The 47,591-nt window shown below is 29.4% G+C and carries 48 protein-coding genes; 36 read left to right on the top strand and 12 right to left on the bottom strand.

Going from position 1 to position 47,591, the window contains the following annotated elements:
- Positions 1–104 precede the first annotated feature (104 nt).
- Positions 105–251 (bottom strand): hypothetical protein, encoded by a 147-nt coding sequence (locus tag QOR43_RS05875; RefSeq protein ID WP_283571449.1) that lies wholly within the window; start codon positions 249–251, stop codon positions 105–107.
- Positions 248–487 (bottom strand): transposase, encoded by a 240-nt coding sequence (locus tag QOR43_RS05870; RefSeq protein WP_265134077.1) that lies wholly within the window; start codon positions 485–487, stop codon positions 248–250. The genes QOR43_RS05875 and QOR43_RS05870 overlap by 4 nt, the downstream gene beginning before the upstream one ends.
- Positions 488–621: 134 nt before the next feature.
- Between QOR43_RS05870 and QOR43_RS05865 the strand changes: the two genes are divergently transcribed.
- The 21 genes from QOR43_RS05865 to QOR43_RS05765 all read left to right on the top strand — a co-directional run bounded on the left by QOR43_RS05865 (position 622) and on the right by QOR43_RS05765 (position 24,362).
- Positions 622–1,038 (top strand): hypothetical protein, encoded by a 417-nt coding sequence (locus QOR43_RS05865; protein WP_265134076.1) that lies wholly within the window; start codon positions 622–624, stop codon positions 1,036–1,038.
- A gap of 2 nt (positions 1,039–1,040) precedes the next feature.
- Positions 1,041–1,949 (top strand): NADH-quinone oxidoreductase subunit B family protein, encoded by a 909-nt coding sequence (locus QOR43_RS05860; protein WP_265134075.1) that lies wholly within the window; start codon positions 1,041–1,043, stop codon positions 1,947–1,949.
- Positions 1,946–3,313 carry a nickel-dependent hydrogenase large subunit gene (locus tag QOR43_RS05855; protein ID WP_265134074.1) on the top strand — a complete coding sequence of 456 codons (1,368 nt, stop codon included), beginning with the start codon at positions 1,946–1,948 and terminating at the stop codon, positions 3,311–3,313. Before QOR43_RS05860 ends, QOR43_RS05855 begins: the two co-directional genes overlap by 4 nt.
- 70 nt (positions 3,314–3,383) lie before the next feature.
- Positions 3,384–3,632 (top strand): HypC/HybG/HupF family hydrogenase formation chaperone, encoded by a 249-nt coding sequence (locus tag QOR43_RS05850; RefSeq protein ID WP_265134073.1) that lies wholly within the window; start codon positions 3,384–3,386, stop codon positions 3,630–3,632.
- Positions 3,625–4,740: a hydrogenase formation protein HypD gene (hypD, locus tag QOR43_RS05845; protein ID WP_265134072.1), complete on the top strand. Its 1,116-nt coding sequence runs from the start codon at positions 3,625–3,627 to the stop codon at positions 4,738–4,740. The genes QOR43_RS05850 and hypD overlap by 8 nt, the downstream gene beginning before the upstream one ends.
- Before the next feature lie 2 nt (positions 4,741–4,742).
- On the top strand, positions 4,743–5,741 hold the full coding sequence (hypE, locus tag QOR43_RS05840; RefSeq protein ID WP_265134071.1) for a hydrogenase expression/formation protein HypE: 999 nt from the start codon (positions 4,743–4,745) through the stop codon (positions 5,739–5,741).
- Entirely contained in the window at positions 5,742–6,086 is a 345-nt protein-coding gene (hypA, locus tag QOR43_RS05835) for a hydrogenase/urease nickel incorporation protein HypA (RefSeq protein ID WP_265134070.1), read from the top strand.
- Positions 6,087–6,168: 82 nt separating this feature from the next.
- Entirely contained in the window at positions 6,169–7,416 is a 1,248-nt protein-coding gene (locus QOR43_RS05830) for a hydrogenase small subunit (protein ID WP_265134069.1), read from the top strand.
- A 3-nt stretch (positions 7,417–7,419) separates the two neighbouring features.
- The gene (locus tag QOR43_RS05825; RefSeq protein ID WP_283571448.1) at positions 7,420–9,156 is read left to right on the top strand and encodes a nickel-dependent hydrogenase large subunit; all 1,737 of its coding nucleotides are present in this window, start codon (positions 7,420–7,422) and stop codon (positions 9,154–9,156) included.
- Positions 9,149–9,838, top strand: a complete 690-nt coding sequence (locus tag QOR43_RS05820; RefSeq protein WP_265134067.1) for a cytochrome b/b6 domain-containing protein — start codon at positions 9,149–9,151, stop codon at positions 9,836–9,838. The genes QOR43_RS05825 and QOR43_RS05820 overlap by 8 nt, the downstream gene beginning before the upstream one ends.
- Before the next feature lie 83 nt (positions 9,839–9,921).
- Entirely contained in the window at positions 9,922–10,467 is a 546-nt protein-coding gene (locus tag QOR43_RS05815; protein ID WP_265134066.1) for a HyaD/HybD family hydrogenase maturation endopeptidase, read from the top strand.
- Positions 10,448–12,517: a Kae1-like domain-containing protein gene (locus tag QOR43_RS05810; protein WP_265134065.1), complete on the top strand. Its 2,070-nt coding sequence runs from the start codon at positions 10,448–10,450 to the stop codon at positions 12,515–12,517. The genes QOR43_RS05815 and QOR43_RS05810 overlap by 20 nt, the downstream gene beginning before the upstream one ends.
- Positions 12,510–14,741 (top strand): carbamoyltransferase HypF, encoded by a 2,232-nt coding sequence (gene hypF / locus QOR43_RS05805; RefSeq protein WP_265134064.1) that lies wholly within the window; start codon positions 12,510–12,512, stop codon positions 14,739–14,741. The genes QOR43_RS05810 and hypF overlap by 8 nt, the downstream gene beginning before the upstream one ends.
- Before the next feature lie 226 nt (positions 14,742–14,967).
- A complete protein-coding gene (locus tag QOR43_RS05800; RefSeq protein ID WP_265134759.1) occupies positions 14,968–16,515 on the top strand; it encodes a cytochrome ubiquinol oxidase subunit I in 1,548 nt (515 codons plus the stop codon).
- A 2-nt stretch (positions 16,516–16,517) separates the two neighbouring features.
- On the top strand, positions 16,518–17,552 hold the full coding sequence (gene cydB / locus QOR43_RS05795; RefSeq protein ID WP_265134760.1) for a cytochrome d ubiquinol oxidase subunit II: 1,035 nt from the start codon (positions 16,518–16,520) through the stop codon (positions 17,550–17,552).
- A gap of 2 nt (positions 17,553–17,554) precedes the next feature.
- On the top strand, positions 17,555–17,914 hold the full coding sequence (locus tag QOR43_RS05790) for a NifB/NifX family molybdenum-iron cluster-binding protein (RefSeq protein WP_265134761.1): 360 nt from the start codon (positions 17,555–17,557) through the stop codon (positions 17,912–17,914).
- Between the two features lie 43 nt (positions 17,915–17,957).
- A complete protein-coding gene (locus tag QOR43_RS05785; protein WP_265134762.1) occupies positions 17,958–18,230 on the top strand; it encodes a hypothetical protein in 273 nt (90 codons plus the stop codon).
- A 255-nt stretch (positions 18,231–18,485) separates the two neighbouring features.
- Positions 18,486–19,712: a TolC family protein gene (locus tag QOR43_RS05780; RefSeq protein WP_265134763.1), complete on the top strand. Its 1,227-nt coding sequence runs from the start codon at positions 18,486–18,488 to the stop codon at positions 19,710–19,712.
- A complete protein-coding gene (locus QOR43_RS05775; protein ID WP_265134764.1) occupies positions 19,702–20,751 on the top strand; it encodes an efflux RND transporter periplasmic adaptor subunit in 1,050 nt (349 codons plus the stop codon). The genes QOR43_RS05780 and QOR43_RS05775 overlap by 11 nt, the downstream gene beginning before the upstream one ends.
- Positions 20,748–23,780, top strand: a complete 3,033-nt coding sequence (locus QOR43_RS05770; protein ID WP_265134765.1) for an efflux RND transporter permease subunit — start codon at positions 20,748–20,750, stop codon at positions 23,778–23,780. Before QOR43_RS05775 ends, QOR43_RS05770 begins: the two co-directional genes overlap by 4 nt.
- A 57-nt stretch (positions 23,781–23,837) precedes the next feature.
- Positions 23,838–24,362: a PAS domain-containing protein gene (locus tag QOR43_RS05765; protein ID WP_265134766.1), complete on the top strand. Its 525-nt coding sequence runs from the start codon at positions 23,838–23,840 to the stop codon at positions 24,360–24,362.
- 123 nt (positions 24,363–24,485) lie between these two features.
- Here the strand turns inward: QOR43_RS05765 and tsaB are convergent, their stop codons facing one another.
- Positions 24,486–25,097, bottom strand: a complete 612-nt coding sequence (tsaB, locus tag QOR43_RS05760; protein ID WP_265134767.1) for a tRNA (adenosine(37)-N6)-threonylcarbamoyltransferase complex dimerization subunit type 1 TsaB — start codon at positions 25,095–25,097, stop codon at positions 24,486–24,488.
- A 76-nt stretch (positions 25,098–25,173) separates the two neighbouring features.
- On the opposite strand from tsaB, the gene QOR43_RS05755 reads away from it, so the two are divergent.
- The 4 genes from QOR43_RS05755 (at position 25,174) to QOR43_RS05740 (ending at position 27,226) form a co-directional block, all read left to right on the top strand.
- Entirely contained in the window at positions 25,174–25,377 is a 204-nt protein-coding gene (locus QOR43_RS05755; protein ID WP_265134768.1) for a flagellar biosynthesis anti-sigma factor FlgM, read from the top strand.
- A 67-nt stretch (positions 25,378–25,444) separates the two neighbouring features.
- On the top strand, positions 25,445–25,924 hold the full coding sequence (locus QOR43_RS05750; protein ID WP_265134770.1) for a BCAM0308 family protein: 480 nt from the start codon (positions 25,445–25,447) through the stop codon (positions 25,922–25,924).
- A gap of 7 nt (positions 25,925–25,931) precedes the next feature.
- Positions 25,932–26,621 (top strand): RadC family protein, encoded by a 690-nt coding sequence (gene radC / locus QOR43_RS05745; RefSeq protein ID WP_265134771.1) that lies wholly within the window; start codon positions 25,932–25,934, stop codon positions 26,619–26,621.
- Entirely contained in the window at positions 26,621–27,226 is a 606-nt protein-coding gene (locus tag QOR43_RS05740; RefSeq protein WP_265134772.1) for a hypothetical protein, read from the top strand. The genes radC and QOR43_RS05740 overlap by 1 nt, the downstream gene beginning before the upstream one ends.
- Positions 27,227–27,260: 34 nt before the next feature.
- Here QOR43_RS05740 and htpX read toward each other — a convergent pair whose 3' ends face one another.
- Positions 27,261–28,160 (bottom strand): zinc metalloprotease HtpX, encoded by a 900-nt coding sequence (htpX, locus tag QOR43_RS05735; protein ID WP_265134773.1) that lies wholly within the window; start codon positions 28,158–28,160, stop codon positions 27,261–27,263.
- A gap of 94 nt (positions 28,161–28,254) precedes the next feature.
- A complete protein-coding gene (dnaK, locus tag QOR43_RS05730; RefSeq protein WP_265134774.1) occupies positions 28,255–30,123 on the bottom strand; it encodes a molecular chaperone DnaK in 1,869 nt (622 codons plus the stop codon).
- 170 nt (positions 30,124–30,293) lie between these two features.
- On the opposite strand from dnaK, the gene guaB reads away from it, so the two are divergent.
- From guaB to QOR43_RS05675, 11 genes are all read left to right on the top strand, one after another.
- On the top strand, positions 30,294–31,760 hold the full coding sequence (gene guaB / locus QOR43_RS05725) for an IMP dehydrogenase (RefSeq protein ID WP_265134775.1): 1,467 nt from the start codon (positions 30,294–30,296) through the stop codon (positions 31,758–31,760).
- A gap of 90 nt (positions 31,761–31,850) precedes the next feature.
- Entirely contained in the window at positions 31,851–34,646 is a 2,796-nt protein-coding gene (gene secA, locus QOR43_RS05720) for a preprotein translocase subunit SecA (protein WP_265134776.1), read from the top strand.
- Positions 34,643–36,370 carry an NAD+ synthase gene (locus tag QOR43_RS05715; RefSeq protein ID WP_265134777.1) on the top strand — a complete coding sequence of 576 codons (1,728 nt, stop codon included), beginning with the start codon at positions 34,643–34,645 and terminating at the stop codon, positions 36,368–36,370. Before secA ends, QOR43_RS05715 begins: the two co-directional genes overlap by 4 nt.
- Positions 36,371–36,379: 9 nt before the next feature.
- Positions 36,380–37,024 (top strand): methylthioribulose 1-phosphate dehydratase, encoded by a 645-nt coding sequence (locus QOR43_RS05710; protein WP_425609136.1) that lies wholly within the window; start codon positions 36,380–36,382, stop codon positions 37,022–37,024.
- 5 nt (positions 37,025–37,029) lie between these two features.
- Positions 37,030–37,566: a cupin domain-containing protein gene (locus QOR43_RS05705; protein WP_265134779.1), complete on the top strand. Its 537-nt coding sequence runs from the start codon at positions 37,030–37,032 to the stop codon at positions 37,564–37,566.
- Between the two features lie 5 nt (positions 37,567–37,571).
- Positions 37,572–38,039, top strand: a complete 468-nt coding sequence (locus QOR43_RS05700) for a DUF2628 domain-containing protein (RefSeq protein WP_265134780.1) — start codon at positions 37,572–37,574, stop codon at positions 38,037–38,039.
- Complete coding sequence (locus tag QOR43_RS05695) at positions 38,036–38,806, top strand: enoyl-ACP reductase FabI (protein WP_265134781.1); 771 nt, start codon at positions 38,036–38,038, stop codon at positions 38,804–38,806. Before QOR43_RS05700 ends, QOR43_RS05695 begins: the two co-directional genes overlap by 4 nt.
- Before the next feature lie 13 nt (positions 38,807–38,819).
- Positions 38,820–39,020 carry a sulfur carrier protein ThiS gene (gene thiS / locus QOR43_RS05690; RefSeq protein ID WP_265134782.1) on the top strand — a complete coding sequence of 67 codons (201 nt, stop codon included), beginning with the start codon at positions 38,820–38,822 and terminating at the stop codon, positions 39,018–39,020.
- Positions 39,020–40,237: a histidine--tRNA ligase gene (gene hisS / locus QOR43_RS05685; protein ID WP_265134783.1), complete on the top strand. Its 1,218-nt coding sequence runs from the start codon at positions 39,020–39,022 to the stop codon at positions 40,235–40,237. The genes thiS and hisS overlap by 1 nt, the downstream gene beginning before the upstream one ends.
- Positions 40,230–41,363 (top strand): tRNA guanosine(34) transglycosylase Tgt, encoded by a 1,134-nt coding sequence (gene tgt / locus QOR43_RS05680; protein ID WP_265134784.1) that lies wholly within the window; start codon positions 40,230–40,232, stop codon positions 41,361–41,363. The genes hisS and tgt overlap by 8 nt, the downstream gene beginning before the upstream one ends.
- Before the next feature lie 108 nt (positions 41,364–41,471).
- Positions 41,472–42,494 carry a GGDEF domain-containing protein gene (locus QOR43_RS05675; RefSeq protein ID WP_265134785.1) on the top strand — a complete coding sequence of 341 codons (1,023 nt, stop codon included), beginning with the start codon at positions 41,472–41,474 and terminating at the stop codon, positions 42,492–42,494.
- 15 nt (positions 42,495–42,509) lie between these two features.
- Here QOR43_RS05675 and QOR43_RS05670 read toward each other — a convergent pair whose 3' ends face one another.
- The 7 genes from QOR43_RS05670 to QOR43_RS05640 all read right to left on the bottom strand — a co-directional run bounded on the left by QOR43_RS05670 (position 42,510) and on the right by QOR43_RS05640 (position 47,432).
- Positions 42,510–43,475 (bottom strand): flagellar brake protein, encoded by a 966-nt coding sequence (locus tag QOR43_RS05670; RefSeq protein ID WP_283571447.1) that lies wholly within the window; start codon positions 43,473–43,475, stop codon positions 42,510–42,512.
- 207 nt (positions 43,476–43,682) lie between these two features.
- Positions 43,683–44,441: a patatin-like phospholipase family protein gene (locus QOR43_RS05665; protein ID WP_265134787.1), complete on the bottom strand. Its 759-nt coding sequence runs from the start codon at positions 44,439–44,441 to the stop codon at positions 43,683–43,685.
- The gene (locus tag QOR43_RS05660) at positions 44,438–45,490 is read right to left on the bottom strand and encodes a L,D-transpeptidase family protein (protein ID WP_265134788.1); all 1,053 of its coding nucleotides are present in this window, start codon (positions 45,488–45,490) and stop codon (positions 44,438–44,440) included. The genes QOR43_RS05665 and QOR43_RS05660 overlap by 4 nt, the downstream gene beginning before the upstream one ends.
- A gap of 68 nt (positions 45,491–45,558) precedes the next feature.
- The gene (locus QOR43_RS05655; RefSeq protein ID WP_265134789.1) at positions 45,559–45,933 is read right to left on the bottom strand and encodes a 2-oxo acid dehydrogenase subunit E2; all 375 of its coding nucleotides are present in this window, start codon (positions 45,931–45,933) and stop codon (positions 45,559–45,561) included.
- A complete protein-coding gene (locus QOR43_RS05650; RefSeq protein ID WP_265134790.1) occupies positions 45,923–46,162 on the bottom strand; it encodes a thiamine pyrophosphate-dependent enzyme in 240 nt (79 codons plus the stop codon). The genes QOR43_RS05655 and QOR43_RS05650 overlap by 11 nt, the downstream gene beginning before the upstream one ends.
- 11 nt (positions 46,163–46,173) lie before the next feature.
- The gene (locus QOR43_RS05645; RefSeq protein WP_265134791.1) at positions 46,174–46,749 is read right to left on the bottom strand and encodes an NAD(P)H-dependent oxidoreductase; all 576 of its coding nucleotides are present in this window, start codon (positions 46,747–46,749) and stop codon (positions 46,174–46,176) included.
- Positions 46,737–47,432, bottom strand: a complete 696-nt coding sequence (locus tag QOR43_RS05640; RefSeq protein WP_265134792.1) for a CDGSH iron-sulfur domain-containing protein — start codon at positions 47,430–47,432, stop codon at positions 46,737–46,739. The genes QOR43_RS05645 and QOR43_RS05640 overlap by 13 nt, the downstream gene beginning before the upstream one ends.
- Between the last annotated feature and the right edge of the window lie 159 nt (positions 47,433–47,591).

Here is a 47,591-nt window from a genome sequence, read left to right as displayed (position 1 = left end):
TTTCCGGTATTTACTCCTATAACTACCTTTATCCCTTTTACTATTCCTATTAATATCTCTGTTTTTACATGCGATTTTACTTTTCTTAATTCTTTCCCTCTTTTCTATGAAAGCTTGTATGTGTCTGCATATCCAAATCCGGTTCCATCTGCTATTATGCAATAAAACTCTTTGTTTTTTACCTCTTTCTTTATATCTTCTGCTATTTTTTGTATTAGTTTATTTAAATTTTCAATCTGAATTTTCTTCATATAGTAGAAAAATCTGGGATTTGATTGAAATATTTTAATTCTCTTAATTCTTCTTCAAGTTCTCTAAAAGATAGCTCTTTCAGGACTCTTAGGATTAGTGCGAATATAATGATTTTATCGTCATATTTTTTAGGTCTTCCTCTCTTTTTTTCTTTTTCAGTTATTATATTATGTAGTTCATTTAAATATTTAGATGCTATTTTTAAAATTTTATGCTTAGAAACTTTTCTTTTCATCTTCATAACCTCTAACTTTTACCAGTTTTTTAACATTGGTAAACAATGATTAGATAATATGTTAACCAACTGATTGTCTGTCAAGTGTTAGCGAATTTTTAAACACTCTCAAAGAAGAACTTGCTAAATATATTATGCAATATTCTTCTAAATTACTTGGCAAAAAAATAAGAGAAATTTCAAAATTGGATATTCCTACGAAAGAAAAAATTTATCTTCTTGTAGAAAGATTTTTGCAACTTGCTACAGAAAAACCTGAATTGATTGATTATTTTCTGAGAGTATTTTTATCTAATAGGGAAGTCTTTAAGGAAGGATGTGAGGGATTTTTATGCGTAGGTGATGTGGTTACAGAATTGGCAATATTTTTAGAGGAAGGAGCAAAAAAAGGAGATTTAAGACAACAGGATTTTTTCACAGCTTTTGTTACAATAATGGGGCCACTTGGCGGTATTGTATTTTTACATGGTGAAAATGTTCTTCCGTACGATTTATTATCATACTCAAACGAGATAGCAGAAAATATATGGAGAGCTTTAAAAAGTGATTAATTATGAGTAATTTATTATGGATACAGGGACTTAGTTGTAATGGTAATACCCAATCTTTTTTTTGTGCTGAAAATATAGATATATTTCTTAAATCTATAAATATTCTTTATCATCCAGCTATGAGCTATTCCGACGATTTATTTCAAATTATTGATAAAATTGAAAATGGAGATATAAATCTGAATTTTTTAGTAATTGAAGGAGCTATTACAAAGAATAAAGATATCTGCAGATTAGGAAATTTTTCTATTGTAGAGATATTAGAAAAGATAATTCCAAAAACAGATTACATTATAGCTGTTGGTAATTGTGCATCATTTGGGAATATTCCTGCTTTATATAGAGATGATATAAAAGGTCTACAATTTAAATTTAAAGAGAAAAATAGATATTTGGCCGAAGATTTTAAAACCAGAAAAAATTATCCTGTTATAAATATATCAGGTTGCCCAGCACATCCTGAATGGATAATTAGAACAATATTGCAATTGCATTATGGATATGAAATAAAATTAGATAAATATAACAGACCAAAAGAGTTATATATGTATTTGACTCATGACGGCTGTATAAGGAATGAATATTTTGAATGGAAGGTTGAGACAACAGAGTTTGGTAAAAAAGAAGGTTGTTTATTTATAGATCTTGGATGTAGGGGACCTATGACCCATTCGTCATGTAATAAAATTCTATGGAATAATACTTCTTCAAAAACAAGAGCAGGTATGCCATGTATAGGTTGTACTGAGTTTGATTTTCCACGTAAAAATATGTTTGAAACAAAAAAGAATATTGGTATTCCTGAGGATATTCCTCTTGGCATTTCTAAAAGAGCATATATAATGATTTCCGGTGTAGCAAAAACTTTTAAAAATGAGAGATTAGAAAATAAATTGGAAGAAACAGAATGAAAATAAAAAAAGAGATTTTGAATAGAGTTGAGGGAGAGATTGAATTAAAATTAATGTGGGAAGATAATACGATTAAAGATGCATTAATTATAGCTCCTAATTTTAGAGGATTTGAATTTATATTAAGAAATAAACCTGTTTTGGATGCTTTAGTTATTTCTCCAAGGGTTTGCGGTATATGTGGACATGCCCATCTTATAGCTACGGTTAATGCTATTGAAGATATATATAATAAAAATGGATATGAGATAAAAATTACAGAAAAAGCAAAATTAATTAGAAATATTACATTAGCAGCAGAAATTATTCAAAATCATATTAGATGGTTTTATCTTTTTTTGATACCGGATTTTTTATATTTTAATGAAAATATGAAAATATATTATGAGCCTATAAAAGGTTTGCAATGGCAAAAAGGCTTAAAGGCAAGTAGTGAAATTGTTAAGGTTATATCCATTTTTGGAGGTCAATGGCCTCATACATCTTATGCTGTTCCAGGTGGTGTTGTATCTGATCCGATAACTACTGATATAATTTCTGCAATATCTATTGTAGATTATTTAATAAAATTTTTTGAAGATGAAATACTGGGAATAGATGCTGAAAAATATTTAGCTACTTCGTCTTTTGAAGAGCTTATTAATATATTAAAAGATGGAGATTTAAAAAGATTTATAGAAATGACTTTCAGTTTAAATATGGAGAATATAGGAACTGCTTATAAAAGATTTATAACCTTAGGTGATATTTTACCTTGCATAAAAAAAGGAGTTATAAAAAAGAAAAAGGTAAAATTTGATCTTAATAAAATAAAAGAAATAGATAGTTATTCTTATTTGACTAAAAATTTTGATATAAAATTAGATGAAAAAAGATATACATGGGCTAAAGGTGTCCATTATGATAAACTTCCTATGGAAACAGGTCCTCTTGCAAGAAGAATTTTAAATGAAGATAATCTTTTTCTGGATATGCTAAATAAATTTTCTGATAGTTTTCTTGTTAGGGTTTTAGCAAGATTAGATGAAATTATAAAACTGCTTTTTTCTATGAAAAACTGGTTACTGAGTATAAACCTAAAAGAAAGTTCTTATATAAAACCTCAGATGGATATTAAGAAACTTTCCGGTCAAGGCACAGGTATTACTGAAGCTGCAAGAGGTTCTCTTATTCATCAAGTTGTTATAAAAAATGGAAACATAGAAGAATATAATATTATTACACCTACCGTATGGAATCTTACATCAAGAGATGAAAAATATCCTTCACCGGCGGAAAAAGCAATTATCGGTTTAGACTCTAACATAAAAGCCCATATGGTTTTAAGAAGTTTTGATATATGTTCTGTTTGTACTACTCATTGAAAAAAACTCTTGACAAAATAATTAATCTATTCTATATTAATGAATAATCGTTCATCAGAGAGGTGAAAATATGTGTTTATCAATACCATCTAAAATAGTAGAAATATTAGAAGACAATTTTGCAATTGTGGATACAATGGGGGTAAAAAGAAAAGTTTCTCTTGATTTAATGCCAGAAGAAGTATCTATTGGAGATTATGTCCTTATTCATGTAGGATATGCTATAACAAAATTGAATGAAGAAGATGCCCTTGAAAGTATTAAAGTATATGAAGAGATTATAAGCAAGTTAGAAGAAGAGGAATTTAAAAATGAATAAAGTAGATTTTATCAAAGATTTCAGGGACAGTAAAAGAATATTAGCATTATCTAAATTAATAAAAGAGGAGGCAAAATCTGTAGAAAATATAAATATTATGGAAGTTTGCGGTGGCCATACCCATACTATAATGAAATACGGCATTAAACAGCTATTACATGAAAATATAAATTTTATACATGGTCCAGGATGTCCTGTCTGCATAATGCCAAAAGAGAGAATAGACCATGCAATAGAATTAGCCCAAGATGAAAGAAATATTGTTGCAACTTTAGGGGATATGATAAGAGTACCCGGTTCAAAAAGTTCATTACAAAAAGAGAGAGCAAAAGGTAAAAATATAAAAGTTTTATACTCTCCATTTGATATATTAGATATAGCATTAAAAAATCCGGATAAAAATATAATATATTTTGCTATAGGATTTGAGACCACGACACCTATGACAGCAGCTTTAATAGAAAGAGTTATTAATTTAAATATTAAAAATATCTATTTCCATATTAACCATGTTTTGGTTCCACCACCTATTAAAGCAATAATGGATAGTAAAGATAGCAATATAGATGCATTTATAGGGCCATCCCATGTGTCTGTAATCACCGGTGCAAAAATTTATAAAGAAATAGTAAATTTATATAATACACCTGTTGTTGTAGCCGGATTTGAACCAGTTGATATTATGGAAAGTATATTGATGATAATAAAACAGTTTAAAAAAGGAAAAAGCACGGTAGAGATTCAGTATTCAAGAGCTGTTAATTGGGAAGGAAATAAAAAAGCACAAGAAATGATTAATAAATATTTAGAATTGAGAGAAAGTTTTAGATGGAGAGGCATTGGAGATATACCTTTTTCAGCATTAAAATTGAAAAAAGAGTATAGTTATTTAGATGCAGAAAATATTTTCAAAGATATTCTTCCAGATACACCAATAGATGACCATAAATTATGTATTTGTGGCGATATATTAAAAGGTAAAGCAAAACCTTATGATTGTAAAATATTTGGCACAGCATGTAAGCCGGAAAATCCGGTTGGTGCATGTATGGTATCTTCTGAGGGAGCCTGTGCTGCTTATTATAAATACAGTATAAAAGAGGTTTAAAATTGAAGAAGATTTTATTATCTCACGGCGGTGGTGGAGAAGAAACTCAAAAATTAATCAAAGATTTATTTTTTAAATATTTTTCAAATGAGATATTAGAAAAAATGGAAGATTCTGCTATTTTGGATATAAACTCAAAAATAGCTTTTACGACAGATTCATTTACTGTTTCACCGATATTTTTTAAAGGAGGCAATATAGGAAAATTATCTATAGCCGGAACAGTAAATGATTTATCAGTGATGGGAGCAAGACCATTATATTTAAGTGTATCTTTCATTATTGAAGAAGGTTTTGATTACGATGATTTAGAAAAGATAGTTAAATCAATGGCAGAAGAAAGTAAAAAATCAGGGGTCTTAATTGTTACAGGAGACACTAAGGTTGTACCAAAAGGTAGTATAGATAAAATCTTTATAAATACAGCCGGTATTGGAAAAGTTATTTATGAAGGTTTATCTGCTTCCAATTTATCTGAAGGTGATATTATTATTGTATCCGGAACAATAGGAGATCATGGTGCTTGCATAATGGCAGAAAGAGAAGGTATGGAAATGGAGCTTGATTTAGAATCTGATTGTGCATCTTTATGGGATTTAGTAGAATATGTGATAAATAATGATATTAAAATAAAAGCAATGAGAGATCCAACAAGAGGTGGATTATCTGCTGTTTTAAATGAATGGGCTTTCAGCTCCAATGTTAATATAGAAATAGAAGAAGGAAAAATTCCAATAAAAAATGAAGTACAGGGGTTATGCGAATTAGTTGGTTTAGAAAGTTATAACCTTGCTAATGAAGGCAAAATAGTGTTTGCAGTTGATAAAAATGATGCAGAAAGTTTATTGGAAATTCTAAAAAAGCATCCTCTCGGTAAAGAAGCAGAGATTATTGGAAAAGTAATCGACGGAACAGATAAGAAAGTTATTTTAAAAACAACCCATGGAACAAAAAGAATAATGGAACCTCCTTCAGGAGAATTACTACCAAGGATATGTTAAATGCATGAATTCTCTGTTGTCCAAAGTTTATTAGATTTGATAGAAAAAAATGCAAAGGAACATAATGCTAAATCTGTAGATAAAGTTGTTGTTAAAATAGGAAGATTATCAGGAATAGAGCCACATTTATTGGAACTTGCTTTTGATACATTTAAAGAAAAAACCATTTGTGAAAATGCTAAACTTGAAATGATTATACAAGAAATCATAGCAATATGTGAAGATTGTAAGAAAGAGTTTGTTATAAAAGAAAATGAATTTATCTGTCCTTATTGTAAAAGCTTTAATATAAATATTTTAGATGGTGAAGATATGTATCTTTTATCCTTGGAGATGCAAATATAAGAATAATTGAATATAGTTGACTTTTTGATTTTTTTAATTTATATTTTGAATGAATATTTATTAAATTTGGGAGGTAATAGTCATGCAGTTCTTCAGTAGAGATTCGCTCCGACAGCTTTTCACAAAACCAACAAATTTAATCAACACAAATAAAGGGGATGAATACTACAAATCTCTTTACAGGCAAATTGAAAATCATCTCCAACACTTAGCTAATAGCAGGCCGATAAGAGAAGAAGATTTAAAGTTACATGAATACCTAAAAACATGGGAAATTTCAAGAAGGGATTTTTTAAAGTGGGTATCTGCCACAACCGCAATGTTAATGCTTCCTCCATCTTTTGAACCATTGGTAGCTCAAGCAGCAGAGCTAATGAATAGAATACCTGTTATTTGGATAAATATTCAAGACTGTGATGGAAATACAGAGGCTTTGATAAGGTCATCAGCACCAACAGTAGACGAATTAATTTTAGATTATATATCTTTGGAATATCAGGAAACATTAATGGCTGCTGCTGGAGATCAAGCAGAAAAATGTCTTGAAGATGCAGTAAAAGAATTTAAAGGTAAATATCTTTTATTTGTTGAAGGTTCTATTCCTGTAAAAATGGAATATGCATTTACAACAGGAAGACATCCGGAAACAGGTGTTGAAAGAGTTAAAAGATTAGCTAAAGATGCCGCAGCAGTTATTGCTGTTGGAGCATGTGCTTCTTTTGGAGGTATTCCTGCAGCCCATCCAAATCCAACCGGTGCAGTTGGAGTTATGGATGTGGTAAAAGGAAAACCAATAGTAAATATTCCTGCCTGTCCTGCAAATCCTGCAAATATAGTTGGTGTTTTACTTCATTATGTAATGACAGGTAGTTTACCGGAGCTTGATTCTTTACTTAGACCGAAATTTGCTTTTGGATATAGAATACATGATAACTGCGAAAGAAGAGCACATTTTGATGCAGGCGAATTTGTAGAAGAATGGGGTGATGAAGGAGCAAAAAATAATTTCTGTTTATATAAAATGGGATGTAAAGGACCTTTTACATTCAATAACTGTTCAATAATAAGATATAATGACGGCACAAACTGGCCAATAGGTGTGGGTAGAGGTTGTATAGGATGTTCTGAACCTGATTTTTGGGATAAATATGCAACAGAAAGACCAGTTGCAGCTTCACCTATTTCACCACCAGCAGAAAGAGGGGTAGAATCTACAGTTGATGAATTCGGTTTAACAATATTGACAGCAACGGCGATAGGTATTGGTATTCATGCAATATCAAGTGCTTTAGCCGGAAAAAAAGAAAATTCAGCAAATAAGGAGGTATAAACAATGGCTACAAAACATATAGTAGTAGATCCAATAACAAGAATAGAAGGACATTTAAGAATAGAAGTTGTAATTGATGAAAATAACAGGATAATTGATGCTTATAGCTCTTCTACAATGTTTAGAGGAATAGAACTGATTTTGAAAGGTAGAGATGCAAGGGATTGCGGATTAATGGCAATGAGAATATGTGGTGTTTGTACTGGAGTTCATTACTGGACAAGTATAAAAGCTGTTGAACATGCACTAGGAATAACAATACCTAAAAATGCAAGGCTTGTTAGAAATTTAATAGAAGGTTCGTTATATCTTCATGACCATGTTGTTCATTTTTATCATCTTCATGCTTTGGATTGGGTAGATATAGTTTCTGCATTGAAAGCAGACCCTTACAAAGCAGCTAAAATAGCAGAAAATTATTCTGACAATCCATGGTCAAACTCTCCTACTGATTATAAAGCAGTACAAGAAAGATTAACTAAATTTGTTAAAGCAGGAAGATTGGGACCTTTTGCAAATGCATACTGGGGAAACAAATCATACAAATTCAGTCCTGAACAAAATCTAATAGCAACCAAACATTATCTTGATGCTCTTGAAGTACAAAGAGATGCAGCTAAAATGATGGCAATATGGGGAGGTAAAAATCCACATCCTCAATCAATAGTTGTTGGTGGTGTTACATGTGTTCAAGATTTAGAAAATCCATCTAGACATGCATTATTCAAAGAATTACTGGAAAAAACAAGAGATTTTATACTGAGAGCTTATATTCCGGATATTTTAATGGCAGCAGAAGCTTATAAAGATGAAGCTTTAAATGGTGTTGGAGCAGGTCTTGGAAATTATCTTGCTTATGGAGATTTACCTCTTGATGATACACCTCTTTATAAAGGAAAAACTTTATTCCCATCCGGAGTTGTTTTAAACAAAGATTTGTCTAAGGTGATACCATTTAACCAGGAAAAAGTTACAGAAGATGTAACCCATAGTTGGTATAAATATGAGAATGCAGATAAACCTCTTCATCCTTTTGATGGACAAACAATTCCAAATTATACAGGATTTGATAAAGATGGATTATTAAAAACAAATGAAAAATATTCATGGATAAAATCTCCTATTTATGATGATACAAGAGTAGAAGTTGGACCTCTTGCAAGAATGATAGTAGGATATGCTTCAGGGGATGAAAGAATAAAAAATTATGTAGATAAAGCTTTAAAACTTGCAGGATTGCCAGCTTCTGCTCTATTCTCAACAGTAGGAAGAACAGCTGCAAGAGCAATTGAAACATGGATGATGGCAGATATGATGTTACAATGGGCAGATGAGCTTGCTACAAATTGTGCCCGTGGAGATTTATCAACATGGACGAAGTTTGATTATGATGCTTTAACAAAAGGAAAAGAACTAAAAGGATATGGATTATCAGAAGCACCAAGAGGTGCATTAGGACATTGGGTAAGAATTGTTGATGGTAAAGTTGCAAATTATCAAGCTGTAGTACCATCTACCTGGAATGCGGGACCAAGAGATTACAAAGGAAGAATGGGTGCTTATGAAGCTGCCTTAGTAAGTAATACAAAAGTAGCAAATCCAGACCAACCTCTTGAAATTCTCAGAACGGTTCATTCTTTTGACCCATGTATTGCCTGTGCTGTTCATATAATAGATACAAAAGGAAAAGAACTTGGAGTTTATAAAGTAGAACCGGTAGGAGGTATGTGCAATGTATGAAAAAATTAAAAGAATGTCAGCAACTATGCGTATTATACATTGGATTAATGCATTTTCTATAGTTATTGCAGTTATAACCGGATTATATATAGCAAATCCTTATTATCAGGCATTAATAGCAGAACCTGCTGCTTATAAATATATTATGGCATATAATAGATTTTTCCATTTTATAGCAGCAATATTTTTAGATGTAACAGCTATTATAATTGCTTATCTATATTTCTTTAGTAGATTTGAAAAACCTTATAAAAAACTTATACCAAATGCACAAAATATTAGAGAGTTTTGGGAAGTTTTTCTCAATTTAATTACTTTAAATAGAAGAAAAAATTTCGATTCATCCCATTTGGATAGTTTTAATGTAGTTTGGTTTACTATTTTACATTTAATGTTATTACTTATGTTATTTACAGGTTTTCAAATGTATGTGGTAGGATTAGAAAGTGGTTTATCAGCTATAGGTAGTTGGTGGCCTTGGCTTTTACATATTGCAACTGATTGGACATTGTATGTATTTGGTGGATTGGCAGGGGTTAGAATTGTTCATCATCTGACTATGTGGTTGATTTTAAGTTGGGTTATTTTTCATATTTATTATCAAGTATGGAGAACAATTTTCTGGAAAGAAGGTGATATTGGTATAGTTTTTGGTGGATATAAATATAAAAAAATTCAGTAATAAAATAATGAAACAGGGAGTAATCCCTCCTTCCACTTTCTGCAATAACATTACTCCCTGTTTCCCTTTAAAAAGAGGTGAATATGAAAAAAATTGGGATATTGGGTATTGGAAATATTCTTTTTAAAGATGAAGGAGTTGGTGTTTTTGCTGTAAAGTATTTAGAGGGGAATTATAAATTTAATCCAAATATTGACTTAATAGATGCCGGAACTGCCGGTTTTGGATTAATGGAATATTTTGAAGATTATGATAATATTATTTTGATAGATACAATATCCATTAACGATGAACCTGGTTCAATTTATAGATTAACTCCACAACAACTTGTAGGAATAGGTTCTTACCATCAAACAGCCCACGAAGTAGAAGTTTTGCAAATGTTAGAATTATCAGCTTTAAAAGGAAAAATGGCAGATGTTGTTATTATAGGTGTAGTGCCGGAAGATATTTCAAAATCAGAGATAGGTTTAACCCAGTCCTTAGAGAAAAATTTTAATTTCCTTATAGAAACAATTTTGAATGAAATAAAAAAATTAAATATCAAATATAAAAAGGTTAATAAATTTTCTTTAGAAGAGATAGTATTAAATTTTGTGGGAGCTTATAATGGAAAATTTAGGTATTAAGATAGATATAACATATAATTTTGGAGATGAAAGAATCTTATATCTTATAAAAAAAATTGCAGAAGAAAATTCAATAAAAGGTTTTGTAGAATATAAAAATAATATTATTACAATAGTTGCCAATTCAGATAAAGAAAGTTTAGAAAAATTCATTCATACCTTAGGTATTTCGCTGCCATATTCAATATTTATGAAAGATTCCAATGTTTCTGTATTTGATGAAGAAATTAAAGAAGATGGTTTTAAAATAAAAAATAGAAATATTAATATATTACCGGTTAATAAATCAATATGTCCTGAATGCTCTAAAGAATTATTTGATAAAAATAGTAGAAGATATTTGTATCCCTTTATTTCTTGTAATTATTGTGGTTTTCAGTATGCCTATACTTATACATATCCTTTTAAAAGAGAAAATACATATCTTAAATATTTTCAATTATGCAAAAACTGTCAGGAAGAGTTTGAAAATAAAAATTCTAATAAATATAACTATCCTCTTATTAACTGTCCAGAATGTTTTATTCCTTTATTTTTTAAAATAAAAGATACAGAAAGATTAGTATTTACACCAAATGATAGAGAAAATTTATTTAAAGCATTGGCTAATTTAATTTTAAAAGGAGAAATAATTAAAATAAAAACATTAAATGGTTATTTTAAGATAGGAAAATCTTTAAAGGATAAAGATTTTATTGTGTTAATCACAAATCCGGAAAAAATAAATGAAATGGTATATATAAATGAAAAAGAATTTAAAGTATTAGCATCTCAAGAAAAACCTATCGTAAATCTTCAAATAAGGGAAAGTTCAGATATATTTAATTATACAGGTGAATATCAACTAAAATTTAAATTACCGGATGACCCTATTTTTATTATATTAGCCCAATATTTAAAAGAAATTGGTATAGATTTTGCTTTTGTTAAAGAAATAGATGAAGAAGAATTTAACAAAATAGAAAAGGGGATAGATTTTGATTTACCGATTATTAATAAACAAAGAGATTTAGAAATGTTTGTAGCCCAGGGTAAAATTTTAATAAAAGATGGTGAAAAATCTATATTACCTGTAATATTAAGAACAAATAAAAATTTTAATACCTTATCAATAGCTAAAGATTATGCTGCAATTTATATAGGAGAAAATGAATATCTGATAGATAAAAAAAGTAGAATATTGGAAAATCTTGAAAATTTAAATCCAAACTTGGAAAATGTAAATCTATTAAACAGTGAATATGAATATATACCTATTTCTTATAAAAATCAAAAATCATTTAAAGATTATGAAGCTGCTTTTTATTCAGTTCTTGCAGAACATAATATGATTGATGAACCATTTATAGGAATTTATTTATCAATGGATAATAATTCTATTCTTGCAGCAAAAACTAAATCAAAAAAGATAAAGCCTATAATCAAACTATTACCTTTAAAAATTTATAAAGATAGAAAAAATAGTTTAAGATATGTATTAGAAGAGATAGCAAATTTAGATGAAGAAGGAAAAAGATTAATTTCCAATTATATAAAAAAATTTCCTTTTAAATTTGAAGATGGAGAAACTAATTATCAAGAATCCCAGAATATATCAGATGTATTAGATTTGATTTCTTTTATTATCGGAATAAATAATGATTTAAATATTTCAAAAGAGATGAGTATAAAAAATTTTGAATCTAAAGCATTAAATTTTATAGAAAAAAGAGGATTAATAATAGATTTTGTAATATTAGAGAAGGATAATGAATTTTTACTTGATTGGAGGAAAATGATAAGAAGCATAATCTCTTATAAATTAGCAGATACACCTAATGAAATATTAGCATTTTCATTTTTTGAAAGTTTAGAAAATTTCTTACAAGATAAAGTAAATTTAATAAGAAGAGATTTAAAAATAGAGAATGTAATATTAGCAGGGAATTTCTTTGGATTACCTGTATTTACCGGAAAAATGTTAAAACATTTACATCATTATAATGTCTTTATGAATGAAAGATTGCCTATAGATAATATAAATATATCTTTTGGAGGAATTTTTGTATAGAAGGCTGAAAATTCAATTAACAGGAGCCGTTCAAGGAGTTGGTTTTAGACCTTTTGTTTTTAATATAGCAAATAGATATAATCTAAAAGGTTATGTCTTAAACGATACAGAAGGGGTTTTAATAGAAGTAGAAGGGGAAAAAGAAAATATAGATAAATTTTTAGTATCCTTATTTTCTGAAAAACCACCACTTGCCCATATATTTTCTTCCTATATAGAAGAATTAGATTTTTTTGGATACAAAAATTTTCAAATAAAAAGCTCAAAATCAAATAAAGAAAAGCAGGTATTTATACTTCCAGATATATCTATATGTGATGAATGCTTAAAAGAAATAAATGACAAAAATAATAGAAGATATAGATATCCCTTTACAAATTGTACGAATTGCGGACCAAGGTTTAGTATTATTCAAAAGCTTCCTTATGATAGAGAAAATACAACAATGAAAAATTTTAAAATGTGTGAAATTTGTAAGGAAGAATATCATAATCCGTTAGATAGAAGATTTCATGCCCAGCCTAACGCTTGTCCTGGATGTGGTCCAGAGATTTCTTTATATACATCTAAAAAAGAATTTATAGCAAGAGGCGATGAAGCTTTAAGAGTCGTAATAAATTTATTAAAAAAAGGAAAAATTATAGCAATCAAAGGAATAGGTGGTTTTCATCTTGTAGCTGATGCAACAAATGATTATCCACTAAAAGAGTTAAGGAAAAGAAAAAATAGAGGAGAAAAGCCTTTTGCTGTAATGTTTAAAAATATAAATGAAATTGAAAAATATACAATAATAAATGATTTTGAAAAAGCTGTGATTTTATCTCCGGAAAGACCGATTGTTATCGTAAAAATAAGAGAAAATAAAAAAATAAGTCAATATGTAGCTCCAAATTTGAGGAAATTAGGTGTTTTCCTTCCTTATTCTCCACTTCATTATCTATTACTAAATGATTATGAAAATCCATTAGTAATGACATCAGCAAATTTATCAGATGAACCAATTGTAAAAGATAACGAAGAAGCTTTTAACAAGCTTTCTGTATTTACAGATTATATATTAATTCACAATAGGGATATAGAAAATAGAGTAGATGATAGTGTAGTGAGAGTTATTAGTAACAATATCTCTTTTATTAGAAGATCAAGAGGATATGCCCCACTACCTATAAAATTGCCGTTTAATTTAAATAAGAAAGTGCTTGCTGTTGGAGGACATCAAAAAAATACCATAGCAATTGCTTTTGAAAATAAAGCTATATTATCTCAGCATATAGGAGATTTAGAAACCTTAGATGCCTGTAAATCCTTTGAAGATACTATTTATAAATTTTTAGATTTATATGATTTTAAACCGGAAGTTATTTTATCTGATTTACATCCAAGATATTATTCTACAAAATTTGCTGAAGATTTCTCTAAAAATTATTCTATAAAACATGTAAAAGTTCAACATCATTTTGCTCATGCATTATCAGTAATGGTAGATAATGAAATAAAAGAAGAAGAAAAGATTTTGGCTGTTTGCTGGGATGGAACAGGATACGGGTTAGATGGTAATTTATGGGGTGGAGAATTTTTAATTTCCAGTTATCAATCTTTTAATAGAATATTGTATTTTGATTATTTTAAACTAATAGGTGGAGAAAAAGCAGTAAAAGAACCAAGAAGAGTTGCTATTTCTATTTTATTTGAAATATTTGGCAAAGATATCCCATTTTTTAAAGCTTTCTCAGAAAAAGAGATTGAAAATCTATATCTTATTTGGCAAAAAAATATAAATTGTTATTTAACTTCTTCAGTAGGAAGATTATTTGATGCAGTTTCATCTCTACTGGATATAAAGCAGATATTATCTTATGAAGGACAATCCGGAATGATTATGGAAGATTTATATGATAACTCAATTAAAGATTTTTACCCATACTCTATAAATGAAAATAAAATAATTTGGAAAGAAATTATCTTATCTTTATTAGATGATAAATCCAATACAGAAGTTAAAATCTCAAGATTTATAAATACCTTGGCAAAAATTGTGATTGATATAGGGAAAAATTTTGACATACCAATAGGATTATCAGGTGGTGTTTTCCAAAATAAACCTTTAGTTGAAAAAATAATAGATTTAGCTCATAAAAATAATATTAAGATATTGATACATAAAAAAGTTCCACCAAATGATGGCGGATTGTCCTTAGGACAGGTAGCTCATCTTTTGATTTGAATTTTATATAACAATGATATCCCTCATGTTTTATGTATTTTCTGTTTATTAAACTTTTAGTATCAAATACATATTTTTTTAAAGTTAAAGTTATTTTAATGTTATAATAAAATTGCAAAGTTAATAGTTATAGTTATAAAATTATATATTGACAATAAAGAAGTGTTATATTATATTTTAGTTAGTGAATATTAACGAAATTAAATTTATTAGGAGGTGTGATGTCATGGACGTACTTACATTGTCCCGGTGGCAGTTTGCATTTACTGCTTTTTTCCATTTTGTTTATGTTCCTCTTACAATAGGTCTTAGCCTATTGATTGCTCTTATGAAGACGTGGTATTTGAGAACCGGAAACAAGCATTATGACGATTTGTCTATGTTCTTTATGAAAATTTTTGCGATTAACTTTGCTGTTGGTGTAGCAACAGGTCTTACTATGGAGTTTGAGTTTGGAACTAACTGGTCTGAATATTCAAAATTCGTAGGGGATATTTTTGGTGCTCCTTTAGCTTTAGAAGGTTTAACAGCATTTTTCCTTGAATCCACATTTATGGGGCTTTTCCTTTTTGGTAGAGGAAGGGTTTCTGAGAAGGTTCATACTCTCTCTGCATGGATGGTTGCTATCGGTAGCACACTTTCTGCTTTATGGATATTAATAGCTAACTCATGGCAACAAACACCTGCAGGATACAGAATAGTGGAAACAGCACAGGGTTATAAAGCAGAACTTACAGATTTCTTAGCAGCAGTTATAAACCATTCTACTATTTATAGATTTCTACACACAGTTAACGGGGCATATATTACTGCAGGATTTTTTGTACTTGGTGTTCTTGCTTACTATATAATAAGAAAAAGAAATGTAGAAATGGCAAAAACAGGTTTTAAATTTGCAGCAGTATTTACTCTTATAGCAACTATAGCTCAAGTTATAATCGGTGATTTACATGGATATGAGGTTGCACATACTCAACCTTTAAAACTTGCTATGTATGAAGGAAAATTTCAAACAGAAAAAGGTGCTTCATTAGATACATTTGCTATAATAGACCAAGAGAACAAACAAGCCACACCAATAATACCAATTCCTTATTTATTAAGTTTTCTTTCTTATCATGACTTTAATGCAGAAGTTAAAGGTATTATTCCTTTAATTGAAGAGTATCAACAAAAGGCAAAAGAGTATGAACAAATGATACCGGTATTAGAACAAAAATTACAAACAGCGACATCCGAAGCAGAAAAACAATCAATAAAAGACCAACTTACAGAAGCAACAGTAAAAGCTCATGCTTATAATATTAAATATGAAGATTTACCATCAATTTTCCTCGTATTTACAACATTCCGTATAATGGTTTATTTAGGATTTGCTTTTGTATTATTGGCATTTATAGCTTATTGGAAAGCCAAAAAAGGAACATTGGAAAATAGCAAAGGACTTTTATGGATATTGGTATTATCTATACCGCTTCCTTATTTAGCAGGTTTACTCGGATGGATATCTGCAGAAGTTGGAAGACAACCATGGATTGTAACCGGTATGCTTCTCACAAAGAATGCTGTTTCATATCTTCCGGCAGAACAAGTAGCCTTATCTATGGCTGTTTTCACCACTATCTACTTGATTTTATTTGGAGTTTTCTTATATCTAATGTTTAAAACAGTTATAAAAGGACCAGCTTCTTCATTGGCTTCAGAACCAATACCAACTACTACACCAAATCCTTCATTAACAACAACTTTCTCAAAAACTAAGGAGGTGAAATAATCATGCCAATGGAGTTATTTACTACTTTAAATGGAATATGGTTTTTACTCGCAGGAATATTTTTGGTAGGTTATTCTCTTACTGATGGATTTGACCTTGGTTCAGGAATTTTACATATCTTTACAAAAGATGAAGATATCAGAAGAATATATATGAATGCTATTGGTCCTGTTTGGGATGGAAATGAGGTTTGGTTAATTGCAGGAGGAGGTATGCTTTTTGCAGCCTTCCCTGTTGTTTATGCTGTTTCATTTAGTGCATTTTATTTGGCAATTTTGATAGTTCTTTGGGCATTGATTTTAAGAGCTGTTTCTTTTGAATATAGAAATAAAAAAGAATCTAAAACTTGGAGAACTGCCTGGGATATTGCTTATTGGATAGGAAATGTCCTTCCTGCATTTTTATTTGGTTGTGCCGTTGGAAATGCCGTTATGGGTATGCCTATTGATGAAAAAGGGATATACCACGGTACTTTCTTTGGTTTATTAAATCTTCCTTCTTTAGCAATGGGATTTGTTTCTTTATTTATGTATTTAATGCATGGTTCTGCTTATCTTATGATTAAAACAGAAGGTAAAGCTTTTGAATTTGCTAAAAAAGGTGCAATTGTAGGTTTCTTAGGATTTATAGCAAGTTTAGTAGTTGCAGATTTCTTCATAATTGCTATTAAACCTAAATTATTTGCAAATTTCTTTGATTATCCATTACTTTGGATAGCTCCAATTTTGAAAATACTCGGACTTGTTTTATATTTTAAATACTTAGTATTAGATAAAAAATATAATAAAGTTATTTATGGTTCCACAATCACAATCCTTGGAACAGTTTTAACAATTGCTCTTGCAAGTTATCCTGTGTTTATCCATTCTTCTATTGATGAAAAATATAATTTAACAATCTTTAACTCTGCGTCTTCTAATCTAACATTAACTGTTATGCTTATTTCTACTGTGATATTCTTACCTATCGTAATATGGTATACTGCTTATGTCTATAAAGTATTTAAAGGTAAAGTTTCTACGGAAGGAGGATATTAACATTGAAAATTGGTATTCCTGTCAAACCGGATAGTAAAGATAGAACTAAATATGTTGTTTCTGATGCTTTTGGAAGAGCAAGATTGTTTGCAATTATTGATGAAAATTCAAATATAGAGATTATAAAGGCAGAAGAAACCGGTGGCAGGAATATAGCTAATATTTTAAGCAAAAACGGTGTTAAAGTAGTCCTCACTACCCATCTGGGTGGTGGGGCTTTTGAAGTCATAAAAAGCTTAGGTATGAAAGCTTATAAAATTCCTGCAGGAATATCTATAGAACAAGCTATTTCTGATTACAAAAATGGCTTGCTACCGGAAATTAAAGAGGTTTCATCATGTGGGCACCATCATCATCATTAATATTTGATATAATAAAACTATAAAATCTTTGGGAGGTAGAAAAATGAAAAAGTTAGTTTTAGCATCTGCATTAGTTTTATCTTCTGCAGTATTATTTAGCTGCCAAAAGAAAGAGGAACAACCGGCTCAGCAACAAGCTCCAGCTGAACAACAAGCTCCAGCACAACAACCGGCAGAACAACCAGCTGCACAACCAGCTCAACCTGCTCAGCAACAAGCTGCTCCAGCAGGACAAGAACAAAAAGCTCCGGAACAACAAGCACCTACATCAGGCCAAGGGCAACAAGCTCCAGCACAACAACCAGCTGGAAAATAATATAGGAAGTGTTTAAAGATGAAAAGATTACCATTATCTGTTTTAGAAGAAAGAAAAGCATTAGCTAAGTTTATTTTATCTCATAAATAAACTTTCAAAGGGGGGTTATCCCCCTTTCTCTATTCTCATCTAATTTCTTATATAAATTCTGTTAAATAATATTAACCAAATTTTAACCATACATTCATCAAACTTATAAAGAAATTATGATATAATAGAAACCTATGAAATATTCTACATATAAGAGAGTTAAGGATGAAAAAGATTTTTTTATGTATATTGTTGATAACTATTTTTTTATTTAGATTCTCATTAGGAGCAGAGATAAATTTAAAAGAAGCTCTATCTTTAATAAAGGAAAAAAATTATGATAGCAAAATAAATTTTCTTGAAATTAAGAAAAATGAAGGCAGTTATATACAATCCGGATTATTTCAAAATCCAACACTTTCTGTTAATTATACCGGTTTAAGTTTTGGAAGAAATATTGTTTATGATACAGGAAATACTTTATTTTCTGTTAGAATAGACCAACCTATAGAACTTGGAGGAAAAAGAGAATACCGTAAATTTTTTGCTTATCATCAATTAGAATCAACAAAATATCAAACAATGGATAGTATAAGAGCAATATTTCTTGATTTTACAGATATTTATTTCCAAACATTAGCTGATAAAGCTTATGTTGATTATCTTCAAAATGATTTAAATGAGTTTGAAAAAATATTAGAAGTGCAATCTAAAAAACATCAGCTTGGATTTTTAAGTTTAATAGAATTTACCAAATTAAAGCTTTATAAAATGGAACTTGAAAATGCAATTATTCAAGCTAAAGGAAATTATCAAAAAGATTTAAAAGATTTTAATTTTTATCTGATTGGGGATTATTCACCGGCAGATATTAATTTACCTCAAAAAACAGAGATTGATATTAATAATTTGATAAAAACGGCGATAGAAAAAAGAGAAAATATTAAAGCTCTTCAAGAACAGCTTAAATCTGTAGATTATCAAATAAAACTTTTAAAAGCTTATACTATTCCGGATATCTCTGTAGGTGTTGAGTATGATGCTTTTGGCACTAATTATAAACCTGGTATAGGATTTGGATTTTCATTAAATTTACCAATTTTTGATAAAAGGCAGGGAGATTTGCTCACTTCCTTAGCTACAAAAGAACAAACTTATATAAATTTAGAAAAAAATTATGCATTAATAAAATCCCAAATAGAAAAAGCTTTTTATGATTATCAAGTAAGTAAAGATATTTATAACTCATTTATAGAAAAGAAAAAAGTTATGGATGATTTAGTAGAAAGAACAAAGAAGGCTTATTTATTAGGTGGAGTTTCAATTCTTGATTTTTTAGATACAGAAAGAACTTATAAAAGTTTTATGAATGATTTTATTCAGGCTAAGTATAACTATTTGAAAAATTATTATAAGTTAAAAATCCTTTCAGGAGATACAGATGATTTATAAAAAAGTAATAGCTGTTTTAATGGCAGGTTTAATTCTTGCATGTGAAAAAAATGAAGAATCTAATCAAAGTAGAGTAGAATATAGCAAAGAAGCAAAATTATCACATATTCAAACAACAACTATTAAAACCCAAGAAGTTGCAGATATTATAGAAGCTACCGGAAATATACAACCGGACAAGGAAGGTGTAGTAAAAATAAATTCTAAGTTAGCCGGAAATATTCAAGTTATAAAAGTTCAAGTCGGTGATTATGTCAAAAAAGGTGATATTTTAGCTATTGTAAAGGCACCGGATACAACTGATTTATATTCTCAAAAAGTTTCATTAGAAATTCAATTAGCTCAAGCTCATAAGCTTTATAACTTAAAAAAACAGTTATATGAAGTCGGAGCAATACCTAAGACTGAACTTATGGATGCTCAAACAAATTATGAAGTATTAAAAGCTCAGCTAAAAGGTATAGAAGAGAGATTAAAAATCTTAGGAGCAGGAATGGGACAAATAGAAATTACAGCACCTAAGGATGGAGTAGTATATCAAATAAACTCCCATGTAGGTGATTATGTAGATAGTTCCGTTGATATGATAGATATTGTAGACCCTTCTAAGATATTAGTAGTTGGACAAATACAGGATAAAGATGCTTTTAAAATAAAAAAAGGAGATGATGTAGAATTTTCAATATCCCTTTTTCCGGAAAAATTATTTAAAGGTAAAGTAACATATGTAAGTGATGTTATAGACCCAGAAACAAGAATAGTAAAGGTTTTTATAAAACCGGAAGAAATAAATCCTTTAAAGATAAATATGTTTTTTAATATAAAAATATATACCGGTAAAACTAAGTATGCAGTTATACCAAAAACTACACTTCTTTATGAAGACGGAAAATTTTATGTGCTTTTATTACAAGAAGGTAAAATAAGAAAAACTGAGGTTTCTTTTGTAAAAGAACTGGATAATAATATTGTTGCAATACAAGGAATTGAAGAAGGACAAGTTGTAATTACTAATCCGATGGTGGAGGAATCTCCTTGAAAAAATGGGTTAATTTTGTTGCTGATAATGCAATTTTATTTTTTATATTAACTATTATTGTTGGTGCTGTTTCTGTATTTTTGATAAAAAATTTAAATGTTGAAGCTTTTCCTGACCCATCTCCACCTGTTATTGAAATTGTTAGTATATATCCCGGTAGGTCAGCTGAAGAAATAGAAAAACAGATAACAATTCCATTAGAAGTAGCCCTTTCCGGAATGAAGGGATTAAAAAGAGTAAATTCTGTATCCCTTTATGGACTTTCTGATATCAAATGTCAATTTTCTTATGATATAACCTATGCAGAAGCACGGCAGGAAGTAATAAATAGATTGGCAGTAGTTAGTTTACCGGATGGTGTTTCTCCGCAAATAATTCCAAACCCCATCGGGGAAGTAATGAGATATGCATTAGTAGGTAATAGAAATCTTATGGAATTAAGAACTATTCAAGATTGGGTAGTATCAAGATATTTAAAAACTGCAGAAGGAGTAGAGGATGTAGCCAGTTATGGTGGATTTATAAAAGCATATACAGTAGAAGTTAATCCTGATGCATTAATTAAATATAAAGTAAGTTTATCAGATATTGCAGATGCCATTTCAAAATCAAATACGAATGCCGGAGGTAGAGCATTAGATTTCGGCTCCCAATATTTTCTTATAAGAGGAGTAGGTTTAATTAGAGATAAAAATGATATTGAAAATATAGTAGTAGCTTATAAAAACAATATACCTATTTTAGTTAAAAATTTAGCAAATGTAGAGATAGGAAATATACCAAGAACCGGTATAGTAGGACTTAATAATAATAACGATATTGTTATGGGTGTGGTAGTTCTAAGAAGAAATGCTAAAAGTATTCCTTCAATTAATTCTTTAAAAGAGAAGATAAAAGAGCTAAATTCTCATATCTTACCGAAAGATGTAAAAATTGTTCCAATATATGAAAGAGGTAAATTAATTGATACTGTAGTTCATAAGGTTAGTGAAATAGCTTTAGTAGGTATTATTTTGGTATTTTTATCAGTTTTAATATTCTTAGGTAGTTTTAGCGGTGCTTTTTTTGTTTCTCTTTTAGTTCCTCTTTCGTTAATAATGGCACTTGCTACTTTTTCCGTATTGGGAAAATCTGCAAATTTTTTATCAATAGCTGCTATTGATTTTGGAATTATTGCAGATATTCCACTGTTCTTTATAGAAAGTTATTTTAGAAATACAGAAAGATATGGTATAGGCAGAAGAGCTTTATTAAGTTCTTCAACAGAGATTGGAAAACCTTTGATGTTTTCTATTTTATTAATTCTTGTATCTTTTATCCCTGTATTTTTAATGGAAGGTGCTGAAAAACGCATATTCTCTCCAATGGTGGAAGCTTATGTTTATGCTATAACTTTTGCAATCATTTTAACATTTACATTTCTTATAGCAGTTATAACATTATTTATAAAATCTTCTCACAAAGAAAATTTTATTGTTAGATTCTTAGAGAACTCATATATGAATTTATTTGAAATTATTTTGAAATTAAAAGGAAAATCTTTAGCCATAATTTTTGCCGGTATATTTATAGCTACTTTTATTCTTATAAAAACCTTAGGATTAGAGTTTATTCCAAAAATGGATGAAGGAAATATATATATGCGTATTATTTTCCCTTACTCAATTTCTTTATCTCAAACTTATGAAGATGCAAAAAAAGTAAGGGATATTCTATTAACTTTCCCTGAAATAAAAACTGTAGAATTTCAAGTTGGCAGACCGGAAGATGGGACAGACCCAACAGGACCTTTTAATTCTGAATATTTTGTAGATTTAAAACCATATTCGGAATGGAAAAACTTTAAAGAGAAAAAAGAGCTTGAGGAAGCTATTAGGAAAAAAATAGAAAATCTTTTTCCAAAAGCTGATATAAGTATATCTCAATACATACAGGATAATTTAGAAGAAGTAATGACCGGAGTAAAAGGTTCAAATGCAGTAAAAATATTTGGTAGCGATTTAGAAACCTTGGATAAACTGGCAAACCAATTTGAAGCTAAAATTCAAAATGTAAAAGGAATAGAAGAGGTAGGAATTTTTAGAGAGATAGGACAACCTAATATTATTATAGAGGCAGATAGAGAAAAACTTGCTTTATATGGTTTAAAAGTTGAAGATTTAATGGATGTAGTTTCTGCAGCTTTAGGAGGAAAAGAAGCAACTCAAGTTATTGAAGGCGATAAAAGATTTTCTTTATTAGTAGTATTTCCTGAAAATTTCAGAAATAATCCGGCAAATATTCTTCAAATTCCAATAATTTTACCTGATGGTTCTTATGTTCCTCTATCCAAAGTAGCAAATGTTCATTTTGCAACCGGTGCATCTTTTATATATAGAGAAAATTATCAAAGGTATATACCTGTAAAATTTGCAGTTGTTTCTAAGGATTTAGCAGGCACAGTAATCAAAGCTCAACAAGCTACATCAGATATAAAACTTCCGGAAGGTTATTATACCGAGTGGAGTGGAGAATTTAAAAACCTTGTAGAAGCATTGCAGAGATTATTAATCTCCAGTTCAATTGCCCTTGTAGGATTATTAATTTTGCTTTATATAATTAATCTATCTGTAAGAAATACTTTAATATCTGCGTCAGGAATACTTTTCTCATTTTTTGGAGGTTCATTAAGTCTTTTTATTGCTCAACATCCATTAAGTTTATCTGCTATTGTAGGATTTGTTTCAATTATTGGGATAAATATACTTAATATAACTTTCTTAATAAATTCTTACAAACATTATTATCTTTTGGGAAAACAAAAAGAAGAAGCTATTAGAATAGCAGTAAAGGATAGATATAGAGCATTGCTTTTAAGTACATTCACTGCATCTTTGGGTTTATTACCTACTGCTTTATCCCATGGGGTAGGAAGCCAAATACAAAAACCATTGGCTATAGTAGTAGTAGGTGGTATGCTAATATCCGGCTTGCTTATTTTGATAACTATTCCTCCCCTTTTAAGATATGTGGTTGTAGAAGAAGTATGAAAAATATAAAATATATTTATGCTAAAAAAATTTAAAATTTAATAAGGATTTAGATTTATGATAGATAAAAATATATTTGAAGAGATATTTAATAAATCTCTTAACTCAATAGGAATTCTTGATGAAGAAGGTAAATATCTGTTAATAAATAAAGCCCACGGAGATTTATTAGGATATACATTGGAAGATTTAACTGGGAAAACTCCTGAAATACATCTTAAAGATAGATTTAATCAAATATTAAAAGATATAAAGGAAAAAGGATATTTCTCCGGTGAAGTTGAATGCATAACAAAAGATAGAAGAAAATTAAGTTGTTTTTTATCTGCATATAAAGTAGTAATTAATGGAAAAACTTATTATGTTGGAATAAAAACAGATATTGCCGATTTAAAGGAAAATGCATGTTTAATAGATACTATAACAAAAGAAACTAATTTTGGTTTTGCTATTTATAAAGACAAATTTTTATATGTAAACCCATATTTTATCGAAATAACAGGTTTTCAAGAAGATGAAATAAAAAATATTTATGTATGGGAAATTTTTGAATTTCCATATAATATCGGAACTAGTAATTAAAATTATAGCTAAATATAGTGTATAGAAAGAACATTAATGCATTAAGATATGCATTAGCTATTGTTTTTAGTCTTACTAATATTCCGACTTATTTTAGCTACCTTTAGATAGGAATACCCCATCTTATGGATTATTTATATACAGAGGTTCAAGTTTGAATATATTTTCTTCTGTTTTATGTTTCAATGAATACAAAGCTCCATCAAGTGATAAAGAATCTAAAATTTTAACAATATTTATACCTTCTAAATCTAAATTCTTTGTAACAATTAATTTATTATCAGAGATATATTTTTGTAAATCCTCAACCTTTATAACTTTTATCTCATGCATTGGAATAATTGTTGTCATTGTAGTTATATATTCTCTGAAAAAAACCTGACTTTTTCCGGCATTTATTGCAGATATTAATCTTCCTTTAAAAAATCTATATTTGTATGCCATTACATCCAATGAAATATAACTATATAAAGGTATATTATTTACATAAGCAAAACTTTTTGCAACAGAAATTCCTACCTTCAAACCGGTCATAGAACCCGGTCCTTTATTAACTATTACTTTTGTTATCATCTGTGGTAAAATTTCCATCTCTTTAAATAATCTATCTATCTCTTTTATTAAAACTTCTGAAAAAGGTTTTTGCTTAAGTAAAGAAATATTTGCCAAAACTTTATGGTCTTTTATTATTGTTATTCCAAAATTATCAGAAAATGTATCTATAGAAATTATCATTCTCCTACCTCTCACAAATTTTTAAAGCTTTTAAAAATTATACCGAAATTTAAATTAAGATTTTTGAGGTTAAAAAATGGATAAAGAAATGTATGAAATATTAAAAAAATATTTATCAGAGGAAGAGATTGAAAAAATTGAAAATATTTTAGAAAAGGAGTTAGATGTGAGAAAAGAAAAAATAATTTATTTAAGAGAGTTAATTCAAAAAGGAGATTATAAAGTTGATGTAGAAGCCTTGGTAGAAAAGATATTAGATTTTTATAGAAAAAAAAATTGAGTTTTCAAAAGCTATAATCATATATGGTATAATTTTATTTAAAAATATACAGAAAAAGGAGTTTGTGATGGAGAAGAGAAAAGATAAATTAATTCAAGAGTATATTCACGATCCTTATTTTACAAAAGAAAAATATCACGACCCTTCTGTTTGTGAAAGATGTGGTGTTGTTTTCCATGATGGTATATTTGAATGGCTTGAGGAAGTTCCAAAAGATGCCCAGAAAATAATCTGTCCTGCATGTAGAAGAATAGAAGATAATTATGAAGGGGGCATTGTTTATATAGAAGGTGATTTTTGGAAAAAGCATGAAGAAGAAATAAAAAATCTAATAAAAAATACAGAAGAATCAGAAATGGCATACAGACCATTAGAAAGAATTATAGATATAAAAGAAGAAGATGGAAAAATGATTATAAGAACAACTTATGAGCATCTTGCAAGAAGAATCGGCGAAGCAATCCATAAAGCATACAAAGGAGAACTTAAATTATCATATCCTGAAGGGAAAAAGTATGTAAGAGTTTGGTGGAGAAGAGAAGAGTAAAAAATGGATGAAAGAAGAAAAATTTATATACAAGAAAAAAATAAAAGATTTACCTAAGGATTTATTACCACGGGAGAAAGCTCTAAAATACGGGCTTTCTTCTTTATCTGATATAGAACTTCTTGCAATTTTGTTAAAAACCGGTACGAAAGATAATAATGTTCTTTCCTTGGCAAATAAAATTTTAAAAAATGGCTCTATAAAAAATTTACGAGATTTAAGTTTTGAAGATTTATTAAAGATAAAAGGAATAGGAGAGACAAAAGCCTTAGAGATAATGGCAATAAATGAGATAATAAACCGGATAAACCAAGATGAACCAGAAATAATAATATCTTCACCATCAGAAGCATACCAACATCTTAAATTTTTAGAAAAAGAAACTCAGGAAAAATTAATAGCACTATATCTAAATACATCCAATAAAGTTTTAGCAAAACATATAATAGCCATAGGAAGCATAAATGTTTTAAATGCCAAGCCAAGAGATATATTTTATTATGCAATACAGGAAAATGCCTATGGCATAATTTTAGCCCATAATCATCCAAATGGTGAACCAAAACCTTCTAAGGAAGATATTGAATTTACAAAAAATATTTATAGATTATCCTTAGAAATGGGATTTGAGATATTAGACCATATCATAATAGCAAAAAAAGGTTATTACAGTTTTGCAAATAATGGTTTATTGTGATGGAAAAATTGTTAATCATTGTCGCTCTAATTATATTTCAAATTTCTCTATCTGATGAAAATCAAGAAAAAATTATAAGAACAGATAAAGTTTATATTACTACATCTTTAAATAAAAATAAAAACGAAGAAAATTATCAAATAAAAAAATATAAAGTATATGCCCTTGGTATAGGTATAGGAGAAGTATATTTTAAGATTTCAGACAAGAAGATAGAAGCAGAAGGAAAAACTTATGATAGATTTTCTTGGCTTTATAATTATGATTTTAAATTTTATTCAGATGATAATTATATGGCTCTTTATGAAAAAGAAGGAAAAAAAGAAAGGATATATGAAAATGAAGCTATTTATGAAAAAAAACCATGGCTTCCTATTATAGCTATGTTCTTTAAAAAAGATAAATCTTTAAGTGATATTTTAAATTCTAATATTCTAATAAATGGGAAACCTGTAATAATTAGAAAAGAAGGTAGAAGAATTATTTTTGAACCTCAAGAAAGTAAAACAAAAAGAATAACTATATTTTTAGAAGATGGCAAAAATTTTCCTACCCAGATTTATATAGAAAGTAAAGTAAACATAAATCTTGAACTTGAAGAATAAAAGCTCCCTGAGAAAATCAGGGAGCCAAAATATATTAATAATATACTATTCCGACATTGTGGGATTTTTTCATTTTTTCTGCAAGTTCCTCTAATCTTCTAATTCTTTCTTCTGTAGGTGGATGTGTAGAGAAAAGAGCCATTATGCTATCTGCCCTTAATGGATTAACTATCATCATATGGGCTGTTCCGGGATTAACTTGTTCTTGAGCAACAGGTGCTAAATAATTTGCTGCTTCTTCCAACTTCCTAAGTGCATTTGCAAGAGCAAGTGGGTCTTCTGATATTTTTGCACCGGTTTCATCTGCAAGATACTCTCTTGAACGGGATACTGCCATTTGTATTAGCATTGCTGCTATAGGTGCTATTATAAATACAAGTAAAGATGTTATTATTCCTGCTATACCGTTATTGTTTTCTTCTTTATTTCCACCAAAAAGATTAGACCAAAACATCATATCGGCAAGCATAGAGATAGCACCACCGATTGTTGCAGCAATTGTAGATACAAGGATATCCCTATTTTTTATATGGGCTATTTCGTGGGCTAACACTCCTCTTAACTCTCTTTCATTAAGTATTTTTAATATTCCTGATGTAACTGCTACTGCTGCATGATTCGGATTTCTACCGGTTGCAAAAGCATTTGGTATTTCTATAGGAGCAAGATATATTTTTGGTTTTGGTATACCTGCTTTTTGTGCAAGCTCTTCCACTATATTATGAAGCCATGGAGCTTCTTCATAAGAAAGTTCTCTTGCTCCATACATTGCGAGAGCCATTTTATCAGAAAAGAAATATGCAAAGAAATTCATTACCATTGCAAGTATAAAGGCAATAACCATACCTTGCTGACCACCTATAAGCTTACCAATCATTAGAAATAAACCGGTAAGTAAACCAAGAAGTAAAACTGTTTTTAATTGGTTTATCATACTTACCTCCTATTTTATATGAGTTCCTAAAATTAAATATATTATAAATAAGAATTTTTTGCAATAAAAAAAGCCCCTTTCGGGGCTTTGTATATTAATGGACTTCAGGGTTTATCGGTTCATCAGGATTTGTCTGGGTTCCTCCACCTTGTGAATATAATTTTATAGCTATTTTGTTTGCAACATTTGTAATATTATCAATGGCTCTTTGTATTGTGTTTTTATCATTAGAATTTAGTGCATCTTTTGCTTGTTTTATTGCTTCTTCTGCTTCTTTAATATCATCTTCTGATAATTTTGCTCTGTTTTCATTTATTGTTTTTTCAAGGCTATAAGTTATTGTATCAAGCTGATTTCTGAGTTCAACCATTTCTTGGAATTTTTTATCTTCTTCTTCATGTTTTTTAGCTTCTTCAATTATTTTTTGGATATCTTCTTCTGTCAATCCGCTTGATGGGGTTACTTTTATGGACTGGGCTTTTCCGGTTGCTTTATCTGTAGCAGTAACGTGGAGTATTCCGTCTGCATCTATATCAAAGCATACTTCTATTTGAGGAACTCCTCTTGGTGCAGGAGGAATATCTGTTAATCTGAAACTACCGAGAAGTTTATTTTCTCTTGCCATTTTTCTTTCACCTTGTAATACTACAATCTCAACCTGTGTTTGATTGTCTGCAGCTGTTGTAAATATTTCACATTTTTTGGTTGGGATTGGTGTATTTCTTGGTATTAATACTGTCATAACTCCACCAAGGGTTTCTATACCAAGAGAAAGTGGTGTCACATCAATTAATAATACATCTTTTACTTCTCCTGCTAATACACCACCTTGTATAGCAGCACCAACAGAAACAACTTCATCAGGGTTTACAGATTTATTAGGCTCTTTTCCGAAGAATTCTCTTATTCTTTGTTGGACTAAAGGTATTCTTGTAGAACCACCTACCAACACAACTTCATCTATATCTCTTGGTGTTAATTTTGCTGCTTCTAAGGTTCTTTTCACTATATCCATTGTTCTGTCTATTAAATCTTTTATCATTTCTTCAAGTCTTGCTCTTGTAAGTTTTTTCTCAAGGTGTAATGGTTGATTTGTTTCCGGATTAATTGTTATAAATGGAAGATTTATATCTGTTTCCATTTTGAAAGATAACTCTTTTTTAGCCTGTTCTGCTGCTTCTTTTAATCTTTGGAAAGCAGTTTTATCTTTTCTTAAATCTATGCCGTGTTCTCTTTGAAATTCATCTACAAGCCAGTTTATTATTCTTGCATCAATATCAGAACCACCAAGATGGGTATCACCATCAGAGGCTTTTACTTCTATTACTCCATCGCCACCTTCAAGGATAGAAACATCAAATGTTCCACCACCAAAATCATAAACAAGTATTTTTATATCTGATTTTTTATCAAGTCCGTAAGCTAAAGCTGCAGCTGTTGGTTCGTTTATTATTCTTTTTACTTCAAGACCGGCTATTTTACCTGCATCTTTTGTTGCCTGTCTTTGTCTTTCATTGAAATATGCAGGAACTGTTATAACAGCTTCTGTTACTTTTTCCCCAAGATATGCTTCTGCTGCTTCTTTTAATTTCTTTAAGATTTGAGCACCTACTTCTTCCGGTCTTACATTTCTTCCAAGATTTGGAATATAGAATGCTGCATCTCCTTTTTCATCTGCTACTACCTTATAAGGAACATTTTTTATTTCTTCTGTTACTTCATCATATTTTCTACCTATAAATCTTTTTGATTCATAAATGGTGTTTTCTGGGTCTAATACTGCTCTTCTTTTTGCTGGTTCTCCTACAAGGGTTTCACCTTCCTTTGTCCAAGATACAATAGATGGTGTTGTTCTAAATCCTTCTTGGTTTGCAATTACTACAGGCTCTCCACCTATTACAACTGATACAACAGAGTTTGTTGTTCCAAGGTCAATTCCTATTACTTTACTTGCTTTTGACATCTTAACTTCCTCCTTAAAATTTTTTTGTACATTAAATAATCTAATACTTTAGTTTAATTTTGTCAAGTTTTTTTATAATAAAATTTATAGATTTTTGCAAAAAGTAGAAATATTTTTTGTGGTAAAATATTTATTTAACTAAAATTTTATTTTCACAGGAGGAAAATAAGTTGTTAAATTTACCTATAGAAGAAGCATTAACATTTGATGATGTTCTTTTATTACCTCAAAAATCTGATGTATTACCTCATGAAACCGATGTTAGCTCATATCTTACACCTAACATAAAATTGAATATACCTCTTGTATCTGCTGCAATGGATACGGTTACAGAACATAGGCTTGCTATTGCTATTGCAAGGGAAGGTGGTATAGGTATAATTCATAGAAATATGAGCATAGAAGACCAGATGAGAGAAGTAGAAAAGGTAAAAAAAGCTGAAAGTGGTATGATTTCAGAACCAATAACTATAAGACCAAATCAAACGGTTAAAGAAGCATTAGATATTATGGCGACATATAAAATTTCCGGTGTTCCGGTTACAGATGAGAATGGCATTTTAATAGGTATTCTTACAAATAGAGATTTAAGATTTATAAACAAAAAAGATTATAATAAAGCAGTAGAACATTTTATGACAAAAGCTCCTCTTGTAACAGCAAGAGAAGGAATATCCTTAGATGAAGCAGTTGAAATACTACAAAAACATAAAGTAGAAAAACTTCCGGTTGTTGATGAACAAGGAAGATTAAAAGGTTTAATAACAATTAAAGATATAGTAAAAAGGAAGAAATATCCAAATGCAGCAAAAGATGCAGCCGGAAGATTAAGAGTAGGAGCTGCCGTAGGTGTTGGCCCTGATACTATGGAAAGGGTAAAAGCATTAGTAGCAGCAAAAGTAGATGTTATTGTAGTAGATACGGCTCATGGTCATTCTGTCAGGGTTTTACAAACAATAGAAAAGATAAAAGGCGAATTTCCTGATTTAGATGTAATAGGTGGAAATATAGCTACTGCAGAGGCAGCAGAGGATTTAATAAAAGCCGGTGCAGATGCAGTAAAAGTTGGAATTGGTCCCGGTTCAATCTGCACAACAAGGGTGGTAGCAGGTATAGGAGTGCCACAAATTACTGCAATATCAAAATGTGCAGTAGTGTGTAAAAAATACGGAAAAACATTAATAGCAGATGGTGGAATAAGATATTCAGGAGATATAGTAAAAGCAATAGCTGCCGGTGCAGATACGGTAATGCTTGGAAGTTTATTTGCAGGAACAGAAGAGGCTCCGGGAGAAAGAATATTTTATCAAGGAAGGTCTTATAAAGTTTATAGAGGAATGGGCTCAATAGGAGCGATGAAAGCAAGATTTAGTAGTGATAGATACTCTCAGGAAAATGTAGAAAAATTCGTTCCTGAAGGAATAGAAGGAAGAATACCATTTAAAGGACCTCTTGCAGATGTTGTTTATCAGCTTGTTGGAGGATTAAGGGCAGGTATGGGTTATACCGGTTCAAAAACAATAAAAGATTTACAGGAAAATACTAAATTTATAAAAATAACAAATGCCGGATTAAGAGAAAGCCATGCCCATGATATATATATAACCCAAGAAGCACCAAATTATTGGATAGATTAAAAGGTAGCCAAAATACACCTTACCCCTAAGGCTTGGCTGCCTTTTAAATAGGGGCACGGTTTTTATAGCCGTGAATAAGGTTTCATAAAAATGCTAAACTTCTTAATAAAAAAGATATTCGGCACAAAAAATGAAAGAGAAATAAAAAAGTTATCAAAATTTGTAGAAAAAATTAATTTATTAGAACCGGAGCTTGATAAATTATCAAATAAAGAACTTAGAGAAAAAAGTCTTGTTCTACGGGAAAAAGTTCAATCAAACGAGCATATCCTGACAGAGATATTAGAAGGAGAAATAAATGAAGTAATGATTGAAGCTTTTGCTATTGCAAGGGAAGCAGCAAAAAGAACCATCGGACTTAGACCTTTTAATGTTCAGCTTATAGGGGCTATGGCTCTCCATCAAGGAAAGATTGCAGAGATGAAAACCGGTGAAGGTAAAACCCTTGTTGCAGCAATAGCTATATATCTAAATGCATTAACCGGCAAAGGAGTCCATCTTGTTACTGTAAATGATTATCTTGCAAAAAGAGATGCAGTCCAGATGGGTAGTATTTATAAATTCCTTGGTCTTTCGGTAGGAGCAATAAATACAAATAGTGTATCTTATATTATAGAATGGGCAGATGAATCTAAATTTGAAGAAGCCGTAGAAAAAGATAGAAGAGTATGGCCAAAAGGATTTTTTGAAGAGATTTTGCCACCAGAAAAATATAATATAGAAGCAAGAAAAGATTTCTTTACAGTAGCAAAAGAAACAGATAGAAGGTCTGCCTATGAAGCAGATATAACCTATGGAACTAATAATGAATTTGGATTTGATTATCTTAGAGATAATATGGTATTTTCAAAAGACCAGATTGTTCAGGTAAAAGGGCATAACTTTGCAATAATTGATGAAGTTGATTCAATCTTAATAGATGAAGCAAGAACACCACTTATAATATCAGGACCTTCAGGAGAAGATGTATCAATATATTATCAAACAGATGCTTTCGTGAAAACCCTCATAAAAGATGAAGATTTTATAGTAGATGAAAAAAATAAAACAGCAGTTTTAACAGAAAAAGGAGCAGAAAAAGCAGAAAAATATTTTAATATAGAAAATCTATATGATACAAAAAATATAGAACTTCTTCATGCTATAAACCAATCACTTAGGGCAAATACATTATTCCATAGGGATAGGGATTATGTTGTAAAAGATGGAGAAGTTATTATTGTTGATGAATTTACCGGTAGATTGATGCCCGGAAGAAGATGGTCTGATGGATTACATCAGGCAATAGAAGCAAAAGAAGGAGTAAAAATAGAAGCAGAAAATCAAACCCTTGCATCCATTACATTCCAAAACTATTTTAGAATGTATAAAAAACTTGCCGGAATGACAGGAACAGCAGAAACAGAAGCAGTAGAATTTAAAGAGATATATAACTTAGATGTTCTTGTAATACCTACAAATAAACCGGTAAGAAGAATAGATTATCCTGATGTTATATATAAAACAAAAAAAGAAAAATTTAATCAGGTTGTAGAAGAAATAATAAGATTACATAAAGAAGGTAGACCTGTTTTAGTAGGAACAGTTTCGGTAGAAACATCTGAATATCTGTCTGGATTATTAAAAAAGAGAAATATAAAACATAATGTATTAAATGCCAAAAACCATGAGAAAGAAGCTGAAATAATAGCTCAGGCAGGAAGAGTTGGAGCAGTAACAATATCAACAAATATGGCAGGTAGAGGGACTGACATATTACTCGGTGGTAATCCGGAATTTTTAGCAAAAGAAATACTTGCAAAAAAAGGTTTATCACCGGAAACAGCAACAGAAGAGCAGTATAAAGAAGCTTTAAAAGAAGCTCAAAAAATAACATCACAGGAAAAACAAAAGGTTGTAGAACTTGGAGGACTTGCAGTTATAGGAACAGAGAGACACGAATCAAGAAGGATAGATAATCAGCTCAGAGGTAGAGCCGGAAGACAGGGAGACCCGGGAAGTTCAAGATTTTATCTTTCCCTTGAAGATGATTTACTCAGATTATTTGGTGGAGATAGATTAAAAGCATTAATGGAAAGATTAAAAATTCCTGAAAATGAGCCAATAGAAAGCACAATGGTATCAAAAGCAATAGAAAATGCACAAAAAAGAGTAGAAGGACAAAACTTCCAGATAAGAAAAAGATTACTTGAGTTTGATGATGTTATGAATAAACAAAGACAGGTTATCTACTCTTTAAGAAGAGATATACTTGAAGGTATAAATCTAAATGATGAAATAAAAATATGGATTGCAGATATAGTTTTATCATTACTTGATAAATATGCACCGGCAGACCAGTATCAAGAAAAATGGGATTTAGACGGACTTATATCTGCAATACAAGAATGGACAGGAGTAAAAATAGATATAGATAAAAATAAAGAGTGGGACAGAAAAGAACTTGAAGAATATATATTATCAGAGCTTGAAAAAGCATATCAGGAAAAAGAAAATAAACTCGGCTCATCATTAATGAGAGAGTTTGAAAGATATATAACTCTTCAAGTATTGGACAATCTTTGGAAAGAGCATTTACATCTACTTGATAGATTAAGAGAAAGCGTATATCTAAGAGGCTATGCCCAAAGAGACCCTCTTGTTGAATACAAAAGAGAATCTTTTGAACTATTTGAAGATATGATGTATAAATTAAAACAAAATACCATTGAGTATCTATTTAAACTACAAATAACTTCCGAAGAAGAGATAGAAGAAGAGATTAAAGAGCAAGAAAAAGAAGCTGAAAAATTACTACAAAAATCACAAACAAATATACAACCTACGGAAGAAAAGAAAAAAAGAGTATTAAAATATAAAAACCGAATGGAAAGAAGAAAGAAATGAAAGCATTAAGATTAGCACTATGCCAGATAAATCCTGTTGTAGGTGATATTGAGTATAATACAGCAAAGATTATTGAATTTATTAATAAGGCAAAGGAAGAAGAAGCAGATATAGTAATATTTCCGGAGCTTGCAATTACAGGCTATCCACCGGAAGATTTAATTTTCAAAACATCTTTTATAGAAAAAAATATAAAAGCAGTTAAAGAAATAGCTAAACATTCTAAGGATTTAATCACAATAGTTGGATTTATAGATAAAGAGATAGATATTTATAATGCAGCAGCAGTTTTGTTTAATGGTAATATTGAAGGAATATATCATAAACAATTTTTGCCAAATTATGGAGTGTTTGATGAAGTTAGATATTTCCAAAAAGGCAAAAAAAATAGTATAATCCAGCTACAAGAGCTAAAAATAGGCTTATCTATATGTGAAGATATATGGTATCCGGAAAATCCTATTAATATATATGCAATAGAAGGAGCTTCCCTTGTAATAAATATAAATGCTTCACCATATTTTATAGGAAAAATAAAGAAAAGAGAAGAGATGATAAAAACAAGGGCAAGGGATAATATTATCTCTATTGCATATTTAAATATAGTCGGTGCTCAAGATGAGCTTGTTTTTGATGGAAATAGTTTTGTTGTTGACGGCGAAGGAGAGATAATAGCTAAAGGAAAATCTTTTGAGGAAGATTTAATTATTGCAGATATAGATTTTGAGCAAACATTTAGAAATCAGTTAAAAGATAACAGAATAAGAAATTTAAGAACAGATTATAAAAGGGAAGAAAATTTAGAAATAATTAATATTGATTATCAAATAAAAGAAAAAAGCAGTATTACACCGGAAAAGATATATTTGGATACACCGGAGATAGAGCAAACTTATAAAGCTTTGGTGGTAGGACTTAGGGATTATATACAAAAAAATAATTTTAAAAAAGTTGTGATAGGATTAAGCGGTGGAATTGATAGCTCACTTACGGCAACAATTGCAGTAGATGCCCTCGGAAATGAAAATGTAAAAGGCGTATTAATGCCATCTATGTATACTTCAAAAGAAAGCATAGAAGATGCCCTTGAAGTTGCAAAAAATCTAAGTATTGAAACCTTTACAATACCAATTATAGATATATATAATAGCTATATATCACAGTTATCAGATATATTTAAAAATCTGCCACAAAATACAACAGAAGAGAATTTGCAAGCAAGAATAAGAGGAAATATATTAATGGCTCTATCTAATAAATTTGGCTGGATAGTTTTGGCAACCGGTAATAAAAGCGAGATGAGCGTAGGATATTCCACCTTATACGGAGATATGGTTGGTGGATTTGCCGTATTAAAAGATGTATTAAAAACAAAAGTATATGAACTTTCTTATTATAGAAATAGTATAAAAAAAGTTATTCCGGATAGAGTATTAAAAAAACCACCATCTGCAGAACTCAGACCCAATCAAACAGATGAAGCAGAACTACTGCCTTATGAAATACTTGATGAAATAATAAAAATGTATGTAGAAGAAGATATTCCTGCTAATATCATTTTAGAAAGATTTCCGGAAAATAAAGAAAGAGTTAAGAGAATAATAAGATTAATTGATACAAATGAATACAAAAGAAGACAATCGCCTATAGGTATAAAAATAACAGAAAGAGCTTTTGGAAAAGATAGAAGAATGCCAATAGTTAATAGATTTAGTGAGATTTGAGGAGTGGCTATGGAGATATATATTGAGGAAAAGCAAAAAGCTATTCATATTCTAAATGAGATAAAAGTTAAACTTTATCATAAAGGATGGTTTCCGGCAACAAGTGGAAATTTATCTTATAAATTACATGATGAACCTCTTGTATTTGCCGTAACAACTTCCGGAAAAGATAAAGGAACTGTATCTAATGAAGATGTTATATTTGTAGACAAAGAAGGAAAAGCAGTAGAAAGAACAAGATTAAAGCCATCAGCAGAAACAAAAATCCATTCGTATATATATCAAAAAACAGATGCAAAATGTGTAATTCATATACACACACCGAATAACAACTTTATATCTTCCATATATTTTGAAGATGGAAAAGTTCCGGTAAAAGATATGGAAATGATTAAAGCCCTTGATATATGGAAAGAAGATGCATACATAGAGATACCTATAATAGAAAATTATTTTAATCTTGAAAAATTGGCAGAAGAAGCTTCAAAAGCAATAAATTCTGATGTCCCTGCAATACTTATAAAAAACCATGGGATATACTGTTGGGGTAGAGATGAGTTTGAAGCAAAAAGACATATAGAAGCATTTGAGTTTATATTTGAATATATGAAAAATATGATATTATTTAAAAGAGACAAACAGATTTGGAGGTAATTAAAATGGCAAAAGTTGTATTTAGAAATTCAGGAAAAGTGATAGAAGATAATACTCAAATAAAAGAGATTTTATCCGAGTATGGTATAGTTTATGATGTTTGGGGAGTAGATAGATTATCGGAAGATTTAAGAAAAGATTATGAGCTTTCAGAAGAAAAGCAAAAAGAGATAATAAAAGCTTATGAAAAAGAGTTAAAAGAGTTAAAAGAAAAAATGGGATACATAACAGAAGATATTGTTGTTTTATGGGAAAAAACTCCAAATTTAGAAGGATTAGAAGCAAAATTTAAAAGAGAACACCATCATACAGATGATGAGGTAAGATTTGTTATAGATGGAAGTGGGGTATTTCCTGTTAATATAGGAGATGATATTATGGATATATATGTAGAAGCAGGAGAGTTAATAGTAGTGCCTGCCGGTGCAAGACATTGGTTTGAACTTGATGAAAATAAAAAAATAAAATGTATCAGAGTTTTTAAAACACCTGCCGGCTGGGAAGCAATATATGAAAAAGATGAAAAAGCTACCTGGGGCTAATAAAATTGGATAGATATTTACATATTTTTGTTGGAAAAAATGCAGATTATTATATTTCTAAATGGGAAGTAATGGAAGCAACAGGTAGTAAAATTAGCTGGAACTGGGCAGCTTTTTTCTTTGGAATGCTTTGGTTTGCATATAGGAAGATGTATAGTATAGCCATAATGATTATGGCTTTTTTAATATTATTGCAGATAATACAGCTAAAAATGAATACACCACCTTTAATAGTAGCCTTAACAAATATATTTATATCAATTGGTTTTGGAATGTTTGGAAATTATATATATTTAGATTTTGTGAAAAATAAGATAAAAGAGATTAAAGAAAAATATCCGGATGAAAATTTAATAATAGCAGAAATAGGAAGAAATGGCGGGACAAGCATAATATCAGCAATTATGTTTGGTTTAATATATCTGATTTTAACAGGATTTATTGATTATTACTTTACGGAGGTATTAAATTGAGTTTATTAGCCGGTAAAAAAGCCCTAATTCTTGGTCTTGCAAATGATAAAAGTATTGCTTACGGTATAGCGAAAAAATTTTATGAACATGGAGCTACTCTTGGTTTTAATTATTTAGATGAAAGAATAGAAAAAAGAGTAAGACCGATAGCAGAAGAATTTAATGCAGAGCTTGTTGTAAAATGTGATGTATCTAAGGATGAAGAGATACAAAATTTATTTAATGAAGTAAAGGAAAAATGGGGAAATATTGATATTATAGTTCATTCTATAGCTTATGCCAATAAAGAGTATCTTAAAGATTATTATTATAAAGTTGATAGGGCCTCTTTTTTAGAAGCTATGGATATTAGTGTATATTCTTTTACTGCAATAGCAAGGCAGTTTTTACCTATATTTAATGAAGGTGGAAGTTTATTAACATTATCTTATTATGGAGCTGAAAAGGTTGTTTATAACTACAATGTTATGGGTGTTGCAAAAGCAGCCCTTGAAGCTTCTGTAAAATATCTTGCAAGAGATCTTGGAGAAATCAAAAATCTTAGGGTAAATTGTATATCTGCAGGACCTATAAAAACTCTTGCTGCAATGGGAATAGCCCAATTTAGCGAAATACAAAAAGTTGCAGAAGAAAGGTCTCCTCTAAAAAAATCTGTAACTATTGAAGAAGTAGGAAATACAGCATTATTTTTATGTTCAGACCTTGCATCCGGCATAACCGGTGAAATAATATATGTAGATGCCGGATATCATATTATAGGAATGTAAATCGGAGGTAAAAATGAAGCTTATTATAAATGGAGAAGAAAGAGAGTTTGATAAAGAACTTACCATAGAGGAACTTGTGAAAGAGCTTGGTATTACTTCTCCGAATTTTGCAGTGGCAGTTGGAATGGATGTTATTCCAAAAAGTGAGTATAGCAGTTATAAACTAAAAGATGGAGATAAAGTAGAAATAGTTCATTTCGTAGGTGGTGGTTAATGATACAAAAAGTAAGAGGATTTCAGGATATTTATGGAGAAAATGCAAAAAAATATAGATTGGTAGTAGATACTGCAAGGGAGATTTTTGCAAAATACAATTTTGAAGAGATAATACTTCCTTATATAGAAGATATATCTTTATTTAAAAGGTCTGTAGGAGAAGCTACCGATATAGTTCAAAAAGAGATGTATGATTTTGTTGATAAAGGCGGAAGACATGTAGCACTAAGACCGGAAGGAACTGCAAGTTGTGTCAGGGCTTATATAGAAGAAAAGATGTATCAGGAATCAGGATATAAAAAGTTATTTTATGAAGGGGCTATGTTTAGATATGAAAGACCACAAGCCGGAAGATATAGACAGTTTCACCAGATAGGAGCAGAAATATTTGGAGCAAACTCACCAATTGCAGATGCTCAGCTTATAAAAATGGCAGATGAAATACTAAAAAAATTAAAAATATCCGTAAAATTAGAAATAAACACCCTTGGAGATTTTGAATCAAGAAAAGAGTATGTAGAGAATTTGAAACAATATCTACAGCAAAACAAAGAATATCTTTGTGAAACCTGTAAAACAAGAATAGAAAGAAATCCACTTAGGGTTTTGGATTGTAAAGTGGAAAGCTGTAAAGAAATAACTAAAAATGCACCGGTTATAACAGATTTTTTATCTGAAAATTCTTTAATAAGATATGAAAGATTAAAAAATTATTTAAAAGCTATGAATATTGATTTTATAGAAAATCCAAGATTGGTAAGAGGGCTTGATTATTATACAGATACCGTTTTTGAGTTTGTATCTGATAAAATAGGAGCACAGGGAACTGTTTTAGCCGGTGGAAGATATGATAATCTTGTCAAACAACTTGGAGGACCAGATACGCCGGCAGTAGGCTTTGCAGCCGGCATAGAAAGATTGATGCTTCTTGTAGAAGAGCTACCAAAAGAAAAAGATTTAATAGTAATAATACCGGCACATACAGATTATTCAATAGAAGCAATCAAATTAACAGATAAATTATTAGAAAAAAATCTAAGAGTTGAACTTCTTCTTAAAGAAGGCTCTTTAAAATCAATGTTTAAAACAGCAGATAAATTAAAAGCAAAATATGTTATCTTGGTAGAAGAACACCTTAGGCTAAAAGATATGCAAACAGCAGAGCAAAAAGAATATATTAATGTAGAAGATTTGGTAGAGGCGATAGTTGTTTAGGTTTGAATTAATAAAAGAAGATGGCTTTGCAAGGCTTGGGAAGATTTATACATCCCATGGAGAAATAGAAACACCAATATTTATGCCTGTTGGAACCCAAGGAACAGTAAAAGCAGTTACAATGGAACATCTACACAATATAAAAGCCCAGATTATCCTTGGAAATACTTATCATCTTTACTTAAGACCCGGAATAAATGTTATAAAACATTTTAAAGGGCTTCATAATTTTACCGGATGGAATAAACCAATATTGACAGATAGTGGAGGATTTCAAGTTTTTAGCCTTGCCGAAGGAAAAGCAAAAGAAGGAAAACAAAAAGCCAAAGTAGAACTCACAGAAGAAGGAGTTAGATTTAAATCTCATCTGGATGGCTCCTGGCATTTTTTCTCACCGGAATTTGTTATTCAGATACAGGAAATATTTGGCTCTGATATAATGATGCCTCTTGATGAATGCCCACCTTATCCTGTCTCTCACCAAAAGGCAAAAGAAGCAGTAGAAAGAACAATAAGATGGTTAAAACGTTCCAAAGAAGCAAAAACAACCCAAAATGCATTATTTGGAATTATACAGGGCTCGGTATATGAAGATTTAAGGAAGGAAAGTGCATTAAAAACCGTTGAGCTTGATATGGATGGTTACTCTATCGGTGGATTATCTGTAGGAGAGCCGGCAGAATATATGTATGCAATGACAGAAATATGCACTCAGATTATACCAAAAAACAAACCAAGATACCTTATGGGAGTAGGAACCCCTGAAAATATAATTGAGAGTGTAGATAGAGGAATAGATATGTTTGATTGTGTAATGCCAACCAGAAATGCAAGAAATGGCACATTATTCACCAGCTACGGAAAATTAAATATCCGGTCTTCAAAGTATAAATTAGATGAAAATCCGGTAGATATAAATTGTGATTGTTATACCTGCAAAAATTTTTCAAGAGGTTATCTAAGACATCTTTATAATGCCCAAGAAATAACAGCTTATATTCTTGGAACTATACATAACCTTAGATTTTATCTAAAATTAATGGAAGATATCAGAAATTCTATTAAAGAAAACAGATTTAAACAATTTAAAAATGAATTTTTAGAGAGATATAACTCAAATCTTTAGTGCATTAATTTCTATTATGATAAAATAAAATAGAATGATAAAATAGGAGATAAATCCTATGCTTTATTTATTTCTTATAATTTTTAAATACTATTTATAACTTGAAAAATGGATTGTAAATTTTTAAAAATATTAAATGAAAAACAAACTCTTAATGAAAAAGAAATAAAATTTATTACAGATATTGCAAAAGAATCATTAAAAATTATGGTAAGAAATAAAATTCCATTAATACCGGATAATTTTGAAAAAATATTTATAGTATTTTGTCATTTCATGGAACAGAAAAAATATTTTGCTGATATAGATGTAATGAGCTTATACAAAAACTTTTTAGAAATTAATATCAATAAATTTCAAGAAAAAGAAAATATTGACCCCAAAAAACTTGAAGATTTAACAGTTAAAATTGGAGAAAATATAGAAATTATAAAAAATATAATAAATAAAAATTATAAAAATTTACAGAAATCCGAAGATACATTACAACATTATGCTAAGGATTTATCTTTAGATAAGATAGATGAAATATTAGAAGAAATAAAAAAATTAAGAAAACAAAATGCTACCATAAAAAATAAAATAGAAGAGCGTCAAGATAAGATAAAAAATTTAAAAAAGGAAATAGAAAATGCAAAAAGAGAAGCTAATATTGATTTTTTAACCGGTTTATATAATCGAAGAAGCTTTTTTAGGGCATTGGAAGATTATTTTAAAATATACAAAGAAAAAGATGTTATATTTTCCATAATTCTTTTTGATATTGACCATTTTAAGAAAATTAATGATACTTATGGTCATGATGCCGGTGATTTAGTTTTAATAGATGTAGCATCTGTTTTAAAATCTAATTTAAAATCAAGTACTATTTCAGGAAGGATAGGTGGAGAAGAGTTTGGTATCTTGATGTTAGATAATTTGGAGAGAGCAGTTAATGTGGCAGAAATGTTAAGAAGAACCTTTGAAACTAGAAAAATAATTTATCAAGATAAAACTATTAAATATACTGCAAGTTTTGGAGTTACTCAAATAAAAAAAGATGATAATATTGACTCTTTTTTAAAAAGAGCTGATGAATTGTTATATTTTGCAAAAAAATTAGGTAGAAATACAGTAGTGTCGGATATGTAAAAATATACTCTATATTTAATCTTGTTTGCTATTTTCAATATTGAGTTTATTTAATTCATTTTCAATTTCTATATTTAAATTTTCCTGATCTTCATTTTTTCCTTTTATTTGATTATATAAACTTGAAAGTTTTTTATTTATATAATTATAAATAAATCTTTGTCTTTCTTCCTTAATATCTATAAATTTCATTCCAAAACAGATTATATCCTCTTTTTCAAAGATATTAACAACTTCAACTTTTTCATTTATTTCTTTACCGGATAATTCAAATTTTATTAAAGCTTGGGTTCCTATGGGTAATCTTTTACTTTTTTCGGTTAAGCAAAATCTAATTCCTCCCGGGCTAATATCTTGTATTTTTCCACCTATCCATTGAGTAAAAACTTTATTATTTTCCTTAATTGTTCGTCCCAAAATAGCATCAATTTCTATTTCAAACCTATGGAATTCCCTTCTCTGTTTTCGTTCAAAATTAAAAGTATGGTGCATTTTTAATAAAATGCCTTCTGGTGTTTCTTCAATATTTTCTATTTTTTCTTTTATATAATAGATCCCATCTTTTTCCCTTATTAATAAAATCTGCACTTCATCCCCATTCTGAATACGAAAATTCTTATTAGGTAAAAGCCAATACATATATTCTTCATCTTTATCTACCAAATAAATTTCATTTATTATTCCTTCAAATATTAGTTTTGCTTTTGTATATGTTTCTATTTCTTTTGTAGTCACTATTGGTATATATTCCATTACATTATAAAAACCTAATTTTTCTCTCATATCTTGGATTAATCCTTCATCATAGTTAGGATTTCTCTTTTCATATATATCTATAATTTTTTCAAAGGCAGGTTTATTTTCTATAGCAATAAATGGATCTCTTCCTATTATTTCTGAATAATCCCACAATATTTTTATCTGTTCATCTGATAAATTTTTTCCTTTAAGATAATTCCAAAATTCTCTTTTTTTATTCAATAATTTGGATCTACGACTTATATAGTTAAATATTAAAACAAGAAAAATAACTGTTAAAATTAGGAAAATTAAGAATGAAATTCCTTCTATACTGATTTCATTCATTTTTTCTTGAGCTTTATTATAAGCTTGGATTACGGATTTTTGTTTTTCGTCCACAACTTCCTTCCTTAATTATATTATTAACATAATTATATCATACTTGTATTATCTAACTATCATTTCTATCTCATTTGCCTTATTTATAACTGATTTATAACCTATATCTATCGCTTCTTTGGATTTCCATGTAGCAAATATAGGAATTTTGGCTAAATCTTCCGGCTGTATAAAAATATCACATAAATTCTTCCGAAGTAAGACGTTAGACCTGATAGCAAGATAAAAGCTTTTAATAGAGATTGAGATTATATTATCTCCGTTGGATTTATTAAATGGATTTACCTCTACCGCTATAGTTATATCTACTTTATCTTTAATAGGTTCAACTGGCAGGTTATTCATTAAACCACCATCTACATAAATCTCTTTTTTATACTCTACCGGTTCAAATAAAACAGGGATAGAAGAAGAGGCTCTAAGTAGTGTAAATATATCACCTTCATTAAAATATTCAACTTCACCTTTATTTAGATTTGTAACGGCAACATACAAAGGTATTTTAAGCTGGGATAAATCGGAAATATGTATATATTTTTTCAAAAATTTTGACATACTTTTTATAGAAAAGAAAGCTTTTTTGGGAATAATTGGTTTTATATAATTTAAAAAATTTGTTTTTAATGCTATCTCTTCCATTTCTTTTGGAGAATATCCATAGCAGTAAAATACACCAACCAAACTTCCGGCACTTACACCACTTAATATAGTAGGTTTTATTCCTATCTCTTGTAGAGCTTTTAAAACACCTATATGAGCTAAACCTCTGACTGCTCCACCAGATAGAACCAATCCAACTTTTTTCATGGAATTAATCTCATAGGAAAGCTACTTACAAAACTTGTTTTATTTTGATATTTATAAACAGAAGGATAGCTTTCAAATAAATTCATACTTTTATACACCTTTACCGGCGTATCTTTTATAATAACTTTTGTTTTTATATCTACTAAATCAAATAATTTTTCTAAATCTTCATTTCTCAAAACGATACAACCATAACTGACTTTCATACCTACACCTTCCGGTTTATTTGTCCCGTGTATCATATAGGATGTATCATTTAATCTCATTTTTCTGGTGCCTATTGGATTATCAGGACTTGCCGGAATTATATCAGGATAATTTGGATTTTCTTTTTTCACAGAAGGTGGAACTATCCAATCAGGATTTTTTACTTTTTCTGTGATAATAAATTCTCCGATAGGTGTTTGGGCTTTTTCATCACCAATGCCTACCGGAAATGTAATAACATAATCATCTATAACATAATATAATCTGAATTCCGGAATATTTACACATATTTCTCCATATCTACAATAATCTGGCAATATCTTTTTTAAAGGTATAATGATAACTTGGTTTTCTTTTAGATTTAATGGGTCTATATCAGGATTTGCATATTTTAATTCATAATATCCGGTAGATGTTTTTAATGCTATTTCTTGAAGTGTTCTCTCATTTTTTACAATATAAATATAAAGATTTCCAAATATTTTATCATTTAGATAAAATATATTTTTCCCAAGTTCAAGTTCCACATTGTTTATATATACTTTCGGAAAAGAAATAGGGAATATCTGATTTTCTTTATTTGATTCTATTTTTGATATTAGCTGTCTCAAAAGATTTCTATTATAATTTTTTGCAAGTAAAAAGGTTGCTTTTTCAAATACCAAATATTTTGTTTCTTCAGAAAAATTTTTCTTATTTACATAATCTGCAAGTTTATAAATTTTTTCAATCTGATTTTCTTTTAAATATAAATTAGCCAAAAGTAATATATCTTTTTCTTCTTCATCTGCATAAGCTATTGAAAATAAAAATATGCTAAATAATATTAAAATCTTTCTCATCTTTCCTTAATATAAATAAATTTCACAAATATTTTACATGAAATTTTTCGGTTTTTTATGACAAATCTTTAAGAAGATAGAGATTTTAAATAATTTTCATCCATTAATTTTTCTCTAAATCTTTTTATAAATAAAGCTGTTTCTTTTCCATTTATTATTCTATGGTCAAAACTAAAAGTTAGCTTCACTTTGTTATCTACTTCTTTTCCTACTGCCACGATACCTACATGATTTGGCGGTATAATTGCATCAAATTGGATTACATCATACATTCCAAGATTTGAAATTGAGAATGTTGCTCCTTTTAAATCCTCTGAAGAAAATCTTCCTGATTTTGCTTTTTCTTTTATTATTTCAAGTTCTTCTTTAATCTGTTTTAATGTTTTTGTATTTATATTTTTTATAACCGGTGCAAATAACTCTCCTTTTACATCAACAGCCAAAGATATGTTTGCATTTGGATATAATTGCTAATATATGCTCTCTATAAGGAGTAAATACATCGCCTTTCCCAAAGCCTATAATAGCACCTACATGAACTGCTTCTTCTCCAATAGCCAGATGCAAAAATCCTCCGATATTTCCTTTCATATATTCTTCTTTTGCTTTTAATTCAAACTCCCTTCCCAACTTCATCAAGTAATAAAATTGTTCTGTATAAGATTTAATCATCTTTTTTCCTCTTAACTTAATTTTTCTATTGTTTCTTCAACTTCTTTTAACATCTGTTTTCTGTCTTCATCGGTGACATAAGGAACTGCATAGAAAAGTTTATGTTCTAAAATTTTCATTCCACAAAATCTAAAAATATCTCCTATTGTTTTCTTTAAACAATTAGACATTCCAGAAGATTCACATTCTTCTTTTCCTTCTCCTAATGTATTAAAAATTATCACTTCTTTATCGGTAAGTAATGGTTTTATATCCTCTTCTAAAATATAAGCAAAACCATAAGAAAAGACCCTGTCAATATATCCTTTTAAAATTGCAGGCATTGAATACCACCAGATAGGATGGATAATAACTAATCTTTTTGTTTTATTGATAAATTCCTGTTCTCTTTTAACATCCGGAAGATAATTTCCCTGTTCCATTGCTATAAAATCATCTGCTTTTAAAACAGGGTCAAATCCAAGGGCATATAAATCTCTTGTTTCAAATGATATTCCTTTTTCTTTGAATTTATTTTCTATTGTTTCTTTAATTGCATGATTAAAACTTTTTGGATTTGGATGAGCATAAATTATCAAATAATCCATTTTTTATCACCTCCACTAAAATATTTTTCATCTTGAAATTTAATTTTTAGATGAGTACCATCGCAAAAAGGTTTGTTTGAAGACTTTCCACATCGGCAAAGGGTTACTCTGTTTCTGATTTCATAAATAAATCCTTTGGAAGATTCTATAGGTATACCTCCCTTTACCCATATAGCACTGCTTACACCGGTTAGATTATCTTCTAATATAGAAATTTCTTTTTCAAAATTTGGTTCTACCGGATTTCCATTTTTATCAATTAAGACCAATCTTCCGGATGGACAGTTAAAAACCATCTGCTTTATTTCTTCAATTTCATTTTCTTCTTTTTTTATAGCTTCCCATACACCTTCTTTTTTTATACAAAATCTTGCTGATGCACATAATGGTTTTGCATCTAATAAATCAAAATTTTTACCTTCAAACTTTTTTGCTATTTCATTAAAAGGCTTATCCTCGGCAGTTTCTTCACCATTGAATCCTTTTTTGTGTGAACCATCACAAAAAGGTTTATTTTTAGACAATCCACATCTACAAAGAGCATAACTTTCTTTTGTTTCAAATTTCTCTACCTTCTCCCATCTTTCAGGTATAAGCATTTTATATTTAACCATTATTTCTCTGTATAACGGAATACTACCTTCTATCAAATAAGGACCATCTTTTAATATTTTTATTTTCATATCTTTCACCTTTTAAAAATAATCTTTTAAGATAAAAATAAGTTTTATATTTAATATGTCAATATATACCTTGAGTGAGAAATTAAATTCTAAGGGAAGCATTTATACCTCTTAACAAAGAAAAACCTAAAGCAAAACCATATAAATATGTCAAAAGTG

Origin of the sequence: Venenivibrio stagnispumantis (assembly GCF_900182795.1) — a bacterium.
Lineage (GTDB): Bacteria > Aquificota > Aquificia > Aquificales > Hydrogenothermaceae > Venenivibrio > Venenivibrio stagnispumantis.
Note: the sequence above shows the minus strand (reverse complement) of the source record. Positions and strands in the feature narration are given on the sequence as shown.

What these genes read in the sequence shown, in the direction of transcription:
- QOR43_RS05875 (WP_283571449.1), bottom strand. Translation starts at nt 251, where the DNA reads ATGAAGAAAATTCAGATTGAAAATTTAAATAAACTAATACAAAAAATA.
- QOR43_RS05870 (WP_265134077.1), bottom strand. Translation starts at nt 487, where the DNA reads ATGAAAAGAAAAGTTTCTAAGCATAAAATTTTAAAAATAGCATCTAAA.
- QOR43_RS05865 (WP_265134076.1), top strand. Translation starts at nt 622, where the DNA reads ATGCAATATTCTTCTAAATTACTTGGCAAAAAAATAAGAGAAATTTCA.
- QOR43_RS05860 (WP_265134075.1), top strand. Translation starts at nt 1,041, where the DNA reads ATGAGTAATTTATTATGGATACAGGGACTTAGTTGTAATGGTAATACC.
- QOR43_RS05855 (WP_265134074.1), top strand. Translation starts at nt 1,946, where the DNA reads ATGAAAATAAAAAAAGAGATTTTGAATAGAGTTGAGGGAGAGATTGAA.
- QOR43_RS05850 (WP_265134073.1), top strand. Translation starts at nt 3,384, where the DNA reads ATGTGTTTATCAATACCATCTAAAATAGTAGAAATATTAGAAGACAAT.
- hypD (WP_265134072.1), top strand. Translation starts at nt 3,625, where the DNA reads ATGAATAAAGTAGATTTTATCAAAGATTTCAGGGACAGTAAAAGAATA.
- hypA (WP_265134070.1), top strand. Translation starts at nt 5,742, where the DNA reads ATGCATGAATTCTCTGTTGTCCAAAGTTTATTAGATTTGATAGAAAAA.
- QOR43_RS05830 (WP_265134069.1), top strand. Translation starts at nt 6,169, where the DNA reads ATGCAGTTCTTCAGTAGAGATTCGCTCCGACAGCTTTTCACAAAACCA.
- QOR43_RS05825 (WP_283571448.1), top strand. Translation starts at nt 7,420, where the DNA reads ATGGCTACAAAACATATAGTAGTAGATCCAATAACAAGAATAGAAGGA.
- QOR43_RS05820 (WP_265134067.1), top strand. Translation starts at nt 9,149, where the DNA reads ATGTATGAAAAAATTAAAAGAATGTCAGCAACTATGCGTATTATACAT.
- QOR43_RS05815 (WP_265134066.1), top strand. Translation starts at nt 9,922, where the DNA reads ATGAAAAAAATTGGGATATTGGGTATTGGAAATATTCTTTTTAAAGAT.
- QOR43_RS05810 (WP_265134065.1), top strand. Translation starts at nt 10,448, where the DNA reads ATGGAAAATTTAGGTATTAAGATAGATATAACATATAATTTTGGAGAT.
- QOR43_RS05800 (WP_265134759.1), top strand. Translation starts at nt 14,968, where the DNA reads ATGGACGTACTTACATTGTCCCGGTGGCAGTTTGCATTTACTGCTTTT.
- cydB (WP_265134760.1), top strand. Translation starts at nt 16,518, where the DNA reads ATGCCAATGGAGTTATTTACTACTTTAAATGGAATATGGTTTTTACTC.
- QOR43_RS05785 (WP_265134762.1), top strand. Translation starts at nt 17,958, where the DNA reads ATGAAAAAGTTAGTTTTAGCATCTGCATTAGTTTTATCTTCTGCAGTA.
- QOR43_RS05780 (WP_265134763.1), top strand. Translation starts at nt 18,486, where the DNA reads ATGAAAAAGATTTTTTTATGTATATTGTTGATAACTATTTTTTTATTT.
- QOR43_RS05775 (WP_265134764.1), top strand. Translation starts at nt 19,702, where the DNA reads ATGATTTATAAAAAAGTAATAGCTGTTTTAATGGCAGGTTTAATTCTT.
- QOR43_RS05765 (WP_265134766.1), top strand. Translation starts at nt 23,838, where the DNA reads ATGATAGATAAAAATATATTTGAAGAGATATTTAATAAATCTCTTAAC.
- tsaB (WP_265134767.1), bottom strand. Translation starts at nt 25,097, where the DNA reads ATGATAATTTCTATAGATACATTTTCTGATAATTTTGGAATAACAATA.
- QOR43_RS05755 (WP_265134768.1), top strand. Translation starts at nt 25,174, where the DNA reads ATGGATAAAGAAATGTATGAAATATTAAAAAAATATTTATCAGAGGAA.
- QOR43_RS05750 (WP_265134770.1), top strand. Translation starts at nt 25,445, where the DNA reads ATGGAGAAGAGAAAAGATAAATTAATTCAAGAGTATATTCACGATCCT.
- radC (WP_265134771.1), top strand. Translation starts at nt 25,932, where the DNA reads ATGAAAGAAGAAAAATTTATATACAAGAAAAAAATAAAAGATTTACCT.
- QOR43_RS05740 (WP_265134772.1), top strand. Translation starts at nt 26,621, where the DNA reads ATGGAAAAATTGTTAATCATTGTCGCTCTAATTATATTTCAAATTTCT.
- htpX (WP_265134773.1), bottom strand. Translation starts at nt 28,160, where the DNA reads ATGATAAACCAATTAAAAACAGTTTTACTTCTTGGTTTACTTACCGGT.
- dnaK (WP_265134774.1), bottom strand. Translation starts at nt 30,123, where the DNA reads ATGTCAAAAGCAAGTAAAGTAATAGGAATTGACCTTGGAACAACAAAC.
- secA (WP_265134776.1), top strand. Translation starts at nt 31,851, where the DNA reads ATGCTAAACTTCTTAATAAAAAAGATATTCGGCACAAAAAATGAAAGA.
- QOR43_RS05715 (WP_265134777.1), top strand. Translation starts at nt 34,643, where the DNA reads ATGAAAGCATTAAGATTAGCACTATGCCAGATAAATCCTGTTGTAGGT.
- QOR43_RS05710 (WP_425609136.1), top strand. Translation starts at nt 36,380, where the DNA reads ATGGAGATATATATTGAGGAAAAGCAAAAAGCTATTCATATTCTAAAT.
- QOR43_RS05705 (WP_265134779.1), top strand. Translation starts at nt 37,030, where the DNA reads ATGGCAAAAGTTGTATTTAGAAATTCAGGAAAAGTGATAGAAGATAAT.
- thiS (WP_265134782.1), top strand. Translation starts at nt 38,820, where the DNA reads ATGAAGCTTATTATAAATGGAGAAGAAAGAGAGTTTGATAAAGAACTT.
- hisS (WP_265134783.1), top strand. Translation starts at nt 39,020, where the DNA reads ATGATACAAAAAGTAAGAGGATTTCAGGATATTTATGGAGAAAATGCA.
- QOR43_RS05675 (WP_265134785.1), top strand. Translation starts at nt 41,472, where the DNA reads ATGGATTGTAAATTTTTAAAAATATTAAATGAAAAACAAACTCTTAAT.
- QOR43_RS05665 (WP_265134787.1), bottom strand. Translation starts at nt 44,441, where the DNA reads ATGAAAAAAGTTGGATTGGTTCTATCTGGTGGAGCAGTCAGAGGTTTA.
- QOR43_RS05660 (WP_265134788.1), bottom strand. Translation starts at nt 45,490, where the DNA reads ATGAGAAAGATTTTAATATTATTTAGCATATTTTTATTTTCAATAGCT.
- QOR43_RS05650 (WP_265134790.1), bottom strand. Translation starts at nt 46,162, where the DNA reads ATGATTAAATCTTATACAGAACAATTTTATTACTTGATGAAGTTGGGA.
- QOR43_RS05645 (WP_265134791.1), bottom strand. Translation starts at nt 46,749, where the DNA reads ATGGATTATTTGATAATTTATGCTCATCCAAATCCAAAAAGTTTTAAT.
- QOR43_RS05640 (WP_265134792.1), bottom strand. Translation starts at nt 47,432, where the DNA reads ATGAAAATAAAAATATTAAAAGATGGTCCTTATTTGATAGAAGGTAGT.